This is a genomic window from Streptomyces sp. NPDC002623 (assembly GCF_053592635.1).
The window spans coordinates 1-56,970 of the sequence record NZ_JBSFWB010000034.1 but is presented as its reverse complement, the minus strand read 5'-3'; the positions used below and the strand labels follow the sequence as shown (position 1 = coordinate 56,970).

The following is a 56,970-nucleotide window of genomic DNA, read 5'->3' as shown; positions in this document are numbered from 1 at the left end:
ACGGCCGCTTGGATGCTCTGCGGGTCGGTCACGTCCAGCGCCGCGGTGAGCAGTGCGTCGCCGGCGTCGGGGAACTGCTGGCGGACGGTTTCGGCCTTCCGCGCGGTCGCGACCACCTGGTGGCCGGCTGCGAGGGCGGCACGGGTGATCTCCAGGCCGAAGCCCCGGGACGATCCAGTGATGAACCAGACGCTCATGGTGTTCTCCAGTGCAGTGTTCAGGCAGTGGTGGGCAGGTCGAAGGCCGGGCGGTTCCGGGCGATGAAGCCCTCGACGTCGAGGGGGTCGTCGCCGCCGATCGTCTTCACCAGGTCGTTGGTGCCGGCGAAGACGCCGTTGCGGTAGTCGACGGCCACGGCGAGCAGGTGCTGGACCAGGTGGTCCGGCGCGCCGCGCCCGTGCAGGATGGCGGCGAACTCGTCGAGTTCGATGGGCACGTAGGTGACGTCACGGTCCAGCGCCCGGGACATCTTCGCGGCGATCTCGTAGTGGTCGAGTTCCTCGGCTCCGTACAGCGGGTAGATCTGGCCGGCGTGCGGGGCGGGGTCCTCCAGGATGGCCGCGATCACCTTCGCCTGGTCGCTCTCCGCGATGGGGGCGTGGCGTCCGTCGCCGAACGGCAGGCGCAGTTCGCCGGTTCCGTCGGCCCAGGTGTCGATCAGCCACTGGGCGAAGAAGGTCGGCCGGATGTGGGTGACGGGGACCGGGGAGTGGTCCAGGAGGCGTTCGGCGACCCAGTGCTGGCGTGCCGCGTTGCTGGCGGTGTCGCGGCGGGCGGACACCTGCGACATGTTCACGATCGCCTGGACCCCGTTCTCCTCCGCTGCCTGTGCCACGTTCGCGGTGGCGTCCATCAGGCCGGAGCCGATCGGATAGGTGAAGTACAGGGCGTCGATCCCCTTGGTCGCCCGGGCCAGCGAGTCCAGGTCGAGGACGTCGCCTTCCACGACGTCGGCTCCGAGGGCGGCGAGCCGCTCGGCGCGCCGGTCGAGGCCGCGGACGAGCGCGCGAACGCGGTGCCCGCGCTGGAGCAGGAGTTCGGTGGTGTGGCCGCCGGTCTTGCCGGTGGCGCCGATGACGAGGAGGTTGCGTTCCATGGTGGTGATCTCCGTTGTTCGAAGGGGAGTTGACGGGTTTTTGAGTGGCGGCAGCCCCGTGGTCAGGGTGTGCGGCGGGGCCGGAGGGCGAGCAGTGCGGCGGCCGCGGCGAGGCCGGCGCCGACCTGGACCCACCAGGCGTGGTCGAACCCGGTGGTCGTGGCCTGCGGGGTGAGGGCGACGAGCAGGGCCACGCCCACGGCGCTGCCGATCTGCCGGCTCATGTTGAGTACGGCGCTGCCGGTGGTGGCGCGTTCGGGTGCGAGCGTGCCGGCGGCGGCGAACAGCGGTGCCTGGGCGAGACCGCCGACCAGGCCGACCAGGATCAGACCCGGGAACATGGCGCCCCAGTAGTCGGGGGTGGTGTGCACGGTCGCGAGCCAGTAGCCGGCGGCGAGCGCCATGGCCAGGGTGCCGGTCACGGCGGGGGCGGTGCGTCCGAAGCGGCTCTGGATCGGGCCGGCGTTCATCGCGAAGGCGATCGAGGCCAGGGGGGCCGGGGCGATGGAGACGCCTGCGCGCAGCGGGCTGAAGTGCCAGACCTGCTGCATGAACAGGGCGGTGCTGAGCAGGACGATGGCGAAGCCGGCGGAGAACAGGAACAGGGCCACGGTGGCGGCGGTGAACTGCCTGCCTGCGAACAACTGCCTTTCGATCACCGGTGCCTTGGCGCGCAGGGTGCGCTCCACGGTTGCGGCAGCGGCCAGGGCGGCTGCGGCGAACAAGGCCACCGTGCGGATGTCCGTCCAGCCCCACCCCGGCCCCTGGACGGTGGCGAGCACCAGCAGGCTCACGGCCAGCAGCAGAGCGAGGGCGGAAGCCGGGTCCGGCACAGCGGCGCCCTTGGCCTGGCGCACCTCGGGCAGCAGCAGCGCGCCGGCGACGAGAGTGGCGATGCCTACGGGAACGTTGATCAGGAAGATCCACCGCCAGTCGAGGGTGACGAGCAGACCACCGACGGGCGGGCCCGCCGAGGCCGCGACGGCACCCACGCCCGCCCACAGGCCGACCACCAGCGTGTGCTGACGCTTGGGGAAGCTCGGGTAGAGCAGACCGAGCGAGGTCGGCACGATCATCGCCGCGCCCACGGCCTGGACGGCCCGGGCTCCGACCAGCACGCCGAGACTGGGTGCCGCGGCCGCGACTGCGGAGGTGAGGGTGAAGAGCGCCACTCCGGACAGCAGCATCTTCTTGCGGCCCCATTGGTCCGCGATCCGGCCCGCGGGCACCAGCACGGCGGCGAAGACGATCGCGTAGGCCGACAACACCCACGACACGCCCGCGACGCCCCTGCCCGGGAACGACTGCCCGATCCCGTCGAGGGCGACGTTGACGACGAAGAAGTCGAGCTGCGCCATGAAGGCGACGGCGCCCAGCACCGCCATGATGCTCCAGCGGCGCGGGTGACCCACCTCGGCAACGGCCGGAGCCGGGCCGGTGCACGGTGTCGTCGGGGCCGCCTGCGGTGCAGCCTGTGGGGACATCCCGTCCACCTCCCCAGAAGAATGGGCTTGTCAACCCTTTTTCGACTTGCCCCAGGGAACACCCAACAGAATGGGTTGTCAAGCCCTTTTTTGCGGTACGATGGTGACCATGACCACCACCAGCGAAGCGCCGGGCCAGAAGCTGACCGCCAAGGGCCTGGCCACACGCGAACGAATCGTCAGGGCGGCCGCGGAGCTGATCTACGAACACGGCGTGCAGAACACGAACAACGAGCAGATCCGGGAAGCCGCCGGGGTCAGCGGCTCACAGCTGACGCGCCACTTCCCCACGAAGGAGTCCCTGGTGCGCGCGGTGCTCGCGTGGCAGGCCGACACCATCGTCGCCCGCCACCAGGTGCCCGAGCTGGGCGAGCTGGACAGCTTCGCCGCCCTGCGCCGATGGGCCGACTCCTACATCGCCTCGCAGGACATGCTGCGCGGCGGATGCACGTTCGGCTCCCTGGCCGCCGAGGTCGTCAAGGCCGAGCCCGCCCACCAGGAGGCGGTGGCTCACGGCTTCGAGCGGTGGCAGAAGCTGTTCGAGCGCGGCCTGAGCAAGATGCGCGAGCGCGGCGAACTGCGGCCGGAGGCCGACCCGGCCGCGCTCGCCCACCTGCTCACCGCCGCGTTCCAGGGCGGAGCGCTGCTGGACCAGGCGGCCGGCGAGTCGACGCCGCTGCGGGATGCGCTCTACGGGGCCCTGGCCTACGTCGAGTCGTTCGCCGCAGAACGCTGAACGGAACCTTCGTGCGGGGAGCGCTCAGGAAACGTCGGAGACGGCTGGGCGGGACGCCTGCCGGGACTGGGACCGGGACCGGGACCGCGCCTGTGCCGTCAGCGGGAGCCCTTCGAATGCCTGATCGGCGACGCGCTCCAGCGCGACCACGTCGAACCCGGCCCTGGCCAGCACCTCCATGCCCCGGTTGGTCGCCATGAGCAGGTGACCGACGTCCCGGGTGTCCGCCTCGGGATCGAGGTCGCCATGACGCTGGGCGGCCTGAACGCACCCGGTCAGCGAACCCTCGATCCTCCCGAGGGCCTGCCTGACCCGGGCACCGGCCTGCGGGTCGTGGTCGACGCCCTCGACGACGAAGCCGGTCACCATGCAACCGAGCCCGTCGGGGTCGTCGTGCACAGTTCGCGCCGACGTCACGAGATACGTGTGCAGCCGTTCCAGCGCGGTGTCGTCGGGGCCGTCGAGCACGGCCGCCCAGGCGGCCTCGGTGCGGTCGCAGTACGCCTCCAGCGTCCGCAGATACAGCTTGCTCTTGTCGCCGAAGGCGGCATAGAGGCTGCCGCGGCCCAGCCCGCCGACCTTGGCGATGTCGTCGACGCTGGTACCGGCGTATCCGGTACGGCGGAACTGTCGCTCGACGGCCTGTACGACCTTGTCCTTGTCGAATCCTGGTGGGCGCCCCATGGGGGCCAGCCTACAGGCCTCCCAAGCGTTCTTGACATTCCGTTCCACAAGTTCTTACGGTTCCTGACAGCGCGGTCCAGAACCCTGGTGTCCGTTGCTCGCGGCATTCCGCGAATCCCGCAGAACGGATGAGACGCATGTCCTCGCACGGCGGAACCAACAACCTCGCCACCAGTGACGCCAACCCCGTCGCAGCACACCGCGGTCGGACGGCGGCCGATGTGGTGACCTCTGACCTGGTGTCTCGACTGACACGAGGAGTGGAGGGCAGTGGCCGCACCGTGAGCCACACCCCCATGACGGGCGAGATCGTCGCGGAACTGCCCGAGTCGACACCCCACGATGTGGAGGTGGCGTTCAGCAGGGCCCGGGAGGCCCAGCGTGAATGGGCCTCGCTCCCGGTTCGAAGGCGTGCGGCAGTGCTTCTCCGATTTCACGACATCCTCCTGGACAAACAGGCCGAGGCGATGGACCTGATCCAGGTGGAGACCGGAAAGGCCCGCCTGCACGCACACGAGGAAGTGCAGGGAGTCGCCGTGGTGGCCCGGCACTACGGGCGCAAGGCCCCCGCATACCTCCGGCCGCAGCGACACCTCGGCGCGTATCCGGTGCTGACGAAAGTCACCGAGTGGCACCACCCGCGAGGCGTCGTCGGGCAGATCGTCCCCTGGAACTACCCCCTGGAACTCTCTCTGGGGGACGCGCTGCCCGCGCTCGTCGCCGGCAACGCCGTCGTGACGAAGCCGGATACGCAGAGCGCCCTGACGCCGCTGTGGGCGCGTCGACAGCTCATCGAGGCGGGGCTGCCGGCCGACGTCTGGCAGATCGTCATCGGCGACGGCCGGGTCGTCGGGCCCGCCGTCGTGGATCAGGCCGACTACGTCGCGTTCACCGGCTCTGTTCGCACCGGCCGGGAGGTCGCAGCCCGGGCGGCGGCCCGTCTGGTGGGCGCGTCACTCGAACTGGGCGGCAAGAACGCCCTGCTCGTGTTGGCCGACGCGGACCTCGACAAGGCGGCCGAAGGCGCGGTGCGCACGAGCTTCACCTCGGCCGGCCAGCTGTGCCTGTCGACCGAGCGGATCTTCGTCCACTCGTCGATCGCCGCTGCGTTCTTGGAGCGATTCGTCCGGCGCACAAAAGCGCTCACCCTCGGCACATCGCTGAGCTACGGGGTCGGAATGGGTTCGCTGGCGGGCCGACGCCAGTGGGAAACGGTGTCCCGGCACGTGGACCAAGCCGTCGCAGAGGGAGCCACCGTCCTCGCCGGCGGAAAGCCCCGCCCCGACATCGGCCCCTTCTTCTACGAGCCCACCGTCCTGGACGGCGTGAAGCCCACGATGGCCGTCCATGCCGAGGAGACCTTCGGGCCGGTCGTATCGGTGTACCGCTTCGCCGACGAGGACGAGGCGATCGAGCGGGTGAACGCCACACCGTACGGCCTCAACTCCAGCGTGTGGACGAAGGACACCCGGCGCGGTGAACGCATCGCGGCCCGGCTGCAGAGCGGCACCGTGAACGTCAACGAAGGCTACACATCCGCCCATGGCAGCGTCCGGGCGCCGATGGGCGGCATGAAGGACTCCGGACTCGGCCGTCGGCACGGCCGTGAAGGCATCCTCAACTACACGGAGCCGCAGACCGTCGCCACGCAGCGGATCCTTCCGCTGGCTCCGTCGATGGGCATGGACGATCAGCAGTACGCGGCTTTCATCAGCGTGAGCCTGCGTGTCATGAAGGCGCTGAGGCTCGGTTGATCCACGCCGCTCCGGACCGCGCGGAGCCGCTCGTCCGCCGTCGTCGGCACGCATGGCTGCTCGTCGCCCTCACCGAACTGATCGGCGACTGCGCACAAGCCGCCGGCGAGGTGTACGGGCCGGTCGCCGAGGCCCGGCCCGCGCAGACCGACGTCCCCGTGCACCTCGAACCGCTGGCCGACCTCTGCCGGTCCGCCGGCACTCGGGTGGACACAGCACGTGCCCGGGACGCCGCGCGTCGGCCGCCGTCCGTCACCGGAGAGAAGGAAGAGGCCGAGCGCCTGACGCCGTGTGCGGCCGACACTCTGGCAGACGCCGGCTCCGACTTCCTCACCGAACTGCTGGACGTTCCGGCGCAGGCCGGCCGACGGGCGCAGGAACTGGCGAGCGCAGGCGGGTTCACCGTGGATCAGATCCTTGACGAGGCGGCCGATACGGCCGTGCTGTCCGGACTGCTCTCGCTCCACGAAGCACAGCGGCAGTCCGATCCGAGCACTGCGGCGGCGAAGTGCCTTGCCGCCGCTGGGCACTTCGCCTTGGCCGTCTCCGTGGTATCGGTCGACGTACCGGCCGCCACGCCCTGAATGCCCGTACCCGGCCGAGCATCCGACTTCACAGGGGACTACCGCCCACCGGAGTGTGTCACCTACGGACGAGGAGGCCCGTGAGCAGTACGTGCAGCGTCTGGTGCAGGGCGTCCGGGAAGTTCGAGTCCATGAAGGCGAAGCTCGGGTCGGCGTCGTAGACGGCGCGCACCGCGGGCGCGGGGTGCGTGTGGGTCCACAGGCCGCAGATCAAGACGATGATCAGGTTGGCGCCCTGTTCGGAGCGCGGTCGATCGAGCTCGGGGAACAGGTGCCGCAGCAGCTCGGCCAGTCCGAGCAGGCTGTCGCGGGCGCCTTCCTTGTATCGGGTCGCGACCTCGATGGAGATGTTGTGCTCCAGTACGCCGGCCTGCGCACTGAGCAGTTCGCACAGCATCGGCCGGGCAGCGAAGGACGCGGCCAGCCCGGATGCCGCGGCCTCGATCCTGGCGTCCAGAGGGTCGCGCGCGTCGGCCAGTGAGCGGAGCTGTTCGCCCGCCTCCGTCAGGAAGTCACTGGCGCTCTGGTCGAGCAGGTCGAGCAGCACGGCTTCGCGTGATTCGAAGTAGCGCAGCACGTTGGACTTGGCGAGTCCGACGCGGCGGCTCAGCTCATTGAGGCTCATCGCGGAGACCGGCATCTCGGCGAGCATCGCTGCGGCGGTCTGCAGGATGCTCTGCCTTCGCGCCAAGCGTTGTTCCTCGCTCCTCGCCCGCTGGAAGGTGGTCATTCCCGGAGTCTACAGACTGACGGTCTCTTGATTACAGACCGGCGTCCTCTTGTGTTCAGACCGGCGGTCTCTTATATTTGTGAAGGTACCGGGCCACCCCCCGACCCCGTCAGCGCAAGAACCCGTGAGCACAAGGAAAGGCCCTCTGGTGCCCAGTCCCGTCAAGCCTCGTCCGCAAGCCCTGTTCGTGCTGTCCTCCGCCCGGACTCTGCCGCTGAGCAGACCGGCCGGCCACCCAGGGATCCCCACCGGCTTCTTCCTGGTCGAACTCGCCGCGGTCATGGCCGCGTTCGAGGACGACTACGACTTCGTCCTCGCCACTCCCGACGGCAAGCCGCCGCAGCTCGACATCAACGGCCTGGCCCTCAACTTCCACGCGGCAGGCAGCTTGGGCAGTGCCACCGCCCGCACCACCATTCAGAGCGCGGCGAAGCACTCCAGCCCCCAGACGCTGCGCGACAAGAACCCCGCCCTGCTGGAACGCCGTAACGCCGAACTGGCCCTTGCACGGCGACACCTCGGACGCATCCCGGTCTCCGAGGCCCTGCCCAGAACCGACCGGGAGGCCGCCTCCATCAGGGACGAGGTCGTCGCAGGCTTCGAAAGCCTGCCGGAGCACGACTACCACTCGATCCCCGACCTGATCCGCCGGCACCGCGACCCAAGCGACGACTTCTCCTTCGACGGCCTCACGTTCGTCCACCTGCCGGGCGGACACGCGCCGATGGTCGACTTCCACGACAACCCGTGGATGGGCGAACTGCTGCACACCCTCCGCGAGAGTGCCGTGCCGATCTCCCTGATCTGCCACGCGCCCGTCGCGCTGACCTCCGCGCGCTACCGCGTCGATGACGAAGGCACCGTCACGACCGATGAACAGCACGGGTTCAAAGGCGCGCGCATCACCACGGTCCCCCGCCACGGCGAGCGAATGATGCTGGAGATGCAGTACCCCAAGGTGCCCGGCGAAGCCACCCGCCTGCCCTACTACGTCGACGTCGCCCTGGACGCGGCCGGGTACGACGTCAGCCTCACCCTGAACCCCGCCTCCGCCAAAGTCGTCTGGGACGACGAGCACGCCCTGCTGACCGGCAACGGACCCCAGTCCGTCGACGCCCAGACCGAACACCTCGTCCGGATCACCCGGCGGACCCGCACACCATGACCCCCGCCGGGCCGGCCACCCTCACCCCGCCGCGCTCTCGACACCCGGGCTGTCACGCGGCCTCGGCCGGAACATCGCGGACGATCTCGGCCAGCTCGCCGGAGTCGATGTCGTAGAAAAGGCCGTAGATCTCCACGTGCTTCGGGGTGCCCGGGCTGTTGCGGATCAGATTCACGTCGTAGTTGAGCGACTTTTCGAAGTCGGCGATGGCAATGCCGTCCCAGTCGTACAACGACGCGATATCGGAATGCTGCTCGTTCTTCCAGGCAGAGGTGATTCCCTCCGCCGTGAAGGAGGTGGCGCCGCAGAAGGAATGGTGTACGACGACAACTCGCTCGACCCCGAAGAGATGCTGGGAGACCGTGATCGAGCGAAGAGCGTCCGCCGCGCGCCCACCCCCGACGATCAGGGGGAACACCGTCGCTGTGGAGCCGATCTTCCTGCCGGTCCCGTCGAGGAGAAGTTCACCGGGGTAGACCTCGTCGCCGAAGTGATCAGCCACCGCTTGAGCGGCCCCGGCGGCCCGGGGGTCGAAGCAGTGCATGACGATCGTCCTGACGGGAATCGAACCGGTGACGATCTCCCGAGCCACCGCTTCGTCGAAACCCGGCTGCGCTCGGAAGGTGAACTCCGCAAAATCCGACATTGATCGACTCCGCTTCTCATGGTTGATCTCCCGGCTTTCTCGGGAAGCCGGGAACGTTTCACAAAGGGAATGGGTATGTGGCACCAGGTGGGTATGTGGCACCAGGGGTGAGGGCTCTTCGCTACCCCCCCCCCACGGTCCGCCGACCACGCCACGCTCCATGGTGGTGACGCCGTCGGCTGCCCGCTCCTGCGCAAGGTGGAAGGCGAGCGCGTAGGGAGGCGCGGCCGTCTCGGAGCGGGCGCCGTGGGCAAGGACTTCCTCGGCCAGATGGCGGGCCATCTCAAGCCGCGGATACGCGGCATGGATCTGACGCTGCTCCTCGGCCACGAGGTCGGCGTTCTTGCCGAAGTCGATCCAGATGCCTTCGTAGGTCAGATAGGTCAGCAGCCCCATGCGTTCGGGGATCTGCGGAGTGGTGTGCAGAGCGATGGCCTCCCAGACCTTGTCGACATCCCGGGCCGGTGCGCCGAGACCGGTCAGCAGGGCGGCGGCGAGATCGGCGCTCTCGATCTCGAACCGGAGCAGGCCCGGTGCGTCCGGCCCGGTTCCCAGGTCGTGCAACACGTTGGCGGCGAAGAGGAGTTCCTCGTTGTAGTCCGCGTCGTTCAGCACCCCCTTGTGGGCGGCGAACAGGCGGGACCAGTAGAAGCCGCGGATGCAGTGGTTCAGCACGGACGGATGCACCGCGGCGCGGGCTGCGGCGAGGCTCGCCTCGACCAGCGGCCCGGAAGGGGGATCGAGCAGGCCGTCGTGCAGCCTGTTCGAGAGGGCGGGAATGTCGGTCATGGCTCGACGCTACGAGCGCCGATCCCACGCGAAAAGTGGCACTGATGCCATCCATCGCTACTGCCGTGCCACTATGACGAAACTATGACGAACAGACACCATGTCGCCGTGCTCGTGCTGCCCGGAGTGCTCGCGCTCGAGTTCGGCGCCGCGACGCAGATCTTCTCGACGGACCCGCACTACGAGCTGACCGTGTGCGCCGAGAACGGTCCCGGACCCGTGCCCGGGTCCGGCTTCGCGATCACCGTCACAGCGGGCCTTGAAGCACTGGAGGACGCCGACACCGTGATCGTCCCTGGCTACGACGACATCGACGCGCCCCTGTCAGCCGGTTTGCTGACGGCCCTGCGGGCGGCTCACTCCCGGGGGTCCCGGCTCGTCTCCATCTGCACCGGGGTCTTCGCCCTCGCCGCGGCCGGACTGCTCGACGGGCGTCCCGCCACCACGCACTGGCGGCAGGCCGAGCAACTGCGACGGCGCCACCCGCAGGTCGATGTCCTGCCGAACCAGCTCTTCGTCGACGACGGCGACATCCTCACGTCCGCCGGCGTGACGGCGGGGATCGATCTGTGCCTGCATCTGATCCGCACCGACCTGGGCGCCGCGGCGGCGAACACACACGCACGGGACCTCGTCGCGCCGCCACGGCGACGGGGAGGTCAGGCGCAGTTCATCGAACAGTTCCGCCCCGAAGCCGACGGAGACGAACTCGCTCCGCTGCGGGAGTGGATGCTGGACAACCTCGCGGCCCCCCTCACCGTCGACGACCTCGCAGAGCACGCCCATATGTCCCGGCGGACCTTCATCCGCCGCTTCCGCGAAGAGACCGGCACCACGCCGATGGCCTGGTTGACCGATGCGCGCATCGACCGAGCACGGGAACTGCTGGAGGCGAGCGCCGTGCCCGTAGAGCAGGTCGGCCGACTCACCGGCTTCGGCGCCCCCGCTTCCCTGCGGGCCGCCTTCCACCGGCACCTCGGCACCTCCCCCCAGGAATACCGAACTCTGTTCCGCCACAAGGCGGAGCCGGCGCAGACCTGACCTGACGCCGGCTCGGGGGCCGTCCGAGCATTCTTGACATGTCGTTCCAGAAATCCGTAGGGTTCTTGACAAGGCAGTCCAGAACTATGCCGCCAGCCACTCTCGGCACCCACCAAAGCCCACGGAACGGACAAGACGCATGTCTTCGCAAGATCAGATGGCCCCTCCGCTGACACAGGGGGGAGGTGAAGGCTCCTCGAACGCCCATCCGGCTCTCATCCTCGCCGTGCTGGCCATGGCGAGTTTCCTCGGTCAACTCGACGTATGGATCACCAACGTCGGCCTGCCGAACATCGGACAGGGCGTCGGCTCGACGTCCTTGTCGGACCTGAGCTGGGTGCTCAACGGCTACGCGATCGTCTTCGCCGCCCTTCTCGTCCCCGCGGGACGGCTCGCCGACCGCTTCGGACGCAAGAACGGCTTCCTTCTCGGCATGGCCGTCTTCGTGGCGGCGAGCCTCGGCGCGGCTCTGGCCGGCGACGTATGGGTGCTGGTCGTCTTCCGCGCCATACAGGCTGTGGGCGCCGCCCTGTTGACTCCCGCCAGCCTCGGTCTGGTCCTGACGAGCGCCCCCGCCGACAAGGTGGAGCGGTACGTCAAGATCTGGTTCACCGCGGGCTCGCTGTCCGGGGTGTGCGGACCGATCTTCGGCGGGCTGCTGGTCCAGGCCTCCTGGCGGTGGCTGTTCCTGGTGAACATTCCCGTCGGCCTGCTCGCCATCGCACTGGCCGCCCGACTCGTGACCAACGTCAAGGACGAACCGGACTCGCGCGTCCCCGACCTGCTCGGCGGCGTCCTGCTGATCGTCATGGTCGGCGCCCTGGCACTCGGCATCGTGAAGGCACCCGACTGGGGCTGGTCGGACACCCGGGTCGTCTCGTCCCTGGCCGTCGCAGTGGTCGGACTGTTGGCATTCCTGTTCCGCTCGTCACGGCACGAGGCGCCCGTGGTCGACCTTTCCCTCTTCCGTGACCGGATCTTCGCCTCGGCGAACCTCGCCGGCATGCTGCAACTGGCCTCGTTCGCCAGCCTCCTGCTGTCGACGATCCTCTGGCTGCAGAGCCACTGGCACTACTCCGCCATCAAGACCGGATGCGCCAGTCTTCCCGGCCCGATCGGCTTTGCGCTGGCTGCCACTGCCAGTGAGACCCTCCAGCGCCGGTTCCGGATCCCGGCCGGTGTCATCTCGGCGATCGGCAGTGCGTTCGCCTCTGTCGGCATCCTGCTCTTCGTCTTCCTCCTGCACGACGAACCGAACTACGCCTCCGGAATCCTCCCGTGCTGGCTGCTCTTCGGGTTCGGCGCCGGCCTGGCGCTCCCGACCGTCGTCTCTTCCGCGACGGTCGGTCTGCGCCCCGAACAGGCCGCTACCGGCAGCGCCATCGTGACCATGGCGACTCAGATCGGCTCGGTCGTCGGCATCAGCGTCCTGGTCGCCATGCTCGGCACCGCCTCCGGTGGAGCCTCGCTGGACACCTATCGGGGCGCGTGGTTGGTCGCGATGGCCCTCATGGGCGCCGCGGCCGTGGTGTCGCTGGGCGTGTCGCAGAAGAAGGCGGTGACGGTCCGATGACGGAGTCCGGTCCTGCCCAGGCTTCCCTCACCGCGGCCCCCGGCGGCAGCGGGCGGGCCCGCTGGTTCGGCCTTCTGGTGGTCTGCCTCGGCGTCATGATGGCCTTCGTCGACGTCACCTCCACCATCTCGGCCCTGGGCGAGATACAGAGCGACCTGCACGTCAGCGCGAGCACACTGGTATGGATCACCAGCGCGTACAGCCTTGCCGTCGTGAGCTTCGTGATGTCCGCCGGTACCTTCGGCGACCTCGTGGGACGTCGGCGCGTGTTCAGCCTGGGCGCCGCCGTCTTCCTGGCCGGCAGCGTGCTCGCGGTCTTCGCCGACAGCGCCGGCATGCTCATCGCCGCACAGGCGATCGCGGGCCTCGGCGGAGCAGCCGTGCTGCCGACGAGCCTGGCGATCGTCAGCGCCACCTTCCCCGATCCGCACGAGCGCATTGCCGCGATCGGCATCTGGGCCGCGTGCTCCGGAGTGGGCCTGGCCATCGGCCCGATCCTCGCCGGAGCCCTGCTCGAACACTTCTCCTGGCACGCCGTCTACATCGCCAACATCGTCATCGCCGGCGCGGCCCTCCTGCTGGCCCCGGCCTTCGTGGCCGAGTCCCGACACCCCACGCGCAAGCCCGATCTCGCGGGCCTCGTCCTGGGCACGGTGATGACGGCTTCGGCCACCTACGCGATCATTCAGGGTGGCTCCACCGGATACACCGAGGCGCCGATCGTCACCATGTACGTGGTCTTCGCCGTGTCGCTGTTCCTGTTCGTGCGGGTGGAACTCCGTAACCCCGACCCCATGCTGGACCTGAGGCTCTTCCGGAGCGCTTCCTTCTCGGCCGTCATGGGCGTGGCCGCCATCAGCGTGTTCGGACTGGTCGGGGTCGCCCTGCTCAGCGTGCTCTACATGGAACGTGTGGGGCAGACCAGCCCCCTCGACGTCGGCGTACGCCTGCTGCCGCTCTTCGGACCGTTCCTCGTGGTCACCGCGGTGACCGCCCGGGTGCTGGCACATCGGGTCGGCCTCACGCTCTTGATCACCGCGGGCCTGGTCCTCATCGGAGTCGGATCTCTCGCGCTGCTCGCGACCGATGCCTCGGGAGGGTACGGGGCGATGTGGCCCGGAATGCTCGTGGCGGGCATCGGCGCGGGTCTGCTGACGGCGCCTTCGACGGCTGCCGCGGTCAACAGCGTCCCGCCGGAGCAGGAGGGCATGGCGGCGGCAGCGGTGAACATGGCGCGTCAGCTGGGAACGGTACTCGGCCCCAGTGTGCTCGGGACCATCGTCACCAGTCGCTTCCCCCGGAACCTGCACGACCGTCTCGTCGAGGCGGGCATCCCCTCACCGCAGGCGGACAAGATCGTGGAGGGCGCGTCACACGGCGGCGGCGCGACGGGCCTCCCCGCATCCCTCGCCCACGTGGTGGGAACGGCGGTACCGAGGGCGTTCACCGACGCCGTGCACCTGGGCAATGTCATAGGCGGAGTCGTACTGATCGTCATGGCCGTGCCCGCGGCGCTGTTCGTCCGCCAAAAGGTTCACAGCCCCAGGACGTCCGCCGAAGCGTAGTCGGTACGCCAACGGGACGGTATGCGGCGCCCTCAGGGCTTCTGGCCGAACAACGTCCCCCCGAACAGCCGGTGTTGATCGCTGAGCACAGCCGTTAACACCGGCACCGCCCACGGACCGACCACCAGCCGAACAGCCGAACTGCCGAACAACCGAATAACCGAACACAGGACCGGACCTCCGGGCGACGCCGTGATCGATCGGCGGCCCGGCTCGAACCAGACTGAAACCGTGCGCCTGACACCCCGCGTCAGCGTGCGCGCGCAAGGGAGACATCGCCATGGCCAAATTCCTGCTCAGCGTCCACGTGCTGGCGGCGATCCTGCTCATCGGACCGGTCACCATCGCGGCGAGCCTGTTCCCCCGTTATGCGCGCCAGGCACTGACCGACGGACCCGAGCAGCAGTCGGCCAAGGGCTCGGTCCTGCTGCTGCACCGGATCTGCCGGGTCTACGCCGTGGCCGGCGTCTCCGTGCCGGCCTTCGGCGTGGGCACCGCCCAGGTGATGGGCGTGATGGACAGCGCCTGGCTCATCGCCTCCATGGCTCTGACAGTTGTGGCCGCCGTCCTGCTGGGCATCGCGGTGCTCGGCACCCAGGACGACGTGGTCACCCAGCTCGACAACCCCGAACAGACGCCGACCACCGCGGAGTCCCTGATCGCCCGGCTGCCCCGCCTGTCGACGATCACCGGCCTGTTCGCCCTCGCCTGGCTGATCGTGGTGGTCCTGATGATCGTCAGGCCTGGCTCGACGACGGGCGCGTAGCGGCTCAGCCAACGCGCGGATGGAGACAGCCAGCACACGTCAGCACGCCGTGCTCATCGACGGATGTGCTCTTGAGGATCGTTTCGGGCCTTGTGCGGCAGGGCAGTTGACCGCAGAGCCTGGCCCCACTGGCCATCAGGCCAACAGCGTGACCGCGGCGCAGGTGACCAGGGATTCGCTCATCTCTGGCAGGCGTTCAGCGTCGGTTGAAAAACCGTTGCCTCCCGGTTGCGCATGCGCAGGTCGGCGTCGAGCAGCGGGCTCTCTTGTAATCACGTCGATCTCCTCGCGGCTGGTGCCTACTCTGTGGGCATGGCTCATGCGAAGACCTCGTACGTCTGCCTGCCTTGCCGGGCGTCGTACAAGCAGTCTCACGGCGGGGATCAACGGCGGATCTGCCCGCGGTGTGCGGAACCGCTGATCCATGTGGGGTCGGCCTTCGCTGCGCCCCGACGGCGGGACGCCGAGGCGTGGCGGACACTCTCGGTGCTGCTGAACGCGGGCGTGCGTTTCCACAAGAGCTGCTGCGGCGGACCCGGCTACCGGCCTCGCACCCTGCACGAGGTGCGCGAGCGGATGGCGTACGCGCGGCGAACCGGCAGGCCTTTCGCCGAAGCGCTCGTACTGCGTGACCTGTCGTAAGACCACCGCCGCCGCCGACTGGCTGCTCACCTATGACGCGTCTCGCCCTCACCAGATCCGGATCGGCGAGCACAGCGCCGGCTGACCCGACGCTTCGCGGTTTGCCGCAGGCGACGGACATGTCAGCGTGACGTCGCCTGCGGTCGAGGATGTCCGGAAATCGACTCGGTCACGTGGACCCGGTGCCCGTACGCACTTGCGACGACATTCTGCGGTCCTCGTCCGGCGCCGGGTCGGCCGGTCCGGGCTCCCCGCCGGGACCGGCCGCTGGGACCGGGCGTCCGGGGGCCGATTCGGCGCTCTCGCCGAGGAAGCCGCCCGACTGGTGCTGCCACAGCTTGGCGTAGGCGCCGTCCGCCGCGAGCAGCCCCTCGTGGGTGCCCTGCTCGACGACGCTTCCGCGGTCGAGGACGACGAGACGGTCCATGCCGGCGACGGTGCTCAGACGGTGGGCGACCACGAGGGCCGTACGTCCGTCCATCAACCGCCACAGGGCGTCCTGGACGAGGATCTCGCTCTCCGAGTCCAGTGCGCTGGTCGCCTCGTCGAGCAGCAGGATCGGGGCGTCGCGCAGGATGGCCCTGGCGAGGGCGACGCGCTGGCGCTGGCCGCCGGAGAGTTTCACTCCCCGCTCCCCCACCAGGGTGGCGAAGCCGTCGGGGAGTTGGTCGGCGAACTCCGTGACGTGCGCGGCCGCGGCCGCCGCGCGGATCTCGTCGTCGGTGGCGCCGGGCCGGGCGAAGGCGATGTTGTCCCGCAGGCTGCGGTGGAACATGGCGGGCTCCTGCGGGACGTAGGCGATCAGTGAGCGCAGGTCGGTCTGGCGCAGGCGGCTGATGTCCTGACCACCGATCAGGATGCGTCCGTCGTCGATGTCCGACATCCGCAGCAGGAGCCGGGTGAGGGTGGTCTTGCCGCCGCCTGACCTGCCGACCAGACCGATCCGTGCGCCTGCGGGCACGTCCAGGTCGAGTCCCTGGAAGATCGGCTTCGCACCCGCGTGGGCGAAGGTCGCCGCCTCGAAGCGGATGCCGGTGTCCTGAGGTGCGAGCGGTTCGGGTTCCGTCGGGTCGAGCACGGTGGGCGGATCCAGCAGCAACTCCGTGAACTGCGCGGCCTCGGTCATCGAGCTTTCCAGACGCCGGTAGATCTGATTGAACTCGAACATGATCTGGGTGGCGTTGGAGTAGTAGGTGAAAGCGACGACGATCTCCTCCACGCCCTGGCCCGGGCCGCCGAAGGCGATGGCGACCAGCAGGCCCAGCACGTTGGTCAGCACGGACATGGGGGCGATCAGGGTGTCGACGCGCAGATTGCCGTAGTCCCACGACCTCAGCGTCAGGCGCCGGGAGTCCGCGACACGGCTGCGGTGTTCGTCGGCCTCCCGCCGCTCGGCCGCGAACGCCCGGATGGTCTCCATGTTCATGAGGCTGTCGGCAACGTGGCCGGAGACCCGGGCGATCGCCGCCTCACGGTCGTTGACGAGCCGCTGCCGACGACGGATCAGAGGTGTCGCGGCCACCACGGTCAGCGCGATCATCACAAGGAGGCCGACGACGAGCATCGGTTCGTAGGTCCACAGCACGGCGGCGCCGAACACCAGGGGGACGAGACTGCCCACGATCCGGTACGTCACCGTGTCGACGAAGTCCTCGAAGCGCTTGCCGAAGCTCAGCACCCGTTTGGTCAGGGAGCCGGCGAAGTTGTCGTGGAAGAACGCCGCGTCCTTGGCGAGGAGTTCGTCCATGCCGCTCACGTACAGGTGTTCCATGCCGAGGGCGTCCACGCGGTTCAGGCAGTGCTGCCCGACCCGCCACACGACCTCGGCGACCAGCAGCGTCACGCCGAAGCCCAGCACGTACGGCAGCGCCGAGGTGAGGGTGAGACCGCCGTCGTCGGCGGCCTGGCCTGCAAGTTTGGCGATCAGCAAGGGGGCGACATAGCGGGTGCCGATGTTGCCCGCGGCCGGCAGCAGCAGCGCGGGCAGGGCCAGCAGTCGTAGTCGCAGCAGTTCCCGGCAGTAGCGGCGCAGTGCCAGAACGACCGCGCTCCTGCCCGGCGTCGGCCCTCGCGTATCTGTTGTCCCCATCACACTCCCGGAGGTTCGGAAGTCGGAAGTTTCCCGTCCGGGGAGGTTCTCAGTCCAGGCATTTACCGCGGACTGGCGAGAACCGGACACGGCTGCGTGCGCGGGCGTCGGCCGCCTTCGTCAGTGACGGATCAGGCCAGTGCGTTTGACGGTCGCCAGTAGCGGGGTGGTGTCGATGGCGGTGACCCCGTCGAGGGGGCCGACGGTGTCGGTGAGGAAGGTGTAGAGGGCGTCGAGGTCAGCGGCGGCGACCGCGACGACCAGGTTGGCGGGACCGGTGGTGGCGGCGCAGAACCGGACGTGCGGGTGGGTGCTCAGGGTCTGCGCGGTCTTCTGTAGTGCGCCTGGTTGTACGGCGATCCACAGCAACGCCTCGGTCTGCGCACCGAGCAGTGCGACATCGACCTCGGTGGCCAGGCGCAGCACCTGGCTCTCCACGAGGGCCTCGAGCCGTCGGCGGGCGGTGAGCGCCGTGGTGCCGGCGCGACGGGCCAGGTCCGTGTAGGCGGCCCGACCGTCCTCGGTCAGGCCGGCGATCAGCGCGGTGTCGACGTCGAGATGCGTGTACGACGGTGCGGGCGTCGTCGGAGATGCGGGGGCGGGGGTGAGTTCGGCCAGTTCCCGGGGCGAGAGGAGACCGGCGGTCCAGCGGAACGCTGTGGGGAAGACCCGCAGCAGGGTGTGGGCGGTCCAGGAGCCGACGGCGTCGGTGGCGGGCAGATCGCGCAGCAGCAGGTTGTTGCGGGCCTCCGGACCTTCCAGGAAGAAGACCGTGGAGATCTCGTCGCCGCCGCCGAGGATGTCCACCCAGACGGTGTCGGTGCGGCGGGCCAGCGCCTGGGCGACCTGACGGATCTTGTTGGGGCGGCAGCGGATGCGCAGGGCGACGGGGACCAGGTGCGGGAAACGCGCCGGGTTGCGCACGACGGTCGCGCGCAGGGTGCCGTCGGCGTAGAGCAGGGCGACCCGGCGTACGACGGTGCGTTCGGACAGCCCCAGACAGCGGGCCACCTCGCGCCAGGAGGCCCGCGGCGAGGCGACCAGCGCGGCCGTGATCCGCCGATCGGTTTCGTCGAGCACCTGTCGCATGATCTGCATGATAGGCGGAGGTGTTGGCGTGTTTCCTGCGCAGGTAGCTTCCATTTGGCGGTGAATGCCCGCACCGCTCCTACAACAGTCTCGTCACCGAACGACACCTTCGGGATCCGACACCTTCGAGATGAGGGAGCAGACGATGACTGATCATGGAGCCGACCTGCTGATCCGCGCCGACGCGGTGCACACCCTGGTGCCCGGTCAGGCCCCGCAGCGGGCACTGGCCGTGCGCGGCGACCGTATCGCCGCCGTGTCCGCCGACCCGGGCGGCCTCGACCACCTGGTGAGCACGGGAACGGAGGTGCACGACCTGCCCGGCGCCACCGTGCTGCCCGCCTTCGACGACACCCACACCCACCTGATCTTCGCGGCGCTCGGCGCCCACGACGTCCCCGTCCACCGGGCCCGGAACATCCCCGAGTTCCTCGACCTGATCCGGCAGCGGGCCGCCCGCACCCCCGAGGGCGAGTGGATCCGCACCACCACCAACTGGCAGGAACTCAATCTGGCCGAGCGCCGCATGCCCACGGCGGCGGAACTCGACCAGGCCACCGACCGGCACCCGGTCCTCGTCAAACGCGGTGGCCACAACGACGTCGTCAACACCTACGCGCTCCGTCTGGCGGGCATCACCGAGAACACCCCCGTGCCGCCGGGTGGCACCATCGGCCGCGACGGCGACGGCAAGCTGGACGGCCGGCTGATCGACAACGCCCTGCACCTGGTGGAGCACCTGGTCCCCGCCCCGGACCGGACCGAGCGCATCGACGGACTGCGCCTGGCCAGCCGCGACTATGCCGCCACGGGCATCGGGACCGTACGCGACTGCGCGGTCACCCCTGAGGACTACGCGGTGCTCCTGGCCGCCCGTGAGGCGGGGGCGCTCAGCACCCGGGTGCGGGTGCTGATCTCGGCGCTCGGACTGACCAGCGCGGCCCAGGTGGAGGACCTGCTCGACGTCATGGAGGAATGGCGTGACAACTCCGATCCGTGGCTCTCGGTGTGGGGTGTGAAGTTCGGCCTCGACGGCGGCCTGGAGGCGGGGGCCACCGAGGAGCCGTACGCCTGCGACCACTCCTTCTCCGGGATGCTGATCTGGGAACCGGACGCGCTGGTCGAGGCGGTCGAGGCGGTGGTCCGGCGCGGCTGGCGGGTCGGCACGCACGCTTACGGCGACCGCGCGGTCCGCACCCTCCTGGATGTCTACGAACGCGTCCTCCAGCGCAACCCCGGCCTGCCCGCCGGCACGCTGGTGATGGAGCACGGTGGCCTGGCCGGTCCCGAACAGCGCGCCCGCGCCGTCGCGTTGGGCGTCCCCGTCACCATCCAGCAGCCCCTGCTGCACGACACCGCCGAGGTGGAAGAGGGCTTCTGGGGTCCGGAGCGCGTCGCCCGGCTCTTCCCCGCCCGCGGCTGGATCGACCTGGGCGCCCAGGTCAGCGCTGGATCCGACTTCCCCGTCGGCCAGTTCGGCGCCATGCGCTCCGTCTACGGCATGACCACCCGGCAGACCGTCATCGGCGTCAAGGGCCCCGAGCACGTCATCACCTACGACGAGGCCCTCATCCTGCACACCGCCAACGCGGCCCGCCTGCTCGGCGAGGAAGACCTGCGCGGCACCCTCACCCCCGGCCGCCTCGCCGACCTCACCATCTGGGACCAGGACCCCGCACACTGCACCGGCGACGCCCTGCGCGACCTCCGCCCCACCCACACCTTCGTCGGCGGCCTCCTGGTCACACCCACCGGCGCCCGGTAGGCGCTAAGTGACGGGGGTTCGGACCAGCACGCGGCTACTGCGGGCGCGAGCGCCTGCGGTAGCCGCTTCCTTCCACGAGCCCTGAGTGGCCAGGCACCTGTGTCGGGCCCGGGCCTCCGGGCAACTCGACGCCCCCTTCAGTATCCGATCGTGAAGCGGCGCTGGACGAACCGTGGCAGCTCCGCCTCGTCGACCAAGGCGACCGCCGCGTCCTCCGCCGAGATGCGGCTGCGCCCCTCCGCGTCGCGGACCGCTTGGTCGCCGCCGATGCGGAAGCGGCCGGTGCGCTCGCCGGGGGCGATCTCCTCGGCGGGGCTGAAATAGGTCCACAGCCGGTTAGAGGTGCGCAGGACGTTGAAGCCGTCGCGGGCGCCGCGCGCCGCCGCCGCGTAGGCGCGGGGCAGCCCGAGCTGGTCGAGGGTCGCGTGCATGCGCTCGTCCGAGTCGGCGAGCACCAGCCCGGGCTCGACCTCCAGGCTGCCTGCGCCGCCGATCACGATCAGCCGGGTCCGCTGGTGGCTCTCGAGTGCCTTCAGCAGGGCGCGCGCCACGGTGGAGTGGGTCGAGGGGTCGGCGATCGAACGCCGGACGGTGTCCTCGAAGTCCTTGGCGGCATTGCCGGGCTGGTAGGCGCTGACGAGAACGTCGAGGCCGGGCAGCACGGCCATGATGCTCGCCGCGTCCAGGACATCGACGCTCGCCCAGGTGATGTTCTCCCGCTTCTCGTCGGCCTGCGGCCGCGACGCGTCACGGCTCAACGCCCTGACGTGATGCCCCCGGTTGAGGGCCTCGGTGACGACACGGCTGCCGATGGTCCCCGTGGCCCCGACGACTCCGATGTGCATGGTTCTCCCCTGTGCATGCGGATAGGAAGGCGCGCCCAACCCGATCGGCTACGCCGTGCTGTGACTATACGCCGTGAAGTTTCTGCACGGTGCTCGATTTCGGTGACGCTGTAGAGTGTCCGGGTGGCAGGTACAGCGAGCAGGGCAGGAAGCACTACGGGGCGACGCGAGCGTCTGCGGGCCGAGACAACCGCCGAAATCAAGAGCGTGGCGCTGGAGTTGATGGCCTCGGGCGGGCCCGAGGCCATCACACTGCGGGCCATCGCCCGCGAGATGGGCATGACGGCCAACGCCATCTACGGCTACTTCGCCACCCGCGACGACCTGGTCACCGCGCTCATCAAAGACGTGTACACCGAGCTGGCCGACGCCGTGGACACGGCGTGGGAGAGCGCCTCCGCCGAGGGTCCGGCCACCCGGATCCAGCGCTGGGCCGACGCCTTCCGGAACTGGGCCCTGGCCAACCCCGAGGGCTTCCGGCTCGTCTACGGCGATCCCGTTCCCGGCTACGACACCCCCCACGGAGGCGCTGCCCCGGAGGCCGCCCACCGGGTCTGCGCCGGGCTCACCGCGCTCGCGGCAGCCGCCTGGCCGCACGCTCAACACCTCTATGAGAGCAGCGAGTTCGAGTGGTCCGACTTCGACGCCGGGCTCGTCGACAAGGTCCGCACGGACTTCCCCGGCCTGCCGCCCGCCGCCGTCGCGCTCGCCCTGCGCATCTGGGGACGTCTGCACGGCCTGGTGTCACTGGAGGTCTACGGCCATCTGCGCACCCAGACGACCAGACCGGACAAGCTCTTCCGGGAGGAAGTGACCCAGCTCGTACAGTCGTTGGGCGTCCCGCTCCGCAGCTGAAGCCTGACTGTGTGCAGCTCGACGCATGCAGGATTCTGCATCGGCGGCGTTCAGATCGCGTACGGCACCTCTGGAGCCCTGAGCCGCCGGAGAACGACACACGAGGAGCACACCTCCCCTGCGCCGCTCGGAGCTGATCGAGTTCGCGCCCGATCGCCCTGCCGTCCGGCGAATTGGGGGCCTCAGGTACGACCGGAGCGGGGGCGTGTGCGACTTCGGCGGGCCCTCCGACACGTCCGGGCGTGGCCCACGGCCTCTGGGGTCAACGGCTTCCCGGCACGCCCTCACCCGCCCGTCTGCGACCTCCACGAAACGGCTCTGACCTGGTGCTTTACTGGATTTCGCCTAGGCTGGGGAGGTCTGCCGGACGCCATGGGAGGGGTCTTCATGAGTGGGCGAGGCACGAGGTACGACGCTGCCCAGATCAAGGTGGTGGAAGGAGGGGAAGCCATTCGGAAGCGGCCCGGGATGTACATCGGCTCGACCGGCGAACGCGGCCTGCACCAGCTGGTGTTCGAGGTCGTCGGCCGGTCGGTGAACCAGTTCCTGGCCGGCCGCTGCGGCTCCGTCGACGTCACGCTCATGCCCGACGGCGGCGTGCGGGTCGCCGACGACGGGCCGGGAGGTCAGTTCACGGCCGCCGGGGACACCGACGGCCCGGACCTCGAAGCACTGCTGACAAGCTTCCACACCGGGTCCGAGCCCAGTGGCCGACACCTCGCGATCGTGGGCCATTTCGGTATGGGGCCCTTCGTCGCCAACGCCCTGTCGAGCCGGCTGACGGCCGAGGTGCGGCGCGAGGGCACGCGTCAGGTGCACGAATACGCGCGCGGTGTCGCCGTCGCCCCGCCCACCGCCGCGGTACCGGCGACCGGAAGCGGGACGGCCATCGCCTTCTGGCCCGACACCGAGATCTTCGAGACGACACACTGCTCGTTCGCGGTCCTGGCGGAGCGCTTCCGGCAGGTCGCCTTCCTCAACCCGGGCCTGAGGATCTCCCTGACGGACGAACGCCCGGCGGGCGCGGCACGGGCGGTGCTGTTCCGGTACCCGGACGGCGTCCGGGACTTCGCGGCCGCCCTCGCCGCGGAGAGGGGCGCGGCTCTCCATCCGCACGTCATCGGCTTCGAGCGGGAGGACGCGCGCATGGCGGGGACGATGGAGGTGGCCCTGCTGTGGAACGGCTCAGGCGAGGAGCGGATCCGCGGCTTCACCAACAGCCAGGCCACTCCCCAGGGCGGCACACATGTGGACGGCTTCCGCGACGGAGTGGCGGCCGCGGTCACCGCGTACGCGCGGGAACGGGGGCTGCCGGCCGCGACAGACCCCGACCTCTGCGCCGACCTGATCGGCAGGGGCCTCACGGCAGTCGTGTCGGTGAAGCTCGACCATCCCCGATTCCTCGGCGCCACGCGCGGGTTGCTGGGCAACCCCGACGTGCGGGTCTGTGTCGAGGAGGCCGTCCGCGAGCACCTCGGCAACTGGTTCGAGGAGCAGCCGGAGCGGGCCGCTGAGGTGGTCGACCGCATCGTCCGGGGCGTCCGTCAGGACTGAACACAGCGTGGGCGTGGCCGCCACGGAGTCAGGAGGAGACCGCCTGGAGGGGCAGTTCGACGAGCGCATAGGCGAGGAGCGCACAGGGCACGGCTGCTGCCAGAGTGAGGACACGCTCCCGGTGCGTGCGGGCCATGAGTGGGGGGATCAGGACGAACACCGCGAAGCAGGTCCAGGCTTGCGGCGCGTAGTGGAGGTCCCAGGCGTACATCGCCCCCTCCATCCCGAAGAGTCCGGCGAACGCGGCCAGGCCGGCGATACGGTTCCGTGCGTCCCTGCCGCGTCGCCACGCGTACGCCGCGACACCGAACAGCGGCCCCGCCACGCATGCCATGCCGAGCCAGACGAGCGGGAAGAACAGAGCACCCATGCCATCGCGCCCGAACTCGGCGTAGCCGTAGTACCCGACGACCAGTCCGGCCTCCGCGCCCAGCCCGCCAAGCGCGGCCCTCAGCACCGCGCCCCGCTCGGCGAGCAGAGCTCCGGCGGCGAATGCGACGGCCGACCAGACAGCGCCCGAGTTGGCGAGCTGGTTCCAGGCTCCCGGCAGCCATCCCTGGGCCAGGTTGGTGAGCACGCCGAGCAGCATCCCGCCGACTGTCGCCGTCATCGTGGTGCCCCACGAACCGAAGCCACTGCCCGGTTCCGCCAACTCGTCCGGGGTCGTGGTCGTCGCCATGCCGGCCTCCGCAGTCACGCTCACACCTGCCGCACCTCGCGTGCGCCTCGACGTACTATACGCACACTGTATACGCGCGGTGTATAGCCGTCCTGTCCTCATCGCCTCCGAGGCGAACACCAACCGCCGCTCAACGGAACGGGACGGCCGCTCCGCCCACGCGGTTCGACGCGGGCGGAGCGGCGGACCCGGCGCAACGGGTCAGTGCACGGGGACCATGGGCTGTGTGCCGGGCTGCGCCGTCGGCGTCTGCCGCTTCCGTCCCTTGTCGTGACGGCGCTCGCGGCGCGTCTCGACCATGGTGTAGAGGGTCGGGATCAGCACCAGGGTGAGCAGTGTGGAGCTGATCAGGCCGCCGATGACCACGACGGCGAGCGGCTCGGAGATGAATCCGCCCGCCTCGGTGATGCCGAGCGCCATGGGGATCAGGGCGAAGATCGTGGCGAGGGCCGTCATGACGATGGGCCGCAGCCGGCGCAGACCTCCCTCGACCACCGCCTGACCGATGCTCATGCCCTGCTCGCGGTACTGGTTCACCAGGTCGACGAGGACGACGGCGTTGGTGACCACGATCCCGATCAGCATCAGCATGCCGATCAGTGACGCGAGGCCGAGCGGGGTGCCGGTGATCAGCAGCAGGAGGATCGCGCCGGTCGCGGCGAACGGGATGGAGACGAGCAGCACCAGCGTCTGACGGATGCTCCGGAAGACCCCGATCAGCAGCAGGAACACCAGGGCGATCGCGGCGACCATGGCCAGACCGAGCTGGGAGAACGCCTCGCTCTGGTCACTGGTGACACCGCCCATGACGTACGTGGCGCCCGCAGGCAACTCCACCTTGTCCAGGGCGCTTTCGACGGCGGAACTGGCCGCACCCGTGTCGTCGCCGACGGGGACCGCGGAGACGGTGGTGGTCTGCTGCCCGTCGGTCCGGGTGCGCTCAGCCGGGGCCTCGGTGCGGGTGATCGTGGCGACGTCACCGAGCTTCACGGAGCCGTCCTGGGTGGGGATCTCCAGCTTCTGCAGAGCCGCCGGCGAGTCGGGGGTGTCGCCCGCCGCCTCGATGACGACGTTGCTCTGCTCACCGTCGAGGACCACCTGTGCGGCGGTCTCTCCCTGGAGGGCCTGGTTCACCGCGGAGGCCAGGGCGGCGCCGGTAAGACCATGTTCGGCCGCGGCCTCGCCCTTGGGGACGACGCTGATCTGCGGGGCGCTCTCGGCGAGGTCGCTGGTGACCTCCGTGACCTCGGTGACCTTGTCCAGCGCCTGCTGGATGCGGTCGGTCGCGGTGCGCAGCACGGTGGAGTCGTCGGCCTGGACCGTGACCTGGACGTCGCTGCTGCCGCCCACGCCGCCACTCGCCGCGAAGGCGAAGTCACCCGCGCCGCTCAGCTTGTCGAGGCGCTTCTGCAGCTTCTCCTGCAGGCTGTCCGCGGCGACTCCGTCGTCGAGCACGATGGTGTACGTCGCGGTCGTCGCCCCGGTGCCGTTGGTACTGGTCGAACCGCTGCTGCCGAGGCTTCCGGCGGTCACCTGGTAGACGGAGACGCCCTCCGTAGCGGCGATGGTCTTCTCCACCTGGCGCGACGCCGCGTCGGTCGCGGCCAGGCTGCTGCCGGGCGACAGTGTCTGGGTCAGCCGCAGGCTGGTGGCGTCGGACCCGCCGAGGAAGCTGGTCTTCAACGCGGTCGTCATGCCCAGGGTGAGCACCAACAGGGCGAGCGCGGCGGCCAGTACGGTCTTTCGGCGGCTCAGCGACCAGGTGATCACCGGCAGGTACCAGCGCTGCAGACGGCCCTCGCGCTCCTCTGCCTCGACCCGCCTGCGGTACTCCTCGGGATCGACGGAGCCGACGTCGGCGGGAGGCTTGAGGAACCAGTACGCCAGCACCGGCACGATGGTCAGCGACACCACCAGCGAGGCGAGCATGGCCACCGTCACGGTGACGGCGAAGGGACCGAACAGTTCGCCCACCATGCCGGAGACGAAGGCGATCGGGAGGAAGACGGCGACCGTGGTGAGTGTGGAGGCGGTGACGGCGGAGGCCACCTCGCGCACCGCGCCGATGACGGCGTGGTCGCGGTCCTCACCGTAGGCGAGGTGGCGCTTGATGTTCTCCAGCACGACGATCGAGTCGTCGACGACCCGCCCGACGGCGATGCTGAGGCCCCCGAGGGTCAGCATGTTGAGGCTGTAGTCGCGGGACCACAGCACGATCAGCGCGATGACGAGGGACAGCGGGATCGAGATCGCCGTGACCAGCGTGGAGCGGACCGAGCGCAGGAACAGGACGATCACGAGGACGGCCATGGCCAGGCCCAGGAGCCCCTCCTTGAGGAGTCCGTCCACGGAGTTGCTGACCTGGGGGCCGGCGTCCGAGACCACGGTCAGACGCGCGTCGTCGCCGAGCTTCTTCTCCAGGTCGGGAACGAGCCCGCGGACGTCCTCGGAGATGGACACGGCGCTGCCGTCGTGGTCCATGGTCACGCTGATGCCCAGGCTGGGCTTGCCGTCGGTGCGGGTGAGCGAGGTGGCCTCGGCCTCGGTCAGCCTGACCGAGGCGACGTCCTGAAGCCGAACGGGGGTGGAGGTACCGCCCGTTGAACTCGGAGAACTGGCAGAACTGGCGGAACTCGCGGACGGGGAAACCCACAGCTTCTTGATCGCGTCCAGGTCGGCCGCGTTCTCGGACACGGAGACGCTCAGCGACTCCTTGTCGCCGCTGACCGAGCCGGCGGCGTGCGTCCCCAGGTCGGACAGGGCGGTGGAGAGGTCCTGCGTGGTCAGGCCGGCCTCGCTCATTGCCGTGGGGTCCGGGGTCACCGCGACGACCCGGTCACGCGCGCCGGACACGGTGACGTCGTTGACGCCGTCGACGTTCCTCAACTCCGGGACGACCTCGTCGTCCAGGGCGGTCGCCAGGACCTGCTGGGACGCGCCGGAGGTGGCGGCGAGGACGATGGTCGGCTGGTCGTCCGTGCTGCCGGTCATCACCTCGGGGTCCACCCCCTCGGGCAGTCGGGCCGAGATCCTCGACACCGCCTGTTGCGCCTTCTGGGCGCTGTCCTCGATGTCCGCCTCGAAGTCGAGCTGGAGGACCACCACGGCAGAGCCCTGACGGGAGGTCGAGGAGACGCTCTCCACCCCGTCCAGGGACTTGACCGCGTCCTCGATCGGTACGGCGACTTGACTCTCCACCACTTCGGGCGAGGCACCGGCGTAGGTCGCGGCCACCGTGACCATCGGGAAGGAAAGGTTGGGGATCAGCTGTTGCTTGATCGACGGGACGGCGTAAATGCCGAGAGCGACAACGAGAAGGGTGAACAGCGCCGCCAGTTTTCGATTGGCGATGCTGATCCTGGTCAGCCAGGACATCGGCGCGTTTCTCATTCCGTAGGGCCGGGAGGTTACGACGCCCCGCCGTGGGGGGCGCACGCCAACCCTGCTGCTCGGGGCCCTGCTCCGGCGTCGCCCTGACGCATGGATCCTGGCTACCGCCCGCGCGTTACCCGCGGTCGGGCCCTACTGCGCCGACGGCTGGCTTCCCGGCTTCACCAGGCCGCACTCGTAGGCGATGACCACGAGCTGCGCCCGCTCGCTGACGCCCAGTTTGGTCATGGCCCGGTTGATGTGCGTCTTCACGGTGTGCCGGCTCAGCTGGAAGAACTGGGCGATGCCGTCGTTGGACAGGCCCTTGGCCACGAGCGTGACCATCTCCCGTTCGCGTGGGGTGAGTTCGGCGAGTCGGCCGGGGGTGGTCGGCGGCGGTATGTGCCGCTGTGACTGGAACCGCTTCACCAGGGCGAGCGTGGCCGTGGCCGAGAGCGCCATGTCCCCTCTGGCCACCGTCTCGATGGCCGCGAGCAGCTCGGGCGGGTCGGTGCCCTTGCCGATGAAGCCGTTGGCACCGCTCAGCATCGCCTCGGCGACGTACTGCTCGGTCTCGAACGTGGTCAACACGAGGATCTTCACGTCGTCGAGAGCGGAGTCGGCGCGCATCGAGCGCGTCGCCTGGAGTCCGTCCGTCCGGGGCATCCGGATGTCCATGAGCACCACGTCAGGCGCGTGGGCGCGTACCAGCGCCAAGGCCTCGTCGCCGTCCGATGCCTCCCCGACGCACTCGTACCCGGAACTGTTGTCCAGCAGCAGCCGGAGGGTGCCGCGCAACAGGGTCTGGTCGTCGGCCAGGACCACTCGGATCGTCACCGCGCCGCCATCTCGGTCGCCGCGGGCTGCACACGGCCGTTCTCATGGAGCGGCAGGACGGCCGTCACCAGGTATCCGCCCTCGTGGACAGGTCCGGCCTCGCACGTTCCTCGGACGGCCGCCGCGCGTTCCTTCATGGACAGCAGTCCCCGGTGTGTCCCCTCCGCCGCGACGTGGGTCGGCCGCAGGGAAGGGCCGTTCCGCACGTTCAGCACCAGAGCGCCCGCCTCCCAGCACAGCTCGACCTCGGCCGTGTCGACGTGGGCGTGCTTCTGCACATTGGTCAGGGCCTCCTGGAGGATGCGGAAGGCCGTGACGTCCACGGTCGCGGACGGTCTGCCCGGCTCACCGCGCCGCCGTACATCCACCTTGAGCCCGGCGAGCTTGAACGACCTGGTGAGCTCGTCCACCATGGCCAGGCCCGGCGTGGGCTGGAAGAACTGCGCACCGCCGTCGGTGACCTGACTGAGCGCGCCGACCGTGGTGCGCAGCTCCTGCAGGGCGACTTTGGCACCGTCGCGGATCTGCTCCAGCAGTCCGTCCGTACGCTGCACTCCGGCGTTCTCCAGATGGACGCCGACGCCCGCCTGCGCATGGATCAGAGTCAGCTGGTGGGCGACGATGTCGTGCAGGTCGCGGGCGATCCGGACCCGTTCCTCGGCGACCTGGCGGGCGGCTTCCTCGACCCGTGTCCGCTCCGCGCGCTCCGCCCGCTCGCGCAGGGCCGCGACGACGGCACGTCTGCTGCGCACGGCGTCACCGAGCGCCGCAGCCGCGACGATCCACGCGACCGCGCCGAGCCGCTGCGGGTCGACAGGCTGCTCCGCCTGGAACGCGAGCACGGTCACCGCGACCCAGGCCGCCGTCAGGGCGGCGGTCGCCCAGGCGCCACGTCGGCCGGTCCACAGGGCGACCGTGTAGACGGCCACCTGGATGGCCGGGATCATGACGTCGAGTCGGGCACCCGCGGCCTGGTTCACGACCGACAGCACCAGCACCACGGCAAGGGTCGGGACGGGAGCGCGGCGCCGCATGAGCAGCGCGCAGCTGCCGGCGATGACGAGGAGCACATGTCCGACGCCCAGCGCTCGGACATCGCCCCGGTCGATCACCTGGAGGGTGAGCAGTCCGAGCACGGCGGTGATCACCGCGGGCATCCAGGATGCCGCGGCCGGGCGCTGCATCGCGCGTACGTTCGGAATGCCTGCCTTCATCCTTGAAGGGTAGAGGGAGGGCGGCCGAGCCACGTCCCGCGCGCGCAGCAGTCGACGTACTGCGAGCGCGGTATGCGGAGCCGGCCGACGGCCTGCCGGGGAGGTCCTGGAGCACGACCGTGGGCCCGCACTCGCCCGCCCGGCCCCTACCCCGCGGCCCTGCACTCGCCCGCCCCCACCCACTACTCCGTGATACCGTATAGTGGTACTCGGCACTACGTAGTACGGGGAGGATCGGAAAGGAGGCCCGCCATGGACGATCTGACGGAGATGCTGAAGGGCACTCTCGAGGGCTGCGTGCTCGAAATCATCGGCAGCGAGGAGACCTACGGCTACGCCATCACGCGTCGGCTGAATGAACTCGGCTTCACCGACGTCGTCGAAGGGACGGTCTACACCATCTTGCTGCGGCTGGAGAGGAACGGGCTCGTCCAGGTGACGAAAAAGCCGTCCGGAATGGGTCCCCCGCGCAAGTTCTATGCACTCAACGACGCGGGGCGCGAAGAGCTCGGGAAGTTCTGGGCTAAATGGAAGTACCTCTCATCACGAATCAACAAGCTCAAGGAGGGCGGGAGATGAGTTTCTGGGAGACCATTACCGGCAGCGACCTCACCAGGGAATGGAAGGCGTTCGAAGCCCGGGCCGAGGCATTGCCGGCCGACTACCGGGCGGCGTGGGAGCAGATCAAGGCTCACCTCTCCCCCTACGCGGACATCACCGGCCGCAACCTGATGCCGATCCTCGACGGCGCCCTGGGGCTGCTCGAAGAAACGGCGGCGGACGGGCAGAGCGTTCACGAGGTGCTGGGCGACGACATCGAGGGCTTCTGCGCGGCGCTGGCCGGTGGCGAAGGCACTCGAAGCTATCGCGACCGGTGGCGCGAGCAGTTGAACCGGAACGTCGCAAGGAAATTGGGCCGGCTAGGAGGCTGACGTGGGCATCCAAGACATCATCGAAGGCAAGAAGCAGTGGCGAGCGCACATGGCGCGGGTCAAGGCGCTCCCGCCGGACTATCAGATCGTCTACAAGGAGATCCAGAAGTACTTCTTCAAGGTCGGACCGGTCGACTTGCCTGATGGAGCCCTGCTTTCAGGGATCGTCGATTTCTTCGAGGAGGGCGTCGCGGCCGGCAAGGGCGTCCTGGAAGTCATCGGCACCGACGTCGCCGCCTTCTGCGACGACCTGATCAAGGGCTCGCGCACCTACGCGGACATCTATCAGGAGTCCATCAGCAGCAATCCCGGCACGAGCACGAGCCCGGCCACAGGAACGGGCACAGGCACGGGCACGGCCGAGAAGTAGGACCGACGACCCGCAGAGCGATCACTTGAGGCGGCGTGTGTGGTGGGACTGCCGTCCACCGGACCGTGTGTCGGCCGTGGCTCGACCGCCCCGGTAGCCCCTTTCTGACGCTCGTGCCCGCGGAACCGTTTCACCGGGTGCCGTGTCCTCTCCTTCACAGAGGGTGGTTCCACGCCGCGGAACCACCTGCGAAGGGGGATACGGCCATGGGGCAGGTACGCGAGGGGGCACGGTTAGGGGCTTGGGCCGTCGCCGGAGTCATCGGTCTGGCGGTGTTGTACGTGATCGGGGTGTTCGCCTTCGGCGGTGCGGCGTGGGTCACCGCCCCGTTCCGCGGTGAGGTGGACGAGCGCGAGAACACCGTCGCCTCGGGAGAGTTCCGTCAGACCACGTACGAGCAGTTCTTCGATCTGTGCGAGGCCGTGCAGAACGCCGAAGGGACGATCCAGGCGCTCCAGGAGGAGCGGAAGACCGCTTCGGAGACTCGCACGGCGCAGATCGACCAGTCGATCACCGCGCTGAAGGCCACGCGGATCGAGTCGGTCAACGAATACAACTCGAAGGCCGCCCAGGAGCACCGCGCGCCCTTCCGTGACAAGGATCTGCCGTACCGGCTGGACACCGCCGCCGAGCGCACGACGTGCACCAACTGATCCCCATCTCATCCCGGGAAGAGGGCAGCACCGCATGAAGAAGCTCATACGCATGGCCCTGGCCACCGTCGTCGCGCTCGTTGTGGGCCTCGCCCTGACGTCCTGCACGAGCGACACCAGCCAGGACAAGGAGAACGCGGCCAAGCAGGACAACTACGACCACCTCGTGGCCCAGCAGCCGGCGGGCCGCATGGAGTACTCGCCGACCCGCGAAGCGATCAACCAGTGGGTCGAGACGTGGGGGAAGCGGGGCAAACTCTCGTACGTCTACATCCAGAACGCCAAGGGCGAGTACGGGTACTTCATCATGAAGGGCCTGCCGGTGCCGCGCTGCAAGATGCTCACTCCGACGGAGAAGGTGGAGCACTCCGACAGCGGCATCGCGGTCCTCTCGCAGCCCGGCATGGACGGCACGTACACGACGGGATCCACCTGCAACGCCTACTACGGCTTCGATGCCACGACGAACGCGTACATGGAGTTCACGGTCGGCACGAACCAGTCGTTCTTCCTGTTCGACAAGCCCATGACGATGCCGGAGTACGCCAGCGCCAAGCAGTTGGGCCCGACCTCGGTGAAGGACGTCAAGAAGCAGCCTTGAGCGATGGTTGCTGTAGCCCTTGCCGGCGCTGACAAGTGCGCGTTCTACGCGTTCGGGTCCCAGTCTGCGAGTTGCTCCATCGGCTCGGTGTCGCCGGTGATCTCCAGGCCGTCGAGCGGGACGCGCTCGTAGAAGTAGAGGACCAGTTCGCTCGCTGCGCCTCGCATCGCCATGTCGCCCGGCTCCGCGTCGGCGGCGAGGTCGTCGCAGCGGACGCCGTCGGCGTCGAGGGTCAGGCGCCAGGAGCGGCCCTCGGTCGTGTGCAGGTCGATGGTCGCCGGCTTGAACGGCCAGGGGACGGTCGTCGCCGAGACGGTCGTCAGGAACTCGTCGACGCCCTCGACCGCGACGTCCGTCGGCAGCGGCTGTGCGGCGCCCTGGGTGAGCTGGGCGTCGTAGGTGTGGACGGCGAATTCCTGGATCTGGTGCCGGGCCACGGCTCCGCTGGTCTCCGGGGCCTGCGAGCGGCCCCACCAGGTCCAGCAGCCGCGGTCCGGGCCGGCCTCGCGCATCGCGTCGAGCATGAGCTCGGTCGACTCGGCGAGCCAGGCGTCCAGGGCTTCGCGGTCGCGGGGCGCGGTCGGGGCGCCCTTCGGGTCCGTCCTCGCCGGGGGCTCAGCGCCCGGGCCCGCCGCGACGATGGCGGCCTGGCGGCGGCGGCCGTCACCGAGGTGCTGCGCCAGTTCGCGCAGCGTCCAGTCCGGGCAGGCCGGGACCTGGACGTCAAGGTCGGGGGCGGACGCGATCGCAGCGCGGAACGCGGCCGAGCGGTCTTCGATCAGCCGCAGGACCTCGGGGAACTCCAAGATGTTTTGCACTGCGGTTGTGTATCACGGCGCTCCGACCGCCGGGTAGCGAATTTGTCGGACGAACGCGTCGACGGCCGGGCGGAGCGCCGTCGCCGGGTCCGGTCGGCAGCCCGGTGTACGGCAGACATCTGTCTGCACTGGCCGAGCTGTTGAGCGCACGCCACCGGCACACCGGGGATCGGGCGGGCGCGGCCGGGGGCATCGCCGTGTGGCGGCAGGCGGCGCGGCTGCCGCACGCAGCGGTGGCTGAGTCGACCCGGGCCCACTGCTCGCCTGGCGTGGCCTCGACCGCGCCGAACGCGAACGACTCCCCGTGCAGGGCACGTCTCGCTAGGGCCTGCCCGGCGGATCTTCGTTGATGGTTGACAAGAGGCCTGCGACCAAGGGGTTTCGGTCGTTCTTGCGCCAGGCGACGGCCACTCGTGTGCGGGCGGTTCCGGCATCGATCCTGCGGAAGGCGACGCCTTTGAGGCGGATGCGTCGGATGCTCGCCGGAGCCAGTGACACGCCCAGGCCGGCTTCCACCAGGGCGCAGACGGTCTGCCATTCCACCGCGCTCTGCACCACCCGGGGCGTGAAGCCTGCGGCCGTGCAAAGGCCGGTGATCTGATCGTGCAGCTGCGGGCCCACCGCGCGCGGCAGCAGCACGAAGGGCGAGTTCGCCAACCGGGCAAGGGGGACGGTCCGTCGGGCCGCAAGAGGGTGTGCGGACGGGAGGACGGCCACGAAGGGCTCGGTCAGTACGGTCTCGAAGTTCAACTCTGCTTCGTCGGCAGGGGGTTCGCGCAGCAGGCCGATGTCGAGGCTCTTGTCGCGCAGGGCGGTGGTCTGCGGTGCGGTGGTCATTTCGTGGATGTCCAGATGCACGTCGGGGAAGCGTTCCCGGAACGTGCGCAGCAGGCCGGGCAGGACGGTCAGGGCGAGGGAGGCGGCGAAACCGATCCGCAGGCGGCCGACTTGGCCGCTGCCGACGGCCCGGGCTGCGGCCAGACCGTCCGCGAGGTCGGTGAGGGCCCGCCGGGCGGCGGGCAGCAGTTCCCGGCCTGCCGAAGTGAGGGCTGTCCGTCCCGGTTCGCGACTGAACAGCTCGTGGCCGACCTTGTCTTCCAGACGGCGGATCTGCTGGCTCAGCGGGGGCTGCGCGATGCCGAGGCGTGTGGCCGCACGGCCGAAGTGAAGTTCTTCTGCGAGCACGACGAAGGCGTGCAACTGGGGCAGGGGAAGTTCAGGGCGCTCCATACGCCTAGAGATATCAGATGACGCTTCTGACCGTATTAGACGTATCTCTGCTGGTCGCCTAGCGTTCGGCGCATGACAGAGCGACATGCGATCCTCAGCGGCTCGACCTTTGAGGAGCAGATCGGCTATGCCCGTGCCGTGGTCGACGGTGACTGGGTGCATGTATCGGGGACAACCGGTTTCGACTACACCACCATGACCATCTCCGACGACGTGGTGGAGCAGGCTGAGCAGTGCCTGCGCAACATCGAGGCCGCGCTGACCGAGGCGAAGTGCACCTTCGCCGACGTCGTGCGCGTGCGGTATCTCCTGCCCGACCGCGTCGACTTCGAGCCCTGCTGGCCGGTCCTGCGCCGATACTTCGGCGACGTCCGGCCGGCGGCCACCATGCTCATGTGCGGTCTGTCCGATCCCCGTATGAAGATCGAGATCGAGGTGTACGCGCGAAGGGCCACGGACACGGCCACTGCCACTGCCACGACCACGACCACGGACTGACAGCCCGGGGCCGAGTATCCGCTTCCTTCGCGTCCGACAGAAACCCTTGAGTGCAACGAGGCCGATCGATGACCATCGCCGCTGTCCATGTCCACCGTCTGGTGGCTCCTCTCCACACGCCGTTCGTCACAGCCCTGGCTCGCCTGACCCATGTCTCGACCGTCGTCGTCGAGATCGTGGACCGCGACGGGCGTTCCGGCTTCGGTGAGGCGCCGGAGGTGTGGACTGTCACCGGATCCTCGCTCGCCTCCAGCGAGGCCTGCGTCACCGAGGCCTTCGCTCCACTGCTCATCGGTCGCAATGCCGATGACCTGGTGGAGAACTGTCGCAGGGTCAGCCGTGCCGTGGTCGGCAACGAGCCCGCCAAGGCGGCGGTGGACATCGCGCTCCACGATCTCGCGGCGGTCCGGCTCGGGGTCCCGCTGGTCCGGCTGCTCGGCGGCTCCCGGCTGGTGGTGTCCACCGATGTGAGCCTTGCGGTCGGCACGGTGGACAGCCTGGCCACGGCGGCGAAGAGCCGCGCCGCGGAGGGCTTCGACGTGCTGAAGGTCAAGGTCGGCACGGACGCGGCCATGGACGTCGACCGTGTGACGGCGGTCCGCCAGGCGGTCGGTCCCGAGGTGAGGATCCGTCTCGACGCCAACCAGGGGTGGACGCCCCGCGAGGCGGTACGGGTCATCCGCTCGCTGGAGGACGCCGGAACGGGGGTGGAGTTCGTCGAACAGCCGGTTGCCTACCGGGATGTGGAGGGCCTGGCGTGGGTGAGCGACCGCGTCGAGACCCCGATCATGGCGGACGAGTCCGTCTTCGACGTGCGCGACCTGGTCGAGGTGATCCGCCGCCGCGCGGCGGACCTGGTCAACGTCAAGCTGGCGAAGAGCGGCGGACTCAGCGCCGCCCGTACCCTCCTCGAACTGGCGCGGGCCCAGGGCATGGGCACCATCGTCGGCTGCATGCTGGAGAGCGAGATCGGCACCGGCGCCGCGGCCAGCCTGGTGGCCGCCTACGGGACCACGACGGTGAGCGACCTCGACGCGGTGTGGTGGCTCCGCCGTCCCGCCGTCGTCGGCGGCATGCGGTACCGGGGCGCGGAGATCGTGCTGCCCGACGCACCGGGCCTGGGCATCTCCGGCCTGGTCACCGCAGAAGCCCCGGAAACCCCGGGAAGCCACGGAGACACGGGCACCGGACCGGAGTAGGGCACGGCCACACAAGCTGACCGGCCCCGGCCCAACCCCACGTCACGCCCGCACGCACGCACGCCCGCACGCACGCACGCCCGCACGCCCGCACGCACGCACGCACGCACGCCACCGCTAAGCCCTCGCGGCGATGATGATGCCGCCAGGCACGTTGCCGCCGATGTCGATCGCCATGCGGACCGCGGCGATGACGGGCTCTTCCGGACCCTTGCGAATTGCGTCGTAGTTGAGGAAGGCGAACAGGTTCGGGAAGGTCAGCAAGGACTGGGCCACCGTGTGGAGGCCGTCGATCGTCTGCTGCGCGACCAGGCGGACGACGTTGCCCAGACAGGCCACCCCGATGACGGTCATGACGAGGGGCATCCATGGCTTCAGCACGCCCCAGCCCTCTTTCAGCTGGGCGAAGAAGAGGAACGCCGCGTAGGCGGCGAAGACGATCACACCGCCCATCGCAGCCTTGAGCTCGTTGGACCAGGTGTCGATCTCCGACAGGGCGACCCCTTGGAAGGTCAGCATGGCCGAGACTCCGGTCCACAGCGTGTTGAGGAGCGACAGCCACTGAGGGGCATCGTCCCCCTTGTAGTCGATGACGCACATCGGGATCACCTGGACCGCGGTGAGGATTCCCGCGGCCATGGTGCAGGCGCGGTACTGCGGGGTGCCGAAGGTGCTCTGCCCGGGGAGCCTGCCGTGCGGGAACGGCTGCTCGTCGACGCCCTCGGCCAACTTGTAGATGAGGGTGACCGGTACCGCGGCCGCGAGGGCGATCACCCCGGCGTAGGTCGGCTTGTCGTCGTCCGGGTTCCCGGACAGGCCGGCCAGCCAACGGAACAGCTCTTTGATGACGGCGTTGTCGATCTCGGCGTCGAGCAGTGCGCCGAAGCCCCGCATACCCGACTCGATGAGCGAGGCGCCCAGATCGACGATGGCGGTTCCGGTGTCGAAGGCGGCTCCGACGATGTTCTTCGTGCCGTCGAGGATCGCCGCCAGTTCCGCGCCGGAGACTCCGCCCGACGAGCGGAACGTGTCGAGCACGGCCGGGGCCAGCTCCTTGACGCCCTTCTCCAGCTCCTGCCCCGCGGTGGACATCCGCCGCGCGACCTCCTGCATGAGTTTCTCCGCGCCGTCGGGCTCCAGGGGCTGCGGCAGCGACAGCTCCGACAGCAGGGCCGGCAGGCCGGCGGACTGGAGCTTGTCCATCAGCCAGTTGTGGTGCACGTTGGCGGTGAAGTCGCTCTGCGGCACCTTCCCGATCGACGAGCCCTTGGGCGCCGTGGACAGCTCGGAGATCTTCTTGCCGGAGAACTGCCGGCTCACCGTTTCAAAGCTCTTGAGTACGTTGCCTTTCTCGTCCTGGAGCCATGTCGTCGCCCTCTGCCGCCCCGATTCAGTGGCCTTGGCAATCGCCTGCGGCGCTTTGCGCATGGCTTCTTCCAGCGCGCGCTTGGTGTTCCAGATGGACTTGAGGTCGAACAGCGCCTTGAGCCATGCGATGACCTTCTCGACGAACGCCTCGATCTGGTGGAAGACGTTGACCACGAAGTGCGCGGCCTGCTCCAGACCGTGGAGCGCGATCTTGATGCCCTTGACGATCGCCTTGCCGATCTTGATCGCGATGGTGGAGACCTCGTGGAGTCCCTTGAGGACCCCCTCGTGGATCGCGATCAGACCGTTCTTGGCCGCCCGCAGCAGGTCGCCGCCGAGTTGCCTGAGCTTGTGCCGGGTCTCGTCCGCCAGGTGCTTGGCACCGCTGACGGCCTCGTTGTACACGTGCTTGCAGTCGTTCCACCTGTCGCTGAACCAGCCGTACTCCGCCCCCTCTTCCTCACGGTCGACCTCCGCGACGGCCAGGTCCAACTCCTCCTGGTTGTGCAGCAGAACGCACTGGTAGGGCACGCCGTCGGCTGCCTGCGCCCCGGAAGCGGTCGACTCCAGGCTGAACCGCACGCCGACCGCGTTCTCGGGCAGCTTCTTGCCCATGCCGACGAGTGCGGTGCGCTGGATCGCCTGGGCGGCGGTCGAGGCGAGCGTCGGGTTCTTGTCGGCAAGCGGCGCCAGACGGGCGTTGTCGCGGCCCTTCGCGTCTTTCAACGTGTTGCCGTGCTTGTCGAACGTCGGCAGCGCGCCGCCCGGGTCCGTCTGGCGCAGCGTCCCGTGGCCCGAGAGATAGGTGTGGACGGCGTGGCCGGGCTGGATGGGTACCGGCTTCGCCAGATCTGCCGAGCTCAGTTCCAGCAGGGAGGCGCCGAGCCCGTTCGGCGCGACCCCGAAGGTGACCTTGCCACAGGCGTCGGTCAGGAGGTCGACACCCTGACGGGGGATCTTGATCACCCGGTTCTGGTGCGTCACCGTGCACGCGGAGGCGTGTTCCGCCGGCTTCAGCGTCACCGGGTAGTTCGCCAGGGGCGCACCGGTGGCGTCCGTGACTGCGGCTTCGACGCGGTAGTGGGTGACCTCGTACGCCTGTGCCTGCGGAGCGCGGACGTCGTGCTCACTCCACATGCTGGTGTGCAGGTCCTGGGTCTCCATACGGAGGCCCTTCCGGCCCTTGACGTATGAGAAGAGCGTCGGGGCGGCGACGGGCTCGACCGAGGCCGCAACGCCTGCGATGCCCTTGTCGAGGGGTGTCGGCGGGAGCCAGCGCGGTGCTCCGTCACCGCCGACGGGCTGGACGGGGTCCTGGCGCATCGACCAGAGGACGTCCCCCTCGTCGATGCCGTAGACGTCCCAGCGGATCTGACTGGGCTGCGGGGTCTCGCACAGGTGCGCGACAGCGGTGCGGAACGTCATGTCGCCGACGTGGCACATCCCCAAGGACCGGCCCTGCTGCCCGCAGATCCACAGGTGCAGGGTGTCATCCGCGTGCAGGATCAAAAACGTGGCCTGCCGGTAGTCGCCGAAGGCGGCCACCACGCGTTTCACCGGTGGGTAGTCCGGCACCTCCACGTCCCACTCGCTGCCGATGCCGCCGACGGCGCCGTGGTTGGTCATCAGCTTTCCGTTCACGACCGAGGCCGAGATCCAGTGGTCACTGCCCACGCGGGTCATGCGTGCGTTCTCGTCGAGGCGCGTCCACACGGAGTGCGGAGCAGGGTACAGAGCCCATCCCGAGCCCGACGCCCTGCCCGCGTACACGAGGGGGTACAGGCCGCCTTGACCGACGGCGTGGGAGACCTTCAGACCGCGGAGCTGGTCCCCCTCCCCGGGGCTGTGCACGGCGAGCGGTCCGGACCACGTCCCGTCGGAGTGCAGCACAGAGCGGTAGCCGCTGCCCCGGCTGAGGAAGAAGCACTCGACGAAGGACTCGCCCTCCCGGTTCTTCCCCGTGATGACGACCACTTCGGTCGGTGAGTGCGAGTCGAAGAGCTTCACCGCCTGCCAGCCCGTCGAGGACGCGGGGTCGGGGAACACATGCAGCAGAGCCGTGCCGCTGCTCCCCGCCTCACTCACCACGAGCACCTCCTCCGCCTTGGTGTACGGATTGCGGAAGACCGCGAGCGGGGCCGGGCTCGACTCGTCCACGTGGATGCCGGCCGCCATCACCACGTCCTGGCTCAGCACTTCGCTCACGTCGACCTTGAGCGGGAGTACGGGCTTGGGCGTGGACGGTACGGCGGGCGAGGGCGCGGCGGCGGTCTTCACGAGTGGCTCCCGGAGCGGTGGGGGGTGTCTGTCCAGTACTCCCTGGATCCCCCCGCGCCACTCGCGTCGCCCTGCGCGCGCCACCCGTTGGCATGGTGCGGTTAGCCCGTCCGACCCGCCGACGAGTGCCCCCACGGACACGGCATGCGCCGCTTCCGCTTCTACCGCCACTTGCACTGCCGCAGCCGTGTCGACCGCGCTCGCCCACTCGGATGGATTCGTGCGTCCGGCGAGTGCAACGCCACTCGTGCTGGCCGTCGGTGTGGTGCGGACAGCGGAAGGCTGTCGGACATGTTCACCCCACATGTTCGACCGGCGTCGCGGCACCAGGTTCGCCCTGGCCCGCTACCTGCCCAACGGCGCCCTGGACACAAGCTTCGACGGCAATGGCAGGGTGCTCACCGCCGGCGGCGGAGCAACGGACGTGGCGCTCCAGCCCGGTGACGGCCGGATCGTCGTCGCCGGAAGCAACGGACCCGGCGGCGATTTCGCCGTCCGGCGCTACAACCCCGACGGCAGCCAGGACACCGGCTTCGGCGCCGGCGGTCTCGCGACCGCGGACTTCGGCGGCAGCGACGCGGCCCGCGGCGTGGCCCTCCAGGCGGACGGGAAGATCGTCGCCGCCGGCGGGGGCGGAGCGGACAACGACTTCGCCCTGGCCCGCTTCGAGGGCGGCGGCGCCCCTCCGCCGCCTGCCGGCGTGGACCTGTCGGTGACGAAGTCCGGTCCCACCACGGTCAGCATCGGTGACCGGCCCACCTACACCGTGCAGGTCACCAACAACAGCACCACGACCTCCGCCACCAACGTCTCCCTGACCGACACACTCAGCGGCGTCGCCGTCTCGGTCGTCTCGGCGACCACCGGCGCGGGCACCTGCACCACCACCGCCACCACCGCGAGCTGCTCCCTCGGCACCCTCTCCCCCGGAGCCATTGCCACGGTGACGGTCGCCGCCGAACCACGGGCCACCGGCACCCTCACCGACCGGGCCACGGTCACGGCCACCCAGACCGACCCGAACACCGCCGACAACACCGCGACGACGACCACCACGGTCAACAACGCACGCGGCTGCACCCGCGTCGGCACCAGCGGCAACGACACCATCACCGGCACCTTCGGCAACGACGTGATCTGCGCCCTCGGCGGCGACGACACCGTCAACGCGGGCAACGGCAACGACACCGTCCACGGCGCGTACGGCAACGACCGCATCGACGGCGGATCCGGCAACGACACCCTCACCGCCGGCCCCGGCAACGACAATCTGATCGGCAACTCCGGGACCGACAACCTCAACACCGTCGACAACGTGTCCGGCAACGACACCGCCAACGGCGGCCTCAACACGGACACCTGCACGACGGACGCGGGCGACACCCGCCTCAGCTGTCCCTGACCCGCACGACTCCGCTGGGCCTCGCACGACTCCGTGCGGGGCCCAGCGGTGTCTACGTCACCGCCCGATCGCGTTTTTAAGTTAATTAGCAATTAATATTGACAGCCTTGAGGGGCCTGGGCACAGTTTCCGCCGTGGCACCGGCGCCCGGCACGACCGGAGCAGCGTGCCCAGAGCACCTCAACTCTCGGGAGACTTCAGTGGCTTCACATCGTGCGGGGACGGCACGACTGCGACAGACGGCGGCGGCGCTCGGCGCCGTGGTGCTGGTCGGGTCGGCCGTTCCGACGGCACACGCCGGGGACGACCAGGGCGCGCCGCAGTACTACGACAGCGGCCTGGCCCCCACGCCGTACATGGGCTGGAACACCTACTACGGGCTGGGCGCCCCGACGGAGGACCAGGTCAGGAAGGTCGCCGACCACCTCGTCAGCAGCGGGCTGCGCGACAGCGGCTACGACATCGTCTGGCTGGACGGCGGTTGGCAGGCGGACCAGCCGCGCGACCCGGAGACGGGCCGGCTCGTGGCCCACCCCACCCGCTTCCCCTCCGGCATCCCCGCGCTGGTGACCTACCTTCACCAGCGCGGTCTCAAGACCGGCATCTACACCGACGCGGGCGAGTACGACGGCGGCAAATGGTGCGGCCTGGGCAGCCGCGGCCACTACGAGCAGGACGCCCGCCAGTTCGCCGACTGGAAGGTCGACGCCATCAAGGTGGACTTCCTCTGCGGCATCGGCGCCGGGCTCGACCCGGGCCCGGCCTTCAAGGGGTTCAGCGACGCCGTCGCCAAGTCCGGGCGGAAGATGCTGCTCAACCTGTGCAACCCGCTCACCGACGACTGGGGCATGCCGCACACCCCCGAGCAGGACGCGCACAACGCCTACGTCTACGGGCCCACCACCGCCGACTCCTGGCGCACCGGCACCGACCTGGCCTGGGGCACCCCGACGGCGGGTCAGTGGCCCAACATCCTGCGCAGCATGGACGCCAATGCCTGGCACCCCGAGGCCCAGGGCCCAGGGCACTGGAACGACCCGGACTACCTCATCCCGATGCGCAAGCTCGCCGAGGGCGGCTATGAGCTGACCGAGGAGGAGTCCATCACGCAGTTCGTGATGTGGGCCGAGATGGCCTCGCCGCTGGTCCTCGGCAGCGACCCGCGCACGCTGCCGCAGTCGATGATCGACACCCTGCGCAACCCCGAGATGCTCGCCGTCGACCAGGACCCGCTGGGCATCCAGGGCGCCCGCGTGGCGACCGACTCCGTCGGCGACGTCTACAGCAAGGTGCTGACGGGGACCGGCAAGCGGGCGGTCGTCCTGCTCAACCGCTCCGACCAGGCGCAGGACCGCACGGTGACCTTCGCCGACGCGGGCCTGACGGGCAGGGTCGGGGTGCGCGATCTGCGGGCCCGCACCTCGCGCGGCACCTTCACCGGCTCGTACACGGTGCGCGTCCCCGCACACGGGACCGCCTTCCTCAAGCTGACCGGCGCCGACGACGCCCCGGGCGCGCAGCTGCCCGGCCGCTCCTCGGCGAGCCCGGCGCTGGTGCGCGACGGCGACGACCTGACCGTCTTCACCCGCGGCACGGACGGCGCGCTGCGCGCGCAGACCGCGCGCGGCGGTGACTGGTCCACGTCCCGGACCACGGATCTGGGCGGTCCGACGCAGGGCCGCATCCTGGGCCAGCCCGCGGCGTACGCCTCGGCCGGCGGACGGATCGACGTCTTCGTGCGCGGCGCCGACGACACCGCCTACCGGCGGGTGTACGCGAACGGACGCTGGGGCCGCTGGCAGAGCCTCGGCGGGACGCTGACGGACGCGCCGACCGCGGCCTTCGCGGGACCGGACGACTGGACGCTGTTCGCCCGCGGCGCGGACGGCAGGCTGTGGTCCCGCGGCCCGGCGGCCGACTGGACCTCGCTGGGCGCGCCGCAGGACCGTCCGTTCTATGGACGCCCGTCGGCCGTCGTCGACGACGCCGGGCGGCTGCACGTGGCCGTGCGCACCTCCGAGGACTCGGTGTGGTCGCGGATCCGGGACACGTCCGGCACCTGGTCCGACTGGACGGCCCTCGGCGGCACGATCAGCGGCAGCCCGACCCTGGTGGCCTCCGGCGGCACGGTGCACCTGTACGCCCGCGCCGGTGACTACACGCTCTGGACGCGCAGTTGGAGTGCGTCCGGCGGCTGGGCGGGCTGGAGCAAGAACGACGACTTCGTCAGCGGCGCCTTCGACGGCGCTCTCGGCGGCGTCGCCGGACCGGACGGCGGCGTGCTGGCCGCCTTCCGCGGGGTGGACGGCCGCGTCCACCAGACCGAGCTCTGAGCTCCGCACAGCACTGAAGATATAAATTAGTAATTAACCTGGCCTCAGCTCCGTTCCGTGGGCACATAGGGAGTGCACAGATGACCGCCTTCAACGCCACCCGCCGCAGATTCCTCGTAGGAACAGGCGCAGTCGGCGCCGGCGCGCTGCTCAGCGGCTGCGTCACCCAGAGCCCGTCCGCCTCCGGAGGAAAGTCCGGCGGCCCGGTGACCCTGCAGTCCAACCTCTCCTCCCCGCAGGCCAAGACCGCGATGCAGGCGATCGTCGCCGCCTTCGACAAGCGCGGCGGCGCCGAGGCACAGCTCAACACCGTCGCGTCGGAGACCTTCCGCACCCAGCTGCCGACCTACCTCACCTCGGCCAACCCGCCGGACGTCTACAGCTGGTACCCCGGCTCCGTCGCCGAGTCGTACGCCAAGAAGGACCTGCTCCTCGACCTCGACGACATATGGGAGAAGCCCGAGCTCGCCGGCTACTCCGACGCGCTGAAGAAGCTGTGCACCTCGGCCTCCGGCGGCAAGAAGGTCTTCGTGCCCACCAGTTACTACTGGTGGGGCATGTTCTACCGGAAGTCGAACTTCGCCAAGTGGGGCGTCAAGGAGCCCAGGACCTGGGACGAGTTCCTCGACCTGTGCGACAAGCTCAAGAGCAAAGGCGTCGCCCCGATCGGCCTCGGCGCCGGCGGCGACACCCCGTGGGTCGCCTCCGCCTGGTTCGACTACCTCGACATCCGCGTCAACGGCGCCGCGTACCACCGCGAACTCCTCGCGGGCAAGCACCGCTTCGACGACCCCGAGGTCCGCAAGGTCTTCGACAAGTGGGACGAGGCCCGCCCGTACTTCGACCCCGACGGCACGGCCATCCCCTTCCAGGACGCCACCACCGCCCTCCTCCAGGGCCGTACCGGCATGATGCTCATCGGCACCTTCTTCGCCGACGCCGCCCCCAAGGACGCCCTGGGCGACCTGGACTTCTTCCAGTTCCCCATCATCGACCCGAAGGTGCCGGTCGCCGAGGAGGCGCCCACCGACGGCTTCTTCGCCAGCGCCCGCACCAAGCGCGCCGACGGCGTCAAGGAACTGCTGCGCTACCTGGCCACCGCCGAGTCGCAGGAGCTCTACCTCAAGAGCGGCTCCGGCACCACGCTGCCCACGCACCCCGACGCCAAGGACGCCGGCACCCCGCTGGTCCTCAAGGGGCGCAAACTCATCGAGAGCGCCGTCGATCTGACGCAGTTCTTCAACCGGGACTCCAGCGACGCCCTCCAGCCGACCGCCGACACCGCGCTCGTGCACTACCTGGCCAAGCCCAAGGAGATCGGCTCCATCCTCACCACGTGGCAGCGCAGCGCCCAGAAGATCTGGAGCCAGTGAACATGGCGCTGATCAGCTCCACCCGAAGGTCCAGGGCCACCCGGGTGCCCGCGGTGGTCCTGGCCTTCGTCCTCGTCCCGCTGCTCGCCGAGGCGTTCTGGGTCTTCTGGCCGGCCCTCCAGGGCTTCTATCTCTCCCTGACCTCCTGGGACGGCCTGGGGGCCCCTGAGTTCGTCGGCCTCGGCAACTACAGCGAGATGCTGCACGACGCGGTCTTCCGCACCGCCGCGATCGACACGGTGCTGTGGCTGCTGCTCTTCGGCGGGCTCTCCGCCGCCCTCGGGCTCGGCGCCGCGCTGCTGCTCCAGCAGGAGCGGCGCGGCATCGCGTTCTACCGGGCGGCGCTCTTCCTGCCGGTCGTCTTCTCCCTGGTCGCGACCGCGCTGGTGTGGCAGGCCATGTACCAGCCGGACGGCCTGATCAACAATGTGCTGGAGGGCATCGGCCTCGGCGGCTGGAAGCACGCCTGGCTCGCCGACCAGGACACCGCCCTCTACGCGGTCATCGTGCCCGCGCTGTGGCGCCAGGTCGGCTATGTGATGGTGCTGTACCTGGCCGGCCTCAAGGGCATCGACCCCGTGCTGTACGAGGCGGCGAAGGTCGACGGCGCCACCCGCCTGCAGCAGTTCCGGCACATCACCCTGCCGCAGCTGCGCAGCGTCAACGCGGTCGTCCTGTCGGTGATCGTCATCGACTCGCTGCGCTCGTTCGACGTGGTGTGGGCGCTCACCCGCGGCGGCCCGTACCACTCCTCCGAACTGCTGAGCACCTACATGTACTCCACCGCGTTCCAGTCCCTGCGGCTGGGATACGGCTCCGCGCTCGCCGTCGTCATCTTCGTGCTGGCGTTCGGCGTCATCGCGAGCTATCTCGTGCGCGCCTTCCGGGAGGCCGACTGATGACCGCCACCGACGCGACCGCACCCGTCAAGGACGCCGAGGGCCCGCCGGGCCGGGCCGGCCTCGGCAAGGTCGCGGCGCCCCGCCGCCCCGCCGTGAGCGGCCGCGCCCTGCGCACCACCGGCTTCCACCTCACCGCGGGCCTGCTGTCCGCGCTGTGGCTGCTGCCGATCGTCCTCGTGCTGGTCACCAGCACCCGGACGTTCGACGACATCGCCGCGCACGGCGTGGGCAGTCGGCCGCACTCGTTCACCTTCGACAGCTTCCGCCAGGCGTGGGTGGACGGCGGCCAGCAGCACGCCCTCGTCAACAGCATGCTGGTCACCGTCCCCACCGTGCTGCTCTCGCTCGGCCTCGCCTCCATGGCGGCGTTCGCGCTCAGCCGCTACGACCTGCCCTTCCGGCGCGTCCTGCTGCTGGTCATGCTCGGCGGCAACCTGCTGCCCCCGCAGATCCTGCTGATCCCGGTCTCCAAGCTCAGCGAAGTGCTGGGCATCTACGACCGGTTGTACGCCCTGATCGGCGTGCAGGTCGGCTTCGGCGTCGGCTTCTACGTGTTCGTCCTGCACGGCTTCATGCGGGCGATCCCCGGCGAGATCCAGCAGGCCGCCGTCATCGACGGCGCGAACCCGTGGCAGATCTACCGGCGGATCATCCTGCCGCTGGCCCGCCCGGCGCTGGCCGCGCTGACCGCGCTGTCGTTCACCTGGATCTTCAACGACCTGCTGTGGGCCATCACGGTGCTGCGCACCGACACCCGGATGCCCGTCACCGCCTCCCTCCTCGGGCTGCAGGGCCAGTACGTGTCCATGTGGAACGTGATCGCGGCCGGCTCGGTGATCGCCGCCGCCCCGACGGTGGCCGTCTTCCTCCGCTTCCAGCGCTACTTCGTGGCCGGACTGAACCTCGGAGCCGTCAAGTGACCCCGCACGACCGGTGGCTGCTGCGCACCGACACCACCACCTACGCCGTCACCCTCGGCGGCGACGGCCGCTGGGCCGAACTCGCCGTCTGGGGGCCGTACGGCGTCGAGGACGGGCCGTCGCCCCTGGACCGGTCGCGGCGCACCCACTTCATCGTCCCCGCCGACGCCGCCCCGGCGGAGTACATCCCGTACGGGCTGCGGCCGTTCGCCGGCGCGGACCTGATCGCCTCCCGCCCCGGCGGCGACCGCGGCAGCTGGTGGCGCTTCACCGGCGCCACGCAGGACGGCGACCGGGCGCTGCGCCTGGAGTTCGCCGACGATCTGCTCGGCCTGCGCACCACGCTGTGCTACGAGACGGCGCCCGGCACCGACGTCGTGCTGCGCTGGACGGAGCTCACCTGCACCGGTGCGCAGGAGGTGCGCCTGGAGCGCTTCGACTCCGCCGCCGTCAACGTGCCCGTCCAGGGCGGCGCGCGGCTGACGTATCTGGCCGGACAGTGGTCGCAGGAGTTCCAGTTGAAGCACCTGGAGCTGGAGCGCGGGCGCTTCGAGATGGAGAGCACCCAGGGCTCGGCCGGACACGCCTACCACCCCTGGCTCGCCGTCCAGGACGCCGCCGACCCCGCCGAGGGCGCGACCCCCACTTACGGCATCGCCCTGGAGTGGTCGGGCAACTGGCGGATCACCGCCGACGCCGAGCCCAGCGGCTCCGTGCGGGTGCGCGCCGGCCGGGTGCCCCACGAGGGCGCGGTCCGCCTCTCCCCCGGCGCCACCCTCGTCACGCCCCGGCTGGCCTGTGCCTTCAGCCCGGACGGGCTCGACGGGCTGGCCCGCGTCTGGCACCGCTACGAACGCCGCCTCGCCGGCGAGCGCATCGACCGGCCGCGCAAGGTCCTCTACAACTCGTGGGAGGCGACCGGCTTCGACGTCGACGCCGCCGGGCAGCTGGAGCTCGCCAAGGCGGCCGCGGAACTGGGCGCCGAACTCTTCGTCGTCGACGACGGCTGGTTCACCGGACGCTCCGACGACACCGCCGGCCTCGGCGACTGGGATCCGGACCCGGACGGGTTCCCCGGCGGGTTCGACCGGTTCGTGGCGGACGTCCGCGCCCTCGGCATGGACTTCGGCCTGTGGGTGGAGCCCGAGGGCATCAGCCCCCGCTCCAGGCTCTACGCCGAGCACCCCGAGTGGGTGTACCGGATCGAAGGCCGACCCGCGACGCTGATACGCAACCAGCTGCTGCTCGACCTCGGCCGCGAGGACGTCCAGGAGTTCGTCGTCGCCACCCTCGACCGGCTGCTCGGCTCGTATGCCGTCGGCTACCTCAAGTGGGACATGAACCGACCGCCCACCGAGCGCGGCCGCCCCGGCCATCCGGCCGGTCCCGACCCCGAGTACCAGGACCTCGACGCCGACCATGTCGCCGGCTACCTGCGCGTCCTGGACCATCTGCGCACCGCCCACCCGCACGTCACCGTCGAGGGCTGCGCCGGCGGCGGCGCCCGCGTGGAGCACGCCACGCTCGCCCGCACCGACGTGGTGTGGCCCAGCGACAACACCGCGCCCATGGACCGGCTGCGCATCCAGTACGGCTATCTCCACGCGCACGCCCCGCACACGATGAGCTCCTGGGTCACCGACGCCCCCGGCGTCTTCGACCCGCGCCCCCGCTCCCTCGCCTTCCGGTTCGTCAGCTCCATCGCCGGAGTCCTGGGCATCGGCGCCGACATCCGCAACTGGACTCCGCGGCAGCGTGCCGAGGCCGCCGAGTGGATCGCCCGCTACAAGGAGATCCGCGGCATCGTCCACCACGGCGAGGTCAGCCTGCTGGGCAGCCCCGCCGACCCGACCTGCGGCATCCAGTACGAGGAGCCGGGGCACGGCGGAGCACACCGTGGCGCCCGCCTGGTGGTGACGGCCTGGAACACCGGCACGCTCGACGGCGCGCCGCTGGTGCCCGGCCGGGCCGCCCGGCTGCGGCTGCGCGGCCTGCCGCCGGACGCCGTCTACACCGACACCGCCACCGGCACCCGCTACAGCGGCGCGTACCTGCTCCACTCGGGGCTGCCGTTCACCTGGACCGCCGGACACGACGCGGAGCTGACCGTCCTGGCCCGGCAGTGACGACAGCGGAAGAATCTGCATCCCACTCGACTCTCGAACATCTGCACCCCACCTCCCCTCTCGAACAGGAGACGATCCCCCCGATGAACGCAGCCGCCCGCTTCACCAACCGTGTCGCCGTCGTCACCGGCGCCGCGTCGGGCATCGGCGCGGCCACCGCGGCACGCCTCGCCGCGGAGGGCGCGGCCGTCGTCCTGGTCGACATCGCCGCCGGACGCGGTGCGGAGACCGCCGAACGGCTACGCAAGGACGGGTCCCGGGCCCTCTTCGTCGCCGCCGACGTCGCGAGCGAGGACGACTGGCAGCGGGTGATCGCCGCCGCCCACACCTTCGGGCCCGTGGGCGTCCTGGTCAGCAACGCCTACACGGTGGCGGTCGCACCGGCCCACGAGACCAGCCTCGCCTCCTGGGAACGGCAGCTCTCGGTCAACCTCACCGGCGCCTTCCTGGGCGTCAGAGCGACACTGCCCGACCTGCGCGAGCACCGGGGGGCCGTGGTGCTCGTCTCCTCCGTCCACGCCCGCCGGGGGATCCCCGGCCATCCGGCGTACGCGGCGAGCAAGGGCGCTCTGCTGTCGCTGTGCGGCCAGCTCGCCGTCGAGTACGGCCCCGAGGTCCGCGTCAACGCCGTACTGCCGGGACCGATCCTGACCGCCGCCTGGGACCGGGTCCCACCGGCCGACCGCGAGCTCAGCGCCGCCGGAACCGCGGCGCGCCGCTTCGGCACCCCCGAGGAGGTCGCCGCCGCCGTCGCCTTCCTCTCCGCCGACGAAGCCTCCTACATCACCGGATCCAGCCTGCTCGTGGACGGCGGCTGGAGCGTCGCCAAGGACTCCGCCTGACGGAGCCGACCGCTCCAGCCATCGACCGACCAGCAAGAAAGGCAACACACATGACGCCATACGCACGCCGCGGGGTGCACGGCCAGACCGTGGAGACCCTCGCCCGCCGGGTGCTCAGCGGCGAGATCCCCGAGGGGGCGACGCTCGACATGGCGGCCCTGCAGAGCGAGCTGGACGTCAGCCTGACGGCCCTGCGCGAATCGCTCAAGGTCCTCGCGGCCAAGGGCATGGTCGACGCCCGGCAGAAGCGCGGCACCTTCGTCCGGCCCCGCTCCGACTGGAACCTGCTCGACGCCGACGTGCTGCGCTGGCAGTTCTCCGAGAGCACCGCCACCGGCGCCGACCCCGCGCTGCTCCGCAACCTCGGCGAGGTCCGCGGCATCATCGAGCCCGCCGCCGTACGGCTGGCCGCGGCCCGGCGCACCGACGCCGACCTCGCGGCACTGGAGGCGGCGCTGACCGCGATGGGCCAGGAGGGCGGCGCGAGCGACGCCGTCGAGGCCGACCTCGCCTTCCACCGGGCGCTGCTCGCCGCCACCCACAACGAGCTGCTGGAGCGCATGGAAATGGTCATCGAGTCGGGCCTGGCCCAGCGCGACCGGCTCGTGCACAGCGCCCCCCACAGCGAGGACCCGGTCCCCAGCCACCGAGCCGTCCTGGACGCCGTGCGCGACCGGGACCCGGACGCCGCCGAACACGCCATGCGCGCCCTGCTCGACCAGGCCACGCGCGACCTCGACAAGCTCAGCGTCCCGTCCGGGCCCCAGGGTGCGAACGGCTCCACCGAACAGAAGGACGGCCAGTCACAGTGAAGATCGTGCGCGTCGAGACCTTCCTCGTCCCGCCCCGCTGGCTGTTCTGCCGCATCGAGACCGACGACGGCGTCGTCGGCTGGGGCGAGCCGGTGGTGGAGGGCCGGGCCGAGGTGGTCCGGTCGGCCGTCGAGGTGCTGGCGGAGTACCTGATCGGCCAGGATCCGTTGCGCATCCAGGACCACTGGCAGGTGCTGAGCAAGGGCGGCTTCTACCGCGGCGGCCCGGTCCTCTCCAGCGCCGTCGCCGGCCTCGACCAGGCCCTGTGGGACATCGCGGGCCGCGCCCTCGGGGTGCCGGTGCACACGCTGCTCGGCGGCCCGGTCCGCGACACCGTCCGGGTGTACGCCTGGGTCGGCGGCGACGAACCCGAGCGGCTCACGGACGAGGTCACCGCCCAGGTGGAGGCCGGCTTCACCGCCGTCAAGATGAACGCCGCCGGGCGCACCCCGCCGATCGGCAGCCCCGCCGAGACGGCTGCCGTCGTCGAGCGCGTGGCGGCCGCCCGCGCGGCCCTGGGCCCGCACCGGGACGTCGCCGTCGACTTCCACGGCCGCTTCAGCGCCGCCAACGCGCGGCGCGTGCTTCACGAGATAGCCCCGCTGCACCCGCTGTTCGTCGAGGAACCCGTGCTGCCCGAGCAGGCGCATCTGCTGCCCGGGCTGGTCGCCGCCTCGTCGGTGCCGGTGGCCACCGGCGAACGGCTCTACGGGCGCGCCGACTTCCTCCCGGCGCTGACCGCGGGCGTCGCCGTGGCCCAGCCGGACCTGTCGCACGCCGGCGGGATCTCGGAGGTGACCCGGATCGCCTCGCTCGCCGAGACCTTCGGGGCCCACCTGGCGCCGCACTGCCCGCTCGGTCCCATCGCGCTGGCCGCCAGCCTCCAGGTCGCCTTCGCCACGCCCAACTTCCTGATCCAGGAGCAGAGCCGGGGCATCCACTACAACAAGGACGCCGACCTGTTGTCCTACCTGGTGGACACCGAGCCCTTCCGCTTCGTGGACGGCCAGGCGCACCGCACGGCGCTGTCCGGACTGGGCATCGCCGTGGACGAGGACGCGGTCCGCGCCGCCGACCGGTCCGGCCATGCCTGGCGCAACCCCGTCTGGCGGCACGCCGACGGCTCCTTCGCCGAATGGTGAGCGTCACGCGGCTGCCCGTCCACGTCACCACCGACCCGGAGCACGGCGGACGCTGGACGTCGCTGACCGCGGGCGGCCGCGAGTGGCTGTGGCACCGCGACGAGCCCCGCCGCCCCGTGGTCCGGCCCGGTGACCCCTTCGCCGACGCCGGCGGGCTGGAGGAGTGCGTGCCCACCGTGCGCGGGCTGCCCGACCACGGGGACGCCTGGTCGCGGCCCTGGCGCAGGGCCGGGGAGGAGGCCGTCGCGCGGTGCCCCGACTTCCGTCTGACCCGGCGCATCGCCGAGCGGGCGGACGCGGTCGTCGCCGACTACACGCTCGCCGCCGAGCCGGGCTACCGCTTCGTGTGGGCCGCCCACGCCCTGCTGGACCTCTCCCCCGCCGCCCGGATCGGCGTCGTCGGACCGGCGGCGACCCGGCTCTACCCGGACGAGGGCGACCGCTGGGTCGCCGGCGCCTGGCCCGACGTCGACGGGATACCGCTGGACCGGCTCGGGCCGGACGACGGGAGCGCCGTCGGGGCGGTCGTCCTCACCTCCCGGGTGTCCGTGCACGACGGCGCGGACACGCTGCACCTGTCCGTCGAGGCCGCCGGGCAACCGGTCGCGGTCGCCCTCTGGCGCAACCTCGGCGGCTTCCCCGAGGGCGCGCCCTACCGCTCGGTCGGCGTCGAGCCGATGCTCGGCCGCGTCTTCGACCGCGCCGCGGCCGGCGACGGCGACACCGCCGTCGTGCCCTCGACCGGCGAGGTCGCCTGGCGGCTCACCGTCACCGCGACCCGCCGCGCCTGAACCCACAGAAGACCTGAACCCCCATCACCGGAAGGGATGTCGATGAATCTGCTCGCCGAGCTGCGCGCCCACCGACTGCTCGCCATCGTCCGCGGCAGCGACCCGGGCGCCGCGCTGGCCACCGTGCTCACCCTCGCCGAGGAGGGCGTCCCCCTCATCGAGGTCTCCCTCTCCGGGCGGGGCGCGCTCGACGTCATCGCGAAGGCCCGCGCCGCGCTCGGCCCCGACGCGATGCTCGGCGCCGGAACCGTGCTCGGCCCCGACGACGCCCGGGCCGCCCAGCAGGCCGGGGCCGCCTTCCTCGTCTCCCCCGGGGTCAGTGACGGCATCGCCGCCGGGCGGGAACTCGGACTCCCCGTACTCGTCGGAGTGCTGACGCCCACCGACGTCCTCCAGGCGCTGCGGCTCGGCGCCGACGCCCTCAAGCTCTTCCCGGCGGGCAGCGCCGGGGGCCCCGGCTATCTGCGGGACCTGCGCGGCCCCTTCCCGGACCTGCCGTTCGTGCCCGTCGGCGGGGTGGACGCGGCGGCGGCCGCCGACTACCTGCGCGCGGGAGCCACGGCCGTCGGCGTCGGATCGCCCCTGATCGGCGACGCCGCCGAGGGCGGCGACCTCACCGCCCTGCGCGAGCGCGCCCGCGCCTTCCTGGACGTCGTCCGCGCGCAGGACCGGCCGTGACCAGTCCCGTGGTCCTGGGGAGCGACCGCCTCGAACTGGGCGAGGGCATCCGCTGGACGGACGGCCGCACCGTGCTGACCGACATCCTCACCGGCCGGCTGCTCGCCCTGCCCGACGGACCCGACGCGCCGCTCGCCCCGATCGCCCGACTCCCCTGCCCGCTGGGCGCCGTGGCGCCGGTGGAGGGGCGACCCGGTCACTGGGTCGCGGCGGCGGGCACCGGCATCTGCCGTATCGACCCCGCGGGACGCGTCGACTGGATCGCGCGCCCCGAGGACGACGCGCCCGTGCCGATGCGGATGAACGACGGCATCGCCGACCCGCACGGCCGCTTCTGGGCGGGCAGCATGGCGTACGGAGCCACCGAGGACGCGGGCTCCGTCTACCGCCTGGACCGCGACGGCCGCGTCACCCGCGTCCTGCGGGACGTCACGATCCCCAACGGCCCGGCCTTCAGCGCCGACGGCACCGTCATGTACTTCGCCGACAGCGCCCGCGGTGTCATCCGCCGCTACCCGGTCGACCCCGTGAGCGGCGACCTGGGCACCCCCGAAACCTTCGTCACCCTCGGCTCCGGCAGCCCCGACGGTATGACCACCGACATCGAGGGCGGCCTGTGGACCGCCGTCTGGGGTGCCGGGGAGGTCCACCGCTACCGCCCCGACGGGGGCCTCGACCGGATCGTCGACCTGCCCGTCGGGCAGCCCGCGGGAGTCTGCCTCGGCGGCCCCGACGGCCGTACGCTCCTCGTCACCAGCGCGCACATCGGCCTGGCCGCCCCAGGACCCCTCGACGGCGCCGTCTTCGCCGTCCGGGTGGACGTCCCCGGCGCACCGGCCGCCCCGTACCGCGCCGACACACCCTAGGAAGCCCATCATGAGCACCCACCGGCCACTGCGCCCCGGCCCCGTGGTCTGCGTCGGCGAGACGATGGCCGCCCTCGCCCCCGACCCCCTGGGGCCGTTGGAGGACGCCGACCTGCTGCGCGTCGACATCGCGGGCGCCGAGTCGAACGTCGCCCTCTACCTCGCCGACCACGGCATCCCCGCGCGCTGGGTCTCCGCGGTCGGCGACGATCCCTTCGGCCGCCGTGTCCGCGCCCGGATCGCCGCGGGCGGCGTCGACGTCAGCGGCGTCCGCATCGACCCGGAGCGGCCCACCGGGCTGCTGCTCAAGGACCCGGGCGCGCACGGCACCCGCGTCCGCTACCACCGCGCCGGATCCGCCGCCTCGGCCCTCAACCCCGAGGTGCTCGACGACCCGGCGGTGGCGGGTGCCGCGCTCGTCCACCTCAGCGGCATCACCCCCGCCCTGTCGCCCGGCTGCCGTGCCCTCGTCGAACACGCGCTGCGCCCCGACCGCCCCTGGCCCGTCAGCTTCGACGTCAACCACCGCCCCGCCCTGTGGGCCGGCCGCTCTGCCGCCGACCTGCTGCGGGCGCTCGCGGACCGCGCCGACATCGTCCTCGTCGGCCTCGACGAGGCCCAGGCCCTGTGGGGGGACCGGATCACCGACGCCGAGCGGGTCCGCGACCTGCTGTCCGGCCCGCGCGTCCTCGTCGTGAAGGACGGGGACCGCGCCGCCACCGCCTTCGTGGGGACCGCCGCCCACAGCGTGCCCGCCCTGACCGTGCGCGTGGCCGAACCGGTCGGCGCCGGCGACGCGTTCGCCGCCGGTTTCCTCAGCGGTCTGCTGCGCACGCTGCCCGTGGACCGCGCCCTGCGGTTGGGCCATCTCACCGCGGCCTCGGCCCTGAGGGTCGCCGCCGACCACGGCCCGCTGCCCGAACCCGCCCTCGTCGAGGCGCTCCTGAACGCCGACGACGAGACCTGGCGGGCCGCCGTGATCGACTGACTCGTGCGGAGGGACCGGCGGGGGTACCCCCTCACCGTCCGCGACGTGGTGTCGGTCGGCTGGGCGTTTGACGGATGTGTCAGCGTGGGTAGTTCGCCGTCGCTGTCGGACCAGGGGCCCGACCGTCGGGCGAGGAGAGAATGACGTGAGGGTCGTGATCACGGGCGCGTTCGGCTTCCTGGGCCGTCGGCTCACCGGCGCGCTGCTGCGGACGCCGACGTTTCGTGGCACACCGATCACCCGACTGGTGCTCGTCGACCGCGTCGTGGAGCCCGACTCCGTGGTGGCGACGAACCCGCTCGTGGACCTCGTGCACGGCGAGCTGATCGACCGCCTCGACGACGTGTTCGCGGAGCCGGTTCATCTGCTCTTCCACCTTGCCGCCGCGGTGTCGGCCGAGTGCGAGGCCGACTTCGACCTCGGCATGCGCGCCAATGTGGACACCACCCGCGCCCTGCTCGACGCTGCCCGGGCGCAGTCGGCCGCCGGAGGGCCGACGGCGGAGGTGCTGTTCGCCAGCAGCCTCGCGGTGTACGGCTCGGCCCCGGAGCTGGGCCTGCCCGCGGTGGTCAGTGAGTCGTCCCTTCCCGTACCGCGGTCGAGCTACGGAACACAGAAGCTCATCTGCGAGCAGATGATCGCGGACTGCACGCGGCGCGGCTTTCTCGACGGACGCGTCGCCCGCCTGATGACCGTCGTCGTGCGTCCTGGCCGGCCGAACGCGGCCGCCTCCGGCTTCCTGTCCGGCATCGTTCGGGAGCCGCTCGCGGGACTCCCGGCGGTCTGCCCGGTGCGGCCCGACCTGCGGGTGGCCCTGGCCTCACCGCGCCGGACCGTGCAGGGGATCCTGCGCATCGCGGAGGCCGAGCGCGGCGTCGGCCCCGGGCGGCTGGTAGGCCCGGCCCCGGTCAATCTGCCTGCGCTCACGGTCTCGGTCGCCGAGATGCTCGCCACGCTGCGGCAGGTGGCCGACGATGCCGTCGCCGACCTGGTGACCATCACGCCCGACCCTGCCGTCGAGGCCATCGTGGGCTCGTGGCCCGCCGTCCTCGACAGCAGTCGCGCCGCCGCACTCGGTCTGGAGCCCGACCCCAGCTTCCTGTCGGTCGTGCGGGACTACATCGCCGAACACCCCGACGCGGTCAACGGCGGATGAACTCGGGCCGAGAGGATCGAGCGGGGCCCAACACCTTTCAGCCGACCGGCGAGATCGTCCCGTACGCCCGTGGGCACGGCGTCGAAGTCACTCATGGCCGCCCGCCTCGCGCGCGATCTCGTCGAACTTGGCGCCCATCGCGGCGGCCAGCGCGTTCGCGCCCGAGAGCGGGCGGACCATGACCATGAAGTCGTCGATCTTTCCGTCCTCGTCGAAGTGGAGGAAGTCGCAGCCCGTGAGCTGCTTGCCGTTCACGGTGGCGGTGAAGACGAAGGCGTGGTCACGGCCGTCCGGGTTGGCGATCTCCCGGATGTAGGTGAAGTCCTCGAAGACCTCCGACACGGCGTTCAGGATCGCGGCGGTGATCGCCTTGCCCGGGTACGGCTTGAAGGCCACGGGGCTGGTGAAGACGACGTTCTCGGCCAACAGGGCGGCGACGGCTTCCTTGTCGCCTGCTTCGACGGCCTTGCGGAAGGGATGCACGAGATGCACGAGATCAACTTTCATAGTCAACGAGTTGAATAGGTGCATCGCACATTAGGAGCGGGGGCGCGAGAAGTCCATACCCTAGTCACTTTTTTGACTATTCAACCTGGTGCTAGGTTGGAGCCATGGCTCTACGCAACGCGGTGATGGCCGCTCTCCTGCAGGGCGAGGCGTCCGGGTACGACCTCGCGAAGGGGTTCGACGCCTATGTCGCCAACTTCTGGATGGCCACCCCCCAGCAGCTCTACCGGGAACTGGAACGCATGGAGGCCGACGGGCTCATCACGGCCCGCGTCGTGGAACAGGAGCGCCGCCCCAACAAGCGGCTGTTCTCCCTCACCGAGGCCGGACTGGAGGCGGTGTGGGCCTACACCGCCGAACCGCCGGGCAGGCCGACGGCCATCAGGGACGAGCTGATGGTCAAGGTACAGAGCGTCGACGTCGGCGACATCGAGGCCGTGCGCTCGGCGATCGCCGAGCGCATGGAGTGGGCCACGGCCAAGCTGGCCCGCTACACGCGCCTGCAGCAGCGCCTGCTGAACGGGCGCACGGAGGACGAGTACGTCGCCGGCGGCGAGCCCATCGGCCCCTACCTCACCCTGATGCGCGGCATGGCCTTCGAGAGGGACGACCTCCGCTGGGGGGAGATGGCTCTG

General features: G+C 70.4%; 51 protein-coding genes (1 of these 51 only partly in view). 34 read left to right on the top strand and 17 right to left on the bottom strand.

The genetic code is table 11. From position 1 onward, the window contains the following. From ACWD4O_RS39425 to ACWD4O_RS39415, 3 genes are all read right to left on the bottom strand, one after another. Positions 1-197: the beginning of an oxidoreductase gene (locus tag ACWD4O_RS39425; protein WP_451287744.1), read on the bottom strand. It extends 634 nt beyond the left edge of the window; the window shows 197 of its 831 coding nt (coding positions 1-197); the start codon lies at positions 195-197; its stop codon lies beyond the left edge, outside the window. 20 nt (positions 198-217) lie between these two features. Further along, positions 218-1,096, bottom strand: a complete 879-nt coding sequence (locus ACWD4O_RS39420; RefSeq protein WP_451287742.1) for an NmrA family NAD(P)-binding protein — start codon at positions 1,094-1,096, stop codon at positions 218-220. Positions 1,097-1,158: 62 nt separating this feature from the next. Then, positions 1,159-2,580: an MFS transporter gene (locus tag ACWD4O_RS39415; RefSeq protein ID WP_451287741.1), complete on the bottom strand. Its 1,422-nt coding sequence runs from the start codon at positions 2,578-2,580 to the stop codon at positions 1,159-1,161. Between the two features lie 109 nt (positions 2,581-2,689). Here ACWD4O_RS39415 and ACWD4O_RS39410 point away from each other — a divergent pair, with 109 nt between their 5' ends. Continuing rightward, on the top strand, positions 2,690-3,316 hold the full coding sequence (locus tag ACWD4O_RS39410; RefSeq protein ID WP_451287739.1) for a TetR/AcrR family transcriptional regulator: 627 nt from the start codon (positions 2,690-2,692) through the stop codon (positions 3,314-3,316). A 24-nt stretch (positions 3,317-3,340) separates the two neighbouring features. On the opposite strand, the gene ACWD4O_RS39405 is transcribed toward ACWD4O_RS39410, so the two are convergent. Next, a complete protein-coding gene (locus ACWD4O_RS39405) occupies positions 3,341-4,000 on the bottom strand; it encodes a TetR/AcrR family transcriptional regulator (RefSeq protein WP_451287738.1) in 660 nt (219 codons plus the stop codon). 128 nt (positions 4,001-4,128) lie between these two features. On the opposite strand from ACWD4O_RS39405, the gene ACWD4O_RS39400 reads away from it, so the two are divergent. Together ACWD4O_RS39400 and ACWD4O_RS39395 are read left to right on the top strand one after the other, a co-directional pair. Beyond that, on the top strand, positions 4,129-5,754 hold the full coding sequence (locus ACWD4O_RS39400; protein ID WP_451287736.1) for a succinic semialdehyde dehydrogenase: 1,626 nt from the start codon (positions 4,129-4,131) through the stop codon (positions 5,752-5,754). After that, positions 5,751-6,338: a hypothetical protein gene (locus ACWD4O_RS39395; protein ID WP_451287735.1), complete on the top strand. Its 588-nt coding sequence runs from the start codon at positions 5,751-5,753 to the stop codon at positions 6,336-6,338. The genes ACWD4O_RS39400 and ACWD4O_RS39395 overlap by 4 nt, the downstream gene beginning before the upstream one ends. 58 nt (positions 6,339-6,396) lie before the next feature. Here ACWD4O_RS39395 and ACWD4O_RS39390 read toward each other — a convergent pair whose 3' ends face one another. Beyond that, a complete protein-coding gene (locus tag ACWD4O_RS39390) occupies positions 6,397-7,068 on the bottom strand; it encodes a TetR family transcriptional regulator (RefSeq protein WP_451287734.1) in 672 nt (223 codons plus the stop codon). 148 nt (positions 7,069-7,216) lie between these two features. Here ACWD4O_RS39390 and ACWD4O_RS39385 point away from each other — a divergent pair, with 148 nt between their 5' ends. Continuing rightward, positions 7,217-8,233 carry a hypothetical protein gene (locus tag ACWD4O_RS39385; protein WP_451287733.1) on the top strand — a complete coding sequence of 339 codons (1,017 nt, stop codon included), beginning with the start codon at positions 7,217-7,219 and terminating at the stop codon, positions 8,231-8,233. A gap of 52 nt (positions 8,234-8,285) precedes the next feature. Here ACWD4O_RS39385 and ACWD4O_RS39380 read toward each other — a convergent pair whose 3' ends face one another. After that, entirely contained in the window at positions 8,286-9,668 is a 1,383-nt protein-coding gene (locus ACWD4O_RS39380; protein WP_451287732.1) for a hypothetical protein, read from the bottom strand. A gap of 84 nt (positions 9,669-9,752) precedes the next feature. Between ACWD4O_RS39380 and ACWD4O_RS39375 the strand changes: the two genes are divergently transcribed. The 5 genes from ACWD4O_RS39375 (at position 9,753) to ACWD4O_RS39355 (ending at position 15,255) form a co-directional block, all read left to right on the top strand. Further along, a complete protein-coding gene (locus tag ACWD4O_RS39375; RefSeq protein ID WP_451287731.1) occupies positions 9,753-10,709 on the top strand; it encodes a GlxA family transcriptional regulator in 957 nt (318 codons plus the stop codon). A gap of 139 nt (positions 10,710-10,848) precedes the next feature. Then, positions 10,849-12,282: an MFS transporter gene (locus tag ACWD4O_RS39370; RefSeq protein ID WP_451287730.1), complete on the top strand. Its 1,434-nt coding sequence runs from the start codon at positions 10,849-10,851 to the stop codon at positions 12,280-12,282. Next, complete coding sequence (locus ACWD4O_RS39365) at positions 12,279-13,847, top strand: MFS transporter (RefSeq protein ID WP_451287728.1); 1,569 nt, start codon at positions 12,279-12,281, stop codon at positions 13,845-13,847. Before ACWD4O_RS39370 ends, ACWD4O_RS39365 begins: the two co-directional genes overlap by 4 nt. Before the next feature lie 280 nt (positions 13,848-14,127). Next, a complete protein-coding gene (locus tag ACWD4O_RS39360; protein ID WP_451287727.1) occupies positions 14,128-14,613 on the top strand; it encodes a DUF2269 family protein in 486 nt (161 codons plus the stop codon). A 312-nt stretch (positions 14,614-14,925) separates the two neighbouring features. After that, positions 14,926-15,255 carry a deoxyxylulose-5-phosphate synthase gene (locus ACWD4O_RS39355; RefSeq protein WP_451287725.1) on the top strand — a complete coding sequence of 110 codons (330 nt, stop codon included), beginning with the start codon at positions 14,926-14,928 and terminating at the stop codon, positions 15,253-15,255. A gap of 169 nt (positions 15,256-15,424) precedes the next feature. Here ACWD4O_RS39355 and ACWD4O_RS39350 read toward each other — a convergent pair whose 3' ends face one another. Then, positions 15,425-17,344, bottom strand: a complete 1,920-nt coding sequence (locus ACWD4O_RS39350) for an ABC transporter ATP-binding protein (RefSeq protein WP_451287723.1) — start codon at positions 17,342-17,344, stop codon at positions 15,425-15,427. 120 nt (positions 17,345-17,464) lie between these two features. Then, entirely contained in the window at positions 17,465-18,442 is a 978-nt protein-coding gene (locus ACWD4O_RS39345) for an Lrp/AsnC family transcriptional regulator (protein ID WP_451287721.1), read from the bottom strand. A 136-nt stretch (positions 18,443-18,578) separates the two neighbouring features. Between ACWD4O_RS39345 and ACWD4O_RS39340 the strand changes: the two genes are divergently transcribed. Further along, complete coding sequence (locus tag ACWD4O_RS39340) at positions 18,579-20,198, top strand: amidohydrolase (protein WP_451287719.1); 1,620 nt, start codon at positions 18,579-18,581, stop codon at positions 20,196-20,198. A 137-nt stretch (positions 20,199-20,335) separates the two neighbouring features. Here ACWD4O_RS39340 and ACWD4O_RS39335 read toward each other — a convergent pair whose 3' ends face one another. Continuing rightward, on the bottom strand, positions 20,336-21,043 hold the full coding sequence (locus ACWD4O_RS39335) for an NAD(P)-dependent oxidoreductase (protein WP_451287717.1): 708 nt from the start codon (positions 21,041-21,043) through the stop codon (positions 20,336-20,338). A gap of 123 nt (positions 21,044-21,166) precedes the next feature. Here ACWD4O_RS39335 and ACWD4O_RS39330 point away from each other — a divergent pair, with 123 nt between their 5' ends. Further along, positions 21,167-21,898, top strand: a complete 732-nt coding sequence (locus ACWD4O_RS39330; protein WP_451287715.1) for a TetR/AcrR family transcriptional regulator — start codon at positions 21,167-21,169, stop codon at positions 21,896-21,898. Positions 21,899-22,285: 387 nt separating this feature from the next. Continuing rightward, positions 22,286-23,452 carry a DNA gyrase subunit B gene (locus tag ACWD4O_RS39325; protein ID WP_451287713.1) on the top strand — a complete coding sequence of 389 codons (1,167 nt, stop codon included), beginning with the start codon at positions 22,286-22,288 and terminating at the stop codon, positions 23,450-23,452. Between the two features lie 28 nt (positions 23,453-23,480). On the opposite strand, the gene ACWD4O_RS39320 is transcribed toward ACWD4O_RS39325, so the two are convergent. The 4 genes from ACWD4O_RS39320 to ACWD4O_RS39305 form a co-directional block, all read right to left on the bottom strand. After that, positions 23,481-24,155, bottom strand: a complete 675-nt coding sequence (locus ACWD4O_RS39320) for a DUF6518 family protein (RefSeq protein WP_451287712.1) — start codon at positions 24,153-24,155, stop codon at positions 23,481-23,483. Between the two features lie 177 nt (positions 24,156-24,332). Continuing rightward, the gene (locus ACWD4O_RS39315; protein WP_451287710.1) at positions 24,333-27,506 is read right to left on the bottom strand and encodes an efflux RND transporter permease subunit; all 3,174 of its coding nucleotides are present in this window, start codon (positions 27,504-27,506) and stop codon (positions 24,333-24,335) included. A gap of 147 nt (positions 27,507-27,653) precedes the next feature. Beyond that, the gene (locus ACWD4O_RS39310) at positions 27,654-28,337 is read right to left on the bottom strand and encodes a response regulator (RefSeq protein WP_451287708.1); all 684 of its coding nucleotides are present in this window, start codon (positions 28,335-28,337) and stop codon (positions 27,654-27,656) included. Next, positions 28,334-29,551 (bottom strand): sensor histidine kinase, encoded by a 1,218-nt coding sequence (locus ACWD4O_RS39305; protein WP_451287706.1) that lies wholly within the window; start codon positions 29,549-29,551, stop codon positions 28,334-28,336. The genes ACWD4O_RS39310 and ACWD4O_RS39305 overlap by 4 nt, the downstream gene beginning before the upstream one ends. 252 nt (positions 29,552-29,803) lie before the next feature. On the opposite strand from ACWD4O_RS39305, the gene ACWD4O_RS39300 reads away from it, so the two are divergent. From ACWD4O_RS39300 to ACWD4O_RS39280, 5 genes are all read left to right on the top strand, one after another. Continuing rightward, positions 29,804-30,130 (top strand): PadR family transcriptional regulator, encoded by a 327-nt coding sequence (locus ACWD4O_RS39300; RefSeq protein WP_451287704.1) that lies wholly within the window; start codon positions 29,804-29,806, stop codon positions 30,128-30,130. Then, positions 30,127-30,483 carry a DUF1048 domain-containing protein gene (locus tag ACWD4O_RS39295; protein WP_451287702.1) on the top strand — a complete coding sequence of 119 codons (357 nt, stop codon included), beginning with the start codon at positions 30,127-30,129 and terminating at the stop codon, positions 30,481-30,483. Before ACWD4O_RS39300 ends, ACWD4O_RS39295 begins: the two co-directional genes overlap by 4 nt. Position 30,484: 1 nt before the next feature. Then, positions 30,485-30,853, top strand: coding sequence for a DUF1048 domain-containing protein (locus tag ACWD4O_RS39290; protein ID WP_451287700.1), 369 nt, complete (start codon positions 30,485-30,487; stop codon positions 30,851-30,853). A gap of 206 nt (positions 30,854-31,059) precedes the next feature. Beyond that, entirely contained in the window at positions 31,060-31,506 is a 447-nt protein-coding gene (locus ACWD4O_RS39285; protein ID WP_451287698.1) for a hypothetical protein, read from the top strand. Positions 31,507-31,540: 34 nt separating this feature from the next. Further along, on the top strand, positions 31,541-32,107 hold the full coding sequence (locus ACWD4O_RS39280) for a hypothetical protein (protein ID WP_451287696.1): 567 nt from the start codon (positions 31,541-31,543) through the stop codon (positions 32,105-32,107). A gap of 44 nt (positions 32,108-32,151) precedes the next feature. On the opposite strand, the gene ACWD4O_RS39275 is transcribed toward ACWD4O_RS39280, so the two are convergent. Together ACWD4O_RS39275 and ACWD4O_RS39270 are read right to left on the bottom strand one after the other, a co-directional pair. Next, on the bottom strand, positions 32,152-32,925 hold the full coding sequence (locus ACWD4O_RS39275) for a maleylpyruvate isomerase family mycothiol-dependent enzyme (protein ID WP_451287695.1): 774 nt from the start codon (positions 32,923-32,925) through the stop codon (positions 32,152-32,154). Between the two features lie 321 nt (positions 32,926-33,246). Further along, complete coding sequence (locus tag ACWD4O_RS39270; protein WP_451287693.1) at positions 33,247-34,155, bottom strand: LysR family transcriptional regulator; 909 nt, start codon at positions 34,153-34,155, stop codon at positions 33,247-33,249. A 72-nt stretch (positions 34,156-34,227) separates the two neighbouring features. On the opposite strand from ACWD4O_RS39270, the gene ACWD4O_RS39265 reads away from it, so the two are divergent. Together ACWD4O_RS39265 and ACWD4O_RS39260 are read left to right on the top strand one after the other, a co-directional pair. Beyond that, on the top strand, positions 34,228-34,653 hold the full coding sequence (locus ACWD4O_RS39265; protein ID WP_451287691.1) for a RidA family protein: 426 nt from the start codon (positions 34,228-34,230) through the stop codon (positions 34,651-34,653). Between the two features lie 68 nt (positions 34,654-34,721). Then, positions 34,722-35,852 carry a mandelate racemase/muconate lactonizing enzyme family protein gene (locus tag ACWD4O_RS39260; protein WP_451287689.1) on the top strand — a complete coding sequence of 377 codons (1,131 nt, stop codon included), beginning with the start codon at positions 34,722-34,724 and terminating at the stop codon, positions 35,850-35,852. A gap of 117 nt (positions 35,853-35,969) precedes the next feature. Here the strand turns inward: ACWD4O_RS39260 and ACWD4O_RS39255 are convergent, their stop codons facing one another. Beyond that, positions 35,970-39,497 carry a hypothetical protein gene (locus ACWD4O_RS39255; protein WP_451287687.1) on the bottom strand — a complete coding sequence of 1,176 codons (3,528 nt, stop codon included), beginning with the start codon at positions 39,495-39,497 and terminating at the stop codon, positions 35,970-35,972. Between the two features lie 304 nt (positions 39,498-39,801). On the opposite strand from ACWD4O_RS39255, the gene ACWD4O_RS39250 reads away from it, so the two are divergent. The 14 genes from ACWD4O_RS39250 (at position 39,802) to denD (ending at position 55,828) form a co-directional block, all read left to right on the top strand. Next, positions 39,802-40,899: a hypothetical protein gene (locus ACWD4O_RS39250; protein WP_451287686.1), complete on the top strand. Its 1,098-nt coding sequence runs from the start codon at positions 39,802-39,804 to the stop codon at positions 40,897-40,899. A 200-nt stretch (positions 40,900-41,099) separates the two neighbouring features. Continuing rightward, the gene (locus ACWD4O_RS39245) at positions 41,100-43,232 is read left to right on the top strand and encodes a glycoside hydrolase family 27 protein (RefSeq protein WP_451287684.1); all 2,133 of its coding nucleotides are present in this window, start codon (positions 41,100-41,102) and stop codon (positions 43,230-43,232) included. 80 nt (positions 43,233-43,312) lie between these two features. Further along, positions 43,313-44,605 (top strand): ABC transporter substrate-binding protein, encoded by a 1,293-nt coding sequence (locus tag ACWD4O_RS39240; RefSeq protein WP_451287682.1) that lies wholly within the window; start codon positions 43,313-43,315, stop codon positions 44,603-44,605. Positions 44,606-44,607: 2 nt separating this feature from the next. After that, positions 44,608-45,504: a carbohydrate ABC transporter permease gene (locus ACWD4O_RS39235; RefSeq protein ID WP_451287680.1), complete on the top strand. Its 897-nt coding sequence runs from the start codon at positions 44,608-44,610 to the stop codon at positions 45,502-45,504. Further along, positions 45,504-46,427 carry a carbohydrate ABC transporter permease gene (locus ACWD4O_RS39230; RefSeq protein WP_451287679.1) on the top strand — a complete coding sequence of 308 codons (924 nt, stop codon included), beginning with the start codon at positions 45,504-45,506 and terminating at the stop codon, positions 46,425-46,427. Before ACWD4O_RS39235 ends, ACWD4O_RS39230 begins: the two co-directional genes overlap by 1 nt. Next, the gene (locus ACWD4O_RS39225; protein WP_451287678.1) at positions 46,424-48,553 is read left to right on the top strand and encodes an alpha-galactosidase; all 2,130 of its coding nucleotides are present in this window, start codon (positions 46,424-46,426) and stop codon (positions 48,551-48,553) included. Before ACWD4O_RS39230 ends, ACWD4O_RS39225 begins: the two co-directional genes overlap by 4 nt. A gap of 83 nt (positions 48,554-48,636) precedes the next feature. Next, a complete protein-coding gene (locus ACWD4O_RS39220; protein ID WP_451287676.1) occupies positions 48,637-49,395 on the top strand; it encodes an SDR family NAD(P)-dependent oxidoreductase in 759 nt (252 codons plus the stop codon). Positions 49,396-49,445: 50 nt separating this feature from the next. Continuing rightward, positions 49,446-50,207: a FadR/GntR family transcriptional regulator gene (locus ACWD4O_RS39215; RefSeq protein ID WP_451287674.1), complete on the top strand. Its 762-nt coding sequence runs from the start codon at positions 49,446-49,448 to the stop codon at positions 50,205-50,207. After that, on the top strand, positions 50,204-51,349 hold the full coding sequence (gene dgoD / locus ACWD4O_RS39210) for a galactonate dehydratase (RefSeq protein WP_451287672.1): 1,146 nt from the start codon (positions 50,204-50,206) through the stop codon (positions 51,347-51,349). Before ACWD4O_RS39215 ends, dgoD begins: the two co-directional genes overlap by 4 nt. Continuing rightward, positions 51,343-52,140, top strand: a complete 798-nt coding sequence (locus tag ACWD4O_RS39205; RefSeq protein WP_451287670.1) for a hypothetical protein — start codon at positions 51,343-51,345, stop codon at positions 52,138-52,140. Before dgoD ends, ACWD4O_RS39205 begins: the two co-directional genes overlap by 7 nt. 42 nt (positions 52,141-52,182) lie before the next feature. Beyond that, positions 52,183-52,818 carry a bifunctional 4-hydroxy-2-oxoglutarate aldolase/2-dehydro-3-deoxy-phosphogluconate aldolase gene (locus ACWD4O_RS39200; RefSeq protein ID WP_451287668.1) on the top strand — a complete coding sequence of 212 codons (636 nt, stop codon included), beginning with the start codon at positions 52,183-52,185 and terminating at the stop codon, positions 52,816-52,818. Further along, a complete protein-coding gene (locus tag ACWD4O_RS39195; protein ID WP_451287666.1) occupies positions 52,815-53,684 on the top strand; it encodes an SMP-30/gluconolactonase/LRE family protein in 870 nt (289 codons plus the stop codon). The genes ACWD4O_RS39200 and ACWD4O_RS39195 overlap by 4 nt, the downstream gene beginning before the upstream one ends. A 10-nt stretch (positions 53,685-53,694) precedes the next feature. Next, positions 53,695-54,672, top strand: coding sequence for a sugar kinase (locus ACWD4O_RS39190; RefSeq protein WP_451287664.1), 978 nt, complete (start codon positions 53,695-53,697; stop codon positions 54,670-54,672). 145 nt (positions 54,673-54,817) lie between these two features. Beyond that, positions 54,818-55,828, top strand: coding sequence for a D-erythronate dehydrogenase (gene denD / locus ACWD4O_RS39185; protein ID WP_451287663.1), 1,011 nt, complete (start codon positions 54,818-54,820; stop codon positions 55,826-55,828). An 87-nt stretch (positions 55,829-55,915) separates the two neighbouring features. Here denD and ACWD4O_RS39180 read toward each other — a convergent pair whose 3' ends face one another. Continuing rightward, on the bottom strand, positions 55,916-56,311 hold the full coding sequence (locus ACWD4O_RS39180; protein WP_451287796.1) for a nuclear transport factor 2 family protein: 396 nt from the start codon (positions 56,309-56,311) through the stop codon (positions 55,916-55,918). A gap of 128 nt (positions 56,312-56,439) precedes the next feature. Between ACWD4O_RS39180 and ACWD4O_RS39175 the strand changes: the two genes are divergently transcribed. Next, positions 56,440-56,970: PadR family transcriptional regulator (locus ACWD4O_RS39175; RefSeq protein ID WP_451287661.1), on the top strand; the 531-nt coding region annotated here is incomplete at its 3' end.

What these genes read in the sequence shown, in the direction of transcription:
- ACWD4O_RS39335 (WP_451287717.1), bottom strand. Translation starts at nt 21,043, where the DNA reads ATGCACATCGGAGTCGTCGGGGCCACGGGGACCATCGGCAGCCGTGTC.
- ACWD4O_RS39190 (WP_451287664.1), top strand. Translation starts at nt 53,695, where the DNA reads ATGAGCACCCACCGGCCACTGCGCCCCGGCCCCGTGGTCTGCGTCGGC.
- ACWD4O_RS39415 (WP_451287741.1), bottom strand. Translation starts at nt 2,580, where the DNA reads ATGTCCCCACAGGCTGCACCGCAGGCGGCCCCGACGACACCGTGCACC.
- ACWD4O_RS39410 (WP_451287739.1), top strand. Translation starts at nt 2,690, where the DNA reads ATGACCACCACCAGCGAAGCGCCGGGCCAGAAGCTGACCGCCAAGGGC.
- ACWD4O_RS39365 (WP_451287728.1), top strand. Translation starts at nt 12,279, where the DNA reads ATGACGGAGTCCGGTCCTGCCCAGGCTTCCCTCACCGCGGCCCCCGGC.
- ACWD4O_RS39355 (WP_451287725.1), top strand. Translation starts at nt 14,926, where the DNA reads ATGGCTCATGCGAAGACCTCGTACGTCTGCCTGCCTTGCCGGGCGTCG.
- ACWD4O_RS39350 (WP_451287723.1), bottom strand. Translation starts at nt 17,344, where the DNA reads ATGGGGACAACAGATACGCGAGGGCCGACGCCGGGCAGGAGCGCGGTC.
- ACWD4O_RS39220 (WP_451287676.1), top strand. Translation starts at nt 48,637, where the DNA reads ATGAACGCAGCCGCCCGCTTCACCAACCGTGTCGCCGTCGTCACCGGC.
- ACWD4O_RS39215 (WP_451287674.1), top strand. Translation starts at nt 49,446, where the DNA reads ATGACGCCATACGCACGCCGCGGGGTGCACGGCCAGACCGTGGAGACC.
- ACWD4O_RS39325 (WP_451287713.1), top strand. Translation starts at nt 22,286, where the DNA reads ATGAGTGGGCGAGGCACGAGGTACGACGCTGCCCAGATCAAGGTGGTG.
- ACWD4O_RS39205 (WP_451287670.1), top strand. Translation starts at nt 51,343, where the DNA reads ATGGTGAGCGTCACGCGGCTGCCCGTCCACGTCACCACCGACCCGGAG.
- ACWD4O_RS39240 (WP_451287682.1), top strand. Translation starts at nt 43,313, where the DNA reads ATGACCGCCTTCAACGCCACCCGCCGCAGATTCCTCGTAGGAACAGGC.
- ACWD4O_RS39250 (WP_451287686.1), top strand. Translation starts at nt 39,802, where the DNA reads ATGTTCGACCGGCGTCGCGGCACCAGGTTCGCCCTGGCCCGCTACCTG.
- ACWD4O_RS39315 (WP_451287710.1), bottom strand. Translation starts at nt 27,506, where the DNA reads ATGTCCTGGCTGACCAGGATCAGCATCGCCAATCGAAAACTGGCGGCG.
- ACWD4O_RS39360 (WP_451287727.1), top strand. Translation starts at nt 14,128, where the DNA reads ATGGCCAAATTCCTGCTCAGCGTCCACGTGCTGGCGGCGATCCTGCTC.
- ACWD4O_RS39200 (WP_451287668.1), top strand. Translation starts at nt 52,183, where the DNA reads ATGAATCTGCTCGCCGAGCTGCGCGCCCACCGACTGCTCGCCATCGTC.
- ACWD4O_RS39235 (WP_451287680.1), top strand. Translation starts at nt 44,608, where the DNA reads ATGGCGCTGATCAGCTCCACCCGAAGGTCCAGGGCCACCCGGGTGCCC.
- ACWD4O_RS39300 (WP_451287704.1), top strand. Translation starts at nt 29,804, where the DNA reads ATGGACGATCTGACGGAGATGCTGAAGGGCACTCTCGAGGGCTGCGTG.
- ACWD4O_RS39380 (WP_451287732.1), bottom strand. Translation starts at nt 9,668, where the DNA reads ATGACCGACATTCCCGCCCTCTCGAACAGGCTGCACGACGGCCTGCTC.
- ACWD4O_RS39390 (WP_451287734.1), bottom strand. Translation starts at nt 7,068, where the DNA reads ATGACCACCTTCCAGCGGGCGAGGAGCGAGGAACAACGCTTGGCGCGA.
- ACWD4O_RS39340 (WP_451287719.1), top strand. Translation starts at nt 18,579, where the DNA reads ATGACTGATCATGGAGCCGACCTGCTGATCCGCGCCGACGCGGTGCAC.
- ACWD4O_RS39400 (WP_451287736.1), top strand. Translation starts at nt 4,129, where the DNA reads ATGAGACGCATGTCCTCGCACGGCGGAACCAACAACCTCGCCACCAGT.
- ACWD4O_RS39230 (WP_451287679.1), top strand. Translation starts at nt 45,504, where the DNA reads ATGACCGCCACCGACGCGACCGCACCCGTCAAGGACGCCGAGGGCCCG.
- ACWD4O_RS39265 (WP_451287691.1), top strand. Translation starts at nt 34,228, where the DNA reads ATGACAGAGCGACATGCGATCCTCAGCGGCTCGACCTTTGAGGAGCAG.
- ACWD4O_RS39420 (WP_451287742.1), bottom strand. Translation starts at nt 1,096, where the DNA reads ATGGAACGCAACCTCCTCGTCATCGGCGCCACCGGCAAGACCGGCGGC.
- ACWD4O_RS39280 (WP_451287696.1), top strand. Translation starts at nt 31,541, where the DNA reads ATGAAGAAGCTCATACGCATGGCCCTGGCCACCGTCGTCGCGCTCGTT.
- ACWD4O_RS39295 (WP_451287702.1), top strand. Translation starts at nt 30,127, where the DNA reads ATGAGTTTCTGGGAGACCATTACCGGCAGCGACCTCACCAGGGAATGG.
- ACWD4O_RS39260 (WP_451287689.1), top strand. Translation starts at nt 34,722, where the DNA reads ATGACCATCGCCGCTGTCCATGTCCACCGTCTGGTGGCTCCTCTCCAC.
- ACWD4O_RS39305 (WP_451287706.1), bottom strand. Translation starts at nt 29,551, where the DNA reads ATGAAGGCAGGCATTCCGAACGTACGCGCGATGCAGCGCCCGGCCGCG.
- ACWD4O_RS39270 (WP_451287693.1), bottom strand. Translation starts at nt 34,155, where the DNA reads ATGGAGCGCCCTGAACTTCCCCTGCCCCAGTTGCACGCCTTCGTCGTG.
- ACWD4O_RS39405 (WP_451287738.1), bottom strand. Translation starts at nt 4,000, where the DNA reads ATGGGGCGCCCACCAGGATTCGACAAGGACAAGGTCGTACAGGCCGTC.
- ACWD4O_RS39375 (WP_451287731.1), top strand. Translation starts at nt 9,753, where the DNA reads ATGACGAACAGACACCATGTCGCCGTGCTCGTGCTGCCCGGAGTGCTC.
- ACWD4O_RS39370 (WP_451287730.1), top strand. Translation starts at nt 10,849, where the DNA reads ATGTCTTCGCAAGATCAGATGGCCCCTCCGCTGACACAGGGGGGAGGT.
- ACWD4O_RS39285 (WP_451287698.1), top strand. Translation starts at nt 31,060, where the DNA reads ATGGGGCAGGTACGCGAGGGGGCACGGTTAGGGGCTTGGGCCGTCGCC.
- ACWD4O_RS39345 (WP_451287721.1), bottom strand. Translation starts at nt 18,442, where the DNA reads ATGCAGATCATGCGACAGGTGCTCGACGAAACCGATCGGCGGATCACG.